55 protein-coding genes and 3 pseudogenes (1 of these 58 running past the window's edge) are annotated in these 57,671 nt (G+C 58.4%); 16 read left to right on the plus strand and 42 right to left on the minus strand.

The features are described 5' to 3' along the window. Positions 1-39: 39 nt before the first annotated feature. Both EPK99_RS22565 and EPK99_RS25400 read right to left on the minus strand, forming a co-directional pair. Positions 40-1,410 carry an MFS transporter gene (locus EPK99_RS22565; protein WP_128445360.1) on the minus strand — a complete coding sequence of 457 codons (1,371 nt, stop codon included), beginning with the start codon at positions 1,408-1,410 and terminating at the stop codon, positions 40-42. After that, positions 1,407-1,544 (minus strand): hypothetical protein, encoded by a 138-nt coding sequence (locus tag EPK99_RS25400; protein WP_164901853.1) that lies wholly within the window; start codon positions 1,542-1,544, stop codon positions 1,407-1,409. Before EPK99_RS25400 ends, EPK99_RS22565 begins: the two co-directional genes overlap by 4 nt. Before the next feature lie 50 nt (positions 1,545-1,594). On the opposite strand from EPK99_RS25400, the gene EPK99_RS22570 reads away from it, so the two are divergent. Further along, positions 1,595-2,197: a TetR/AcrR family transcriptional regulator gene (locus tag EPK99_RS22570; protein ID WP_128445361.1), complete on the plus strand. Its 603-nt coding sequence runs from the start codon at positions 1,595-1,597 to the stop codon at positions 2,195-2,197. Positions 2,198-2,250: 53 nt separating this feature from the next. On the opposite strand, the gene EPK99_RS22575 is transcribed toward EPK99_RS22570, so the two are convergent. The 10 genes from EPK99_RS22575 to EPK99_RS22620 form a co-directional block, all read right to left on the minus strand. Further along, a complete protein-coding gene (locus tag EPK99_RS22575) occupies positions 2,251-3,834 on the minus strand; it encodes a phytoene desaturase family protein (RefSeq protein WP_128445362.1) in 1,584 nt (527 codons plus the stop codon). Positions 3,835-3,925: 91 nt separating this feature from the next. Beyond that, positions 3,926-4,669, minus strand: coding sequence for an SDR family NAD(P)-dependent oxidoreductase (locus EPK99_RS22580; RefSeq protein ID WP_128445363.1), 744 nt, complete (start codon positions 4,667-4,669; stop codon positions 3,926-3,928). Positions 4,670-5,018: 349 nt separating this feature from the next. Further along, positions 5,019-6,281, minus strand: a complete 1,263-nt coding sequence (locus tag EPK99_RS22585) for a glycerate kinase type-2 family protein (protein WP_128445364.1) — start codon at positions 6,279-6,281, stop codon at positions 5,019-5,021. 7 nt (positions 6,282-6,288) lie between these two features. Then, positions 6,289-7,371 carry a Bug family tripartite tricarboxylate transporter substrate binding protein gene (locus EPK99_RS22590; RefSeq protein ID WP_128445365.1) on the minus strand — a complete coding sequence of 361 codons (1,083 nt, stop codon included), beginning with the start codon at positions 7,369-7,371 and terminating at the stop codon, positions 6,289-6,291. Further along, positions 7,368-8,243: an amidohydrolase family protein gene (locus tag EPK99_RS22595; protein WP_128445366.1), complete on the minus strand. Its 876-nt coding sequence runs from the start codon at positions 8,241-8,243 to the stop codon at positions 7,368-7,370. The genes EPK99_RS22590 and EPK99_RS22595 overlap by 4 nt, the downstream gene beginning before the upstream one ends. A 35-nt stretch (positions 8,244-8,278) precedes the next feature. Continuing rightward, positions 8,279-9,562, minus strand: coding sequence for an MBL fold metallo-hydrolase (locus EPK99_RS22600; RefSeq protein WP_128445367.1), 1,284 nt, complete (start codon positions 9,560-9,562; stop codon positions 8,279-8,281). 87 nt (positions 9,563-9,649) lie between these two features. Next, positions 9,650-11,155, minus strand: a complete 1,506-nt coding sequence (locus EPK99_RS22605) for a tripartite tricarboxylate transporter permease (protein ID WP_164901873.1) — start codon at positions 11,153-11,155, stop codon at positions 9,650-9,652. Between the two features lie 13 nt (positions 11,156-11,168). After that, the gene (locus tag EPK99_RS22610; protein ID WP_128445369.1) at positions 11,169-11,636 is read right to left on the minus strand and encodes a tripartite tricarboxylate transporter TctB family protein; all 468 of its coding nucleotides are present in this window, start codon (positions 11,634-11,636) and stop codon (positions 11,169-11,171) included. Between the two features lie 49 nt (positions 11,637-11,685). Next, on the minus strand, positions 11,686-12,762 hold the full coding sequence (locus EPK99_RS22615) for a tartrate dehydrogenase (protein ID WP_128445370.1): 1,077 nt from the start codon (positions 12,760-12,762) through the stop codon (positions 11,686-11,688). Positions 12,763-12,884: 122 nt separating this feature from the next. Continuing rightward, on the minus strand, positions 12,885-13,826 hold the full coding sequence (locus EPK99_RS22620; protein ID WP_425374237.1) for a tripartite tricarboxylate transporter substrate-binding protein: 942 nt from the start codon (positions 13,824-13,826) through the stop codon (positions 12,885-12,887). A 257-nt stretch (positions 13,827-14,083) separates the two neighbouring features. Between EPK99_RS22620 and EPK99_RS22625 the strand changes: the two genes are divergently transcribed. After that, entirely contained in the window at positions 14,084-14,734 is a 651-nt protein-coding gene (locus EPK99_RS22625; protein ID WP_425374238.1) for a GntR family transcriptional regulator, read from the plus strand. A gap of 289 nt (positions 14,735-15,023) precedes the next feature. On the opposite strand, the gene EPK99_RS22630 is transcribed toward EPK99_RS22625, so the two are convergent. The 12 genes from EPK99_RS22630 to EPK99_RS22685 form a co-directional block, all read right to left on the minus strand. Continuing rightward, a complete protein-coding gene (locus EPK99_RS22630; protein WP_128445373.1) occupies positions 15,024-15,323 on the minus strand; it encodes a hypothetical protein in 300 nt (99 codons plus the stop codon). A 184-nt stretch (positions 15,324-15,507) separates the two neighbouring features. Next, the gene (locus EPK99_RS22635; RefSeq protein ID WP_128445374.1) at positions 15,508-16,395 is read right to left on the minus strand and encodes a ribokinase; all 888 of its coding nucleotides are present in this window, start codon (positions 16,393-16,395) and stop codon (positions 15,508-15,510) included. Continuing rightward, positions 16,392-17,267: a MurR/RpiR family transcriptional regulator gene (locus EPK99_RS22640; RefSeq protein ID WP_128445375.1), complete on the minus strand. Its 876-nt coding sequence runs from the start codon at positions 17,265-17,267 to the stop codon at positions 16,392-16,394. The genes EPK99_RS22635 and EPK99_RS22640 overlap by 4 nt, the downstream gene beginning before the upstream one ends. Then, positions 17,264-18,241 (minus strand): ABC transporter permease, encoded by a 978-nt coding sequence (locus EPK99_RS22645; protein WP_128445376.1) that lies wholly within the window; start codon positions 18,239-18,241, stop codon positions 17,264-17,266. Before EPK99_RS22645 ends, EPK99_RS22640 begins: the two co-directional genes overlap by 4 nt. Further along, positions 18,238-19,785, minus strand: a complete 1,548-nt coding sequence (locus tag EPK99_RS22650) for a sugar ABC transporter ATP-binding protein (protein ID WP_128445377.1) — start codon at positions 19,783-19,785, stop codon at positions 18,238-18,240. The genes EPK99_RS22645 and EPK99_RS22650 overlap by 4 nt, the downstream gene beginning before the upstream one ends. A gap of 60 nt (positions 19,786-19,845) precedes the next feature. Beyond that, positions 19,846-20,910, minus strand: a complete 1,065-nt coding sequence (locus EPK99_RS22655) for a sugar ABC transporter substrate-binding protein (RefSeq protein WP_128445378.1) — start codon at positions 20,908-20,910, stop codon at positions 19,846-19,848. Between the two features lie 79 nt (positions 20,911-20,989). Continuing rightward, on the minus strand, positions 20,990-21,961 hold the full coding sequence (locus EPK99_RS22660; protein ID WP_164901874.1) for a sugar phosphate isomerase/epimerase family protein: 972 nt from the start codon (positions 21,959-21,961) through the stop codon (positions 20,990-20,992). A gap of 231 nt (positions 21,962-22,192) precedes the next feature. Next, positions 22,193-23,113, minus strand: coding sequence for a ribokinase (gene rbsK, locus EPK99_RS22665; RefSeq protein ID WP_128445380.1), 921 nt, complete (start codon positions 23,111-23,113; stop codon positions 22,193-22,195). Next, positions 23,110-24,033, minus strand: coding sequence for a carbohydrate ABC transporter permease (locus EPK99_RS22670; RefSeq protein WP_128445381.1), 924 nt, complete (start codon positions 24,031-24,033; stop codon positions 23,110-23,112). The genes rbsK and EPK99_RS22670 overlap by 4 nt, the downstream gene beginning before the upstream one ends. A 10-nt stretch (positions 24,034-24,043) precedes the next feature. Next, the gene (locus EPK99_RS22675; protein WP_128445382.1) at positions 24,044-25,153 is read right to left on the minus strand and encodes a carbohydrate ABC transporter permease; all 1,110 of its coding nucleotides are present in this window, start codon (positions 25,151-25,153) and stop codon (positions 24,044-24,046) included. A 219-nt stretch (positions 25,154-25,372) separates the two neighbouring features. After that, positions 25,373-27,034 carry an ABC transporter substrate-binding protein gene (locus EPK99_RS22680; RefSeq protein ID WP_128445383.1) on the minus strand — a complete coding sequence of 554 codons (1,662 nt, stop codon included), beginning with the start codon at positions 27,032-27,034 and terminating at the stop codon, positions 25,373-25,375. Between the two features lie 77 nt (positions 27,035-27,111). After that, positions 27,112-28,173, minus strand: a complete 1,062-nt coding sequence (locus EPK99_RS22685) for an ABC transporter ATP-binding protein (RefSeq protein WP_128445384.1) — start codon at positions 28,171-28,173, stop codon at positions 27,112-27,114. 357 nt (positions 28,174-28,530) lie between these two features. Here EPK99_RS22685 and EPK99_RS22690 point away from each other — a divergent pair, with 357 nt between their 5' ends. Beyond that, positions 28,531-28,971 carry an RbsD/FucU family protein gene (locus EPK99_RS22690; protein WP_128445385.1) on the plus strand — a complete coding sequence of 147 codons (441 nt, stop codon included), beginning with the start codon at positions 28,531-28,533 and terminating at the stop codon, positions 28,969-28,971. A gap of 65 nt (positions 28,972-29,036) precedes the next feature. On the opposite strand, the gene EPK99_RS25515 is transcribed toward EPK99_RS22690, so the two are convergent. Continuing rightward, positions 29,037-29,339 carry a YchJ family metal-binding protein gene (locus EPK99_RS25515; protein ID WP_205909125.1) on the minus strand — a complete coding sequence of 101 codons (303 nt, stop codon included), beginning with the start codon at positions 29,337-29,339 and terminating at the stop codon, positions 29,037-29,039. A 409-nt stretch (positions 29,340-29,748) separates the two neighbouring features. On the opposite strand from EPK99_RS25515, the gene EPK99_RS25800 reads away from it, so the two are divergent. Together EPK99_RS25800 and EPK99_RS22700 are read left to right on the plus strand one after the other, a co-directional pair. After that, positions 29,749-29,847, plus strand: a complete 99-nt coding sequence (locus tag EPK99_RS25800) for a hypothetical protein (RefSeq protein ID WP_245582553.1) — start codon at positions 29,749-29,751, stop codon at positions 29,845-29,847. A 568-nt stretch (positions 29,848-30,415) separates the two neighbouring features. After that, positions 30,416-30,556 (plus strand): annotated as a pseudogene (locus tag EPK99_RS22700) (SDR family NAD(P)-dependent oxidoreductase); the annotation flags it as partial. 160 nt (positions 30,557-30,716) lie between these two features. On the opposite strand, the gene EPK99_RS22705 reads toward EPK99_RS22700, so the two are convergent. From EPK99_RS22705 to EPK99_RS22745, 9 genes and pseudogenes are all read right to left on the minus strand, one after another. Then, positions 30,717-31,475, minus strand: coding sequence for a type 1 glutamine amidotransferase domain-containing protein (locus EPK99_RS22705; protein WP_128445386.1), 759 nt, complete (start codon positions 31,473-31,475; stop codon positions 30,717-30,719). A gap of 78 nt (positions 31,476-31,553) precedes the next feature. Next, positions 31,554-32,126 (minus strand): annotated as a pseudogene (locus EPK99_RS22710) (DUF924 family protein). 11 nt (positions 32,127-32,137) lie between these two features. Further along, the gene (locus EPK99_RS22715) at positions 32,138-33,352 is read right to left on the minus strand and encodes a low temperature requirement protein A (RefSeq protein ID WP_128445387.1); all 1,215 of its coding nucleotides are present in this window, start codon (positions 33,350-33,352) and stop codon (positions 32,138-32,140) included. Positions 33,353-33,366: 14 nt separating this feature from the next. Further along, the gene (locus EPK99_RS22720) at positions 33,367-33,636 is read right to left on the minus strand and encodes a hypothetical protein (RefSeq protein ID WP_128445388.1); all 270 of its coding nucleotides are present in this window, start codon (positions 33,634-33,636) and stop codon (positions 33,367-33,369) included. 30 nt (positions 33,637-33,666) lie between these two features. After that, positions 33,667-35,958: a mechanosensitive ion channel family protein gene (locus EPK99_RS22725; protein WP_128445389.1), complete on the minus strand. Its 2,292-nt coding sequence runs from the start codon at positions 35,956-35,958 to the stop codon at positions 33,667-33,669. 172 nt (positions 35,959-36,130) lie between these two features. Next, complete coding sequence (locus EPK99_RS22730; RefSeq protein ID WP_128445390.1) at positions 36,131-36,958, minus strand: SDR family oxidoreductase; 828 nt, start codon at positions 36,956-36,958, stop codon at positions 36,131-36,133. Positions 36,959-37,048: 90 nt separating this feature from the next. Continuing rightward, complete coding sequence (locus EPK99_RS22735; protein ID WP_128445391.1) at positions 37,049-38,425, minus strand: aldehyde dehydrogenase family protein; 1,377 nt, start codon at positions 38,423-38,425, stop codon at positions 37,049-37,051. Between the two features lie 48 nt (positions 38,426-38,473). After that, on the minus strand, positions 38,474-39,238 hold the full coding sequence (locus EPK99_RS22740; RefSeq protein WP_128445392.1) for an SDR family oxidoreductase: 765 nt from the start codon (positions 39,236-39,238) through the stop codon (positions 38,474-38,476). A gap of 66 nt (positions 39,239-39,304) precedes the next feature. Beyond that, a complete protein-coding gene (locus EPK99_RS22745; protein ID WP_128445393.1) occupies positions 39,305-40,078 on the minus strand; it encodes an SDR family oxidoreductase in 774 nt (257 codons plus the stop codon). Positions 40,079-40,221: 143 nt separating this feature from the next. On the opposite strand from EPK99_RS22745, the gene EPK99_RS22750 reads away from it, so the two are divergent. After that, positions 40,222-41,121 carry a LysR family transcriptional regulator gene (locus tag EPK99_RS22750; protein ID WP_128445394.1) on the plus strand — a complete coding sequence of 300 codons (900 nt, stop codon included), beginning with the start codon at positions 40,222-40,224 and terminating at the stop codon, positions 41,119-41,121. A 155-nt stretch (positions 41,122-41,276) separates the two neighbouring features. Here the strand turns inward: EPK99_RS22750 and EPK99_RS22755 are convergent, their stop codons facing one another. From EPK99_RS22755 to EPK99_RS22765, 3 genes are read right to left on the minus strand one after another with little or no spacing between them, the layout of a single operon-like run. After that, a complete protein-coding gene (locus tag EPK99_RS22755) occupies positions 41,277-42,443 on the minus strand; it encodes an MFS transporter (RefSeq protein WP_128445395.1) in 1,167 nt (388 codons plus the stop codon). Then, positions 42,440-43,792, minus strand: coding sequence for an HdeD family acid-resistance protein (locus EPK99_RS22760; protein WP_128445396.1), 1,353 nt, complete (start codon positions 43,790-43,792; stop codon positions 42,440-42,442). Before EPK99_RS22760 ends, EPK99_RS22755 begins: the two co-directional genes overlap by 4 nt. Positions 43,793-43,808: 16 nt before the next feature. After that, the gene (locus EPK99_RS22765; RefSeq protein ID WP_164901854.1) at positions 43,809-44,480 is read right to left on the minus strand and encodes a helix-turn-helix domain-containing protein; all 672 of its coding nucleotides are present in this window, start codon (positions 44,478-44,480) and stop codon (positions 43,809-43,811) included. 603 nt (positions 44,481-45,083) lie between these two features. Here EPK99_RS22765 and EPK99_RS22770 point away from each other — a divergent pair. Then, positions 45,084-45,725 (plus strand): trimeric intracellular cation channel family protein, encoded by a 642-nt coding sequence (locus EPK99_RS22770; RefSeq protein WP_128445398.1) that lies wholly within the window; start codon positions 45,084-45,086, stop codon positions 45,723-45,725. 59 nt (positions 45,726-45,784) lie between these two features. Here EPK99_RS22770 and EPK99_RS22775 read toward each other — a convergent pair whose 3' ends face one another. Both EPK99_RS22775 and EPK99_RS22780 read right to left on the minus strand, forming a co-directional pair. Next, the gene (locus tag EPK99_RS22775; RefSeq protein WP_128445399.1) at positions 45,785-45,973 is read right to left on the minus strand and encodes a YegP family protein; all 189 of its coding nucleotides are present in this window, start codon (positions 45,971-45,973) and stop codon (positions 45,785-45,787) included. 66 nt (positions 45,974-46,039) lie between these two features. Continuing rightward, positions 46,040-46,336 carry a hypothetical protein gene (locus EPK99_RS22780; RefSeq protein WP_128445400.1) on the minus strand — a complete coding sequence of 99 codons (297 nt, stop codon included), beginning with the start codon at positions 46,334-46,336 and terminating at the stop codon, positions 46,040-46,042. 271 nt (positions 46,337-46,607) lie between these two features. On the opposite strand from EPK99_RS22780, the gene EPK99_RS22785 reads away from it, so the two are divergent. The 3 genes from EPK99_RS22785 (at position 46,608) to EPK99_RS22795 (ending at position 48,632) form a co-directional block, all read left to right on the plus strand. Then, a complete protein-coding gene (locus EPK99_RS22785; RefSeq protein WP_128445401.1) occupies positions 46,608-47,213 on the plus strand; it encodes a DUF3011 domain-containing protein in 606 nt (201 codons plus the stop codon). 25 nt (positions 47,214-47,238) lie between these two features. Continuing rightward, positions 47,239-48,246, plus strand: coding sequence for a DUF4424 domain-containing protein (locus EPK99_RS22790; RefSeq protein ID WP_128445402.1), 1,008 nt, complete (start codon positions 47,239-47,241; stop codon positions 48,244-48,246). Between the two features lie 98 nt (positions 48,247-48,344). Further along, positions 48,345-48,632: a hypothetical protein gene (locus EPK99_RS22795; RefSeq protein ID WP_128445403.1), complete on the plus strand. Its 288-nt coding sequence runs from the start codon at positions 48,345-48,347 to the stop codon at positions 48,630-48,632. A 71-nt stretch (positions 48,633-48,703) separates the two neighbouring features. On the opposite strand, the pseudogene EPK99_RS25525 reads toward EPK99_RS22795, so the two are convergent. Continuing rightward, positions 48,704-49,167, minus strand: a pseudogene (locus EPK99_RS25525) (methyl-accepting chemotaxis protein); the annotation flags it as partial. 149 nt (positions 49,168-49,316) lie between these two features. Between EPK99_RS25525 and EPK99_RS25405 the strand changes: the two are divergent. After that, the gene (locus EPK99_RS25405) at positions 49,317-49,655 is read left to right on the plus strand and encodes a hypothetical protein (protein ID WP_164901847.1); all 339 of its coding nucleotides are present in this window, start codon (positions 49,317-49,319) and stop codon (positions 49,653-49,655) included. A gap of 757 nt (positions 49,656-50,412) precedes the next feature. On the opposite strand, the gene EPK99_RS25535 is transcribed toward EPK99_RS25405, so the two are convergent. Both EPK99_RS25535 and EPK99_RS22805 read right to left on the minus strand, forming a co-directional pair. Next, a complete protein-coding gene (locus EPK99_RS25535) occupies positions 50,413-50,709 on the minus strand; it encodes an MFS transporter (protein ID WP_205909127.1) in 297 nt (98 codons plus the stop codon). Beyond that, on the minus strand, positions 50,661-51,203 hold the full coding sequence (locus EPK99_RS22805; protein WP_205909128.1) for an MFS transporter: 543 nt from the start codon (positions 51,201-51,203) through the stop codon (positions 50,661-50,663). Before EPK99_RS22805 ends, EPK99_RS25535 begins: the two co-directional genes overlap by 49 nt. Positions 51,204-51,308: 105 nt before the next feature. Between EPK99_RS22805 and EPK99_RS22810 the strand changes: the two genes are divergently transcribed. From EPK99_RS22810 to EPK99_RS22830, 5 genes are all read left to right on the plus strand, one after another. Next, the gene (locus EPK99_RS22810) at positions 51,309-52,571 is read left to right on the plus strand and encodes an ABC transporter substrate-binding protein (protein ID WP_128445404.1); all 1,263 of its coding nucleotides are present in this window, start codon (positions 51,309-51,311) and stop codon (positions 52,569-52,571) included. A gap of 63 nt (positions 52,572-52,634) precedes the next feature. After that, positions 52,635-53,516 (plus strand): carbohydrate ABC transporter permease, encoded by an 882-nt coding sequence (locus EPK99_RS22815; protein WP_128445405.1) that lies wholly within the window; start codon positions 52,635-52,637, stop codon positions 53,514-53,516. A gap of 4 nt (positions 53,517-53,520) precedes the next feature. After that, positions 53,521-54,372 (plus strand): carbohydrate ABC transporter permease, encoded by an 852-nt coding sequence (locus EPK99_RS22820; protein WP_103587923.1) that lies wholly within the window; start codon positions 53,521-53,523, stop codon positions 54,370-54,372. A gap of 56 nt (positions 54,373-54,428) precedes the next feature. Then, positions 54,429-55,571, plus strand: coding sequence for an ABC transporter ATP-binding protein (locus EPK99_RS22825; protein ID WP_164901855.1), 1,143 nt, complete (start codon positions 54,429-54,431; stop codon positions 55,569-55,571). Positions 55,572-55,586: 15 nt separating this feature from the next. Continuing rightward, positions 55,587-57,671, plus strand: partial view of a beta-galactosidase gene (locus EPK99_RS22830; RefSeq protein WP_128445407.1) — the 5' portion only. It continues 54 nt past the right edge of the window; only the first 2,085 of its 2,139 coding nucleotides appear in the window; it begins with the start codon at positions 55,587-55,589; its stop codon lies beyond the right edge, outside the window.

Consider the following 57,671-nt stretch of genomic DNA (forward strand, 5'->3'; position numbering starts at 1 on the left):
TCCATCTGGGCGTGAAGACGCCTGACGCGCCGGGCCGGGTTATGGAGCCGCGCCCGGCGCGGTCGGTGATGGCGCGAACCGCCAAACCAGCCAGGCAGCGGCCGCATAGGCCAGCGTGATCACAGCAAAGGCTGCGAGAAGACGGGCACTCCACAGCGGCAGGACATGCAGTATGGTTCCGACAGTCGCCACGCCCACGAGTGCGCCGATCTGCCTGTTCGCGTTGAGCGCGGCGGCGGCGCTGTTGGCGTAGCTTTTGCCCGAGAGCTGCATAACGGTCGTTGTCATCGCCGGTATCGCCACGCCGGCCGCGAAGTTCATGAGCCCGGCGACCAGCGCCAGCACGAGGTAGGGCGAGGACTCTCTGAAATTCAGCATGACCAGCCCCGCCAAGGCCGCAACGGTCAGTCCGCACACCATCGTCGCACGCGTGCCCCTTCGCGCAGACAGCCGGCCCGACAGCAGATTGCCCACCGTGATCGCCGCCATCATCGGCAGCAGCTGCAGGCCCGCCTCGAATGGATCGGAGGCGCGGGCCTGCTGGAGGTAGAGGCCCATGAGGAAAAACTGACCGAACGCGGCGAAATTGATCAGAAAGCCGGTCAGGTTGACGGCGACGAAGCCGCGGATTTCGAATAGCGCATGAGGCACCAAGGGATGCGCGCCCGTGCGCTCGCGCCAGACCAGAGCTGTCACGCTGGCGATGCCAATGAGCAAAGCCGAGACAACCTCAGCCGAGAACCAGCCGCGGGCCGGCCCCTCGATGAGGAAGAACGTCAATGCGCTCAGCATGAGCACGCCAAGCGCATGACTGGCCAGCGACAGCGCGCGCGGCTGCTTGGGTGGTGCGGCAAGCAACGCCTGCGCGAGCATGATGCCGGCAAGGCCGATCGGCACGTTGATCCAGAACACGCTTCGCCACCCGAACTCATGGATCAGGAAGCCGCCGATCAGCGGGCCGATCGCGGAGGAGGCGCCGACCAGCGCCGACCAGATTCCCAGCATCCTGATGCGAGTGGCGGCATCCTGATAGGCGAACGCCAACAGGCTCAGAGAACTGGGCATGAATAGTGCTGCGCCCGCCCCTTGCAGAAACCGGGCGGCGATCAGGCTGTCACCGTCCCAGGCGATGCCGCACAGGACCGAGGCGCCGATGAAGAGGGCGAGACCGGCCTGGTAGATGGTCTTGGGACCGAACCGGTCGGCCAGAGCACCACCCGCGAGCAGCAGCGCCGCGAAGGTCAATGTGTAGCCGTCAACGACCCACACCAGACCGGTCAGGGGAACCGACAGGCTGATGGAGATGCCTGACAATGCGACATTCACCGCGGTGAGATCGATCATCGCCATGACGAACCCGATCGCCAGCGTCATCAGCACCAGCAGATTGCCTCGGACCGGGGTGTTCATGGCGTCTTACGCGCTCCCACGACCTGGCGCGTCTTCGGCGCCTCGAGTTCGGGGATGTCGGAAGAGGCAATCCAGCCGGAGGCGTAGGTGGCGAGACGTTGCATGGCGAACCTTTCGATGTCATTGAGTGACATGACTATAATGCAGTGATGTCACTCTGTGTCAACGCCGACGGAGAAATCTTATGAGCCGCTGGAAGCCCAATGCCGAGGGTCGCTTTCGTGCCGCTGCGATGGAGCTGTTCATCGAGCGCAGCTACGAGCAGACGACCGTCGCGGACATCGCGGAGCGTGCGGGGCTCACCCCCCGGACATTCTTTCGTCACTTCGCTGACAAGCGTGAGGTGCTCTTCAACGGGTCGGCGCGTCTACAAGAGGCGATGCTTAGTGCGGTCCGGGCCGCGCCGGCACACGCAGTGGCCATCGAGGCGATCGTTGCGGCATTGGATGGGATGGTCGCTTTCTTCGGCGATGACCGCGCGCCAGCACGACTGAGACGCTCGATCGTCGCGTCCACCCCGGAGCTGCGTGAGCGCGAGCTGATAAAGCTCGCCACCCTGTCCGCCACGCTCGCCGAGGCAATGCGCGCTCGTGGGATCAATGAGCCGGATGCCAGCCTTGCGGCCGAGGGTGCCATCGCGGTGTTCCGCGTCGCCTTCGCGCAGTGGCTCGATGAATCAGAGCTGCGGAGCTTGGGCGAGATCGTCAGCGCGTCATTGAATCGACTGGGAACTATCGTTGCGGCCAACGGTCCCAAATGTTCCAGTCTGCGCTCTAGCCGGTCGTGAAGGCGAGTGCTCTCCGCGGTGCACACGAGCACCCGCCTCGATGAATTAAGGCTTCAGGATCCGGCCACCTTTGCAAAGTCGATCCCCATGTCTTGCATCATTTTGGCAGCCGTGGCGCGTCCAGCTCCCGTCAACCCGGAACCGGGATGCATGAACGGCCCGACCAGGTAGAAGCCTTCGATGCCAGGCACTGTGTATTGGGCTAGATCAGGTGTCGGCCGATGACCGTTCATCTGATAGAAGAACGGCGCGGCGCCGTGGATATCGCCGCGCACGAAGCTGGGCGACGACCGTTCGAGATCAAGCGGCGAGTAGTCGATGCTGGCGATGATGTTGTCACGGTCGAGGTTCAACAGCCATTTCTGAGAATCCTTTAGGGCCTTCTTGGGCCAGACGTTCCGCAGGTCATCCCAGTTGTCCTTGCCCTCGTGACGAATATCGTAGGGCGCGAACGTCATCATCGAGAAGATCGCACCGCCGGCAGGCGCGCGGCTCGGATCATGGTCGCTGTGCTGCGTCAGGCTGTAATGCGGGATAGGATCAGGGAGACGCGCGTATCGATATTCGTCAAAGGCCCTTTGAAGCGTTTCCAAGCTGGACGGAAGCAGTTCGATGATCAACCCCCGGCCCTCGTCACCACTGTCGCCGCGAATCTTGATGGGCTCCCGGAGCGCGAAGTGCGAGTACATCGCGGAATAGGTCGCCATCTGCACCCGTTCAGCCCGGTGCAGGACGCCTTCATTAATGTCGCCGAAGTAGCGGCGCAGATGGTGCGGGTGAATCGCCCCGATAACCCCGTCATTCGCCCCATAGCTTTCACCAGTATCCGTCTCGACGCCGGTCACACGATCGCCTGAACGGAGGAGGCGGGTGACGGTCTTGCCCGTGAGCACGACGCCGCCGTGATGCTCGACACATTTGACCAGCGCCTCCGTCAACTTGCCCGAACCGCCCTTGGGCAGGGCGAGGCCGGTGACGTGCGCGGCGCCCAACATCGCCAGGGCGCCGATGCCGGTGCCTTTTTCGTAAGGCGCCTGCAGATTCTCGGACATCAGTTTCACGAAATGCATCCGCACCTTCTCGTGCGCGAACCATTCGCTGACGATATCGAGGCCGCTCTTGAGCATCATCATCAGCAGTTCATTTCCGTCCCGGCTCTGGCTCAAACCTGCCACCACATCGGCCATCGGGGCCGCGGGCGTGAACATGCCTTCGCCAAGCATCGGGAACAGCTTGAATGCCATCTCCGAGAATCGGCGATAGGATTCCGCGTCAGCCTTGGAAAACTGGGCGATCGACTCGACCGACTTGTCGACGCTGCGGTACGACGTGAGCACCGAACCGTCGTCGAAGTACGAGGAGAAGACAGCCTCGGGGAAAATATATTCAAGACCGAACTGCGACAGCAGGCCAAGCTCGTCGTTCTTGATCATCGGGTTCGACAGGATCACCTGATGGATTGTCGAGTGTTCGTCATAGCGATATCCCGGCGCCAGTTCCATGGTGACGCAACCACCTCCGGGGTGGTCGTTGCGTTCCAGGACCAGCACACTTTTCCCGGCCTTCGCCAAATAGGCCGCGGCGATCAGGCCGTGATGACCAGCCCCGACTGCAATGACATCATAATTTTGCGACACGAAACGTTCTCCTGAATTTCGGGGCTATTAAGCCCTTGTTTTGGCTTGATTATGATTTCCTGCGCAGCCTTGCTTCACGCGGGAACGGTTGCTATCCCACCCGATACTGCCCGCCGTCGACGACGAGCGCCTGGCCGGTCATGAAGGCGGCGTCGTCCGTGGTCAGGAACAGAACCGGTCCGACGATGTCCTCGGGTTCGGCGAACCGCTGTATCGCCTGACCCTGCCAGACCGCGCGACGTTGCTCCTCGCCCTGGGCTTCGGTGGCGATGGTGTGGGTCAGTCCCGGAAGCACGGCATTGCAGGTAATGCCGTCATTCGCGACATCGTTGGCCAGGCCGCGCATGAAGCCGATGACGCCCATCTTCGAGGCGATGTAGTGGCTCATCCCCTTGACCGGCAGGCCGACCGAATTGGAGGAAATGGCGACGAACCGCCCCCATTTGCGGCGTCGCATCGCTGGTACGAACTGCTTGGCGGAGAAAAAATGAGCGTCGAGATTGACCGACATCGTCCTCTTCCAGGTTTCGAAGTCGAGATCGTCGATTGCGTGGTTTGGATAGTATGCCGCGTTGTTGACGACGATGTCGACGTCACCGAACGCTGCCTCGGCCGCCCGTGCGACCGCAACCCAGCCATCCGGATCGGAGACATCGGCTGCAACGCCGGTGGCCGCAGCGCCGATAGCGCTGACGGTATCGGACGGCAGTTGCAGATCGACAGCAACCACCTTTGCGCCGCGACGTGCAAATTCAAGCGCGATAGCTGCGCCGATACCACGACCGGAACCTGTTACCACGGCTACGCGACCCTGATGGGTCAAGACATTGCTCATTTTCACCTCCTACATTTAGTTGTAGAAAGGTGTTATCACTCTTGAAGGATAGGTGTAGCCTGCATTTTCCTGTGGAAGATATCGGATTGACCGATACATCTTTCAAGTGGATTTTTGGGGTGTCGCTTATTTAGTTCGAATCCATGTGTTTCCGCGTCTTGGAGATAATACCCATCACCACTTTTGTGTGCGTGCCGAGGTCTTCACGGACGTTTTTTCTGCTATCAGATTGATACCGGCAGCCGTGACGACAGAGCCGGCGACTCTTCAACCGCACCGAACAGCAAACAGCATCACCCAGAAGAGACCTCGGGCTGGGCGCGGGTGCGACGTTCAGTTGCGTGATCCGTTAGTCGATCAGAATAGCCCGAAAATCATTCACATTGGTTCCGGTTGGGCCGGGAGAAAAAAAGTCTCCAATGGCTTCGAATGCCGAAAAGCTATCGTTTCGGGCGAGCAATTGGCGCGCGTCCAAACCTGACGCGCGCAGGCGCCGAATTGTGGTGCCATCGATAAAAGCACCTGCATGCGGGCCCGATCCATCGATGCCATCGGTATCGGCTGACAATGCCGAAATATCGTAGCCATCGATGGCAAGCGCGAAAGCGAGTGCGAACTCACTGTTTCGGCCCCCTTTGCCATCTGCCCCTCGCAAAGTAACCGTCGTCTCGCCGCCCGACAGCAGGATTGCGGGTGTCCTAAAGGGACGGTCGCGGAGTGCGACTTCGCGGGCGACGGCGGCATGGACATTTGCGACATCCCGGCTCTCTCCCTCAATCGAATCCGACAGGATATAGGACGTGTAGCCATGCTCCCTTGCCACCCGTGCCGCAACCTCCAGCGAAACGCCAGCCGAGGCGATCACATTATGTTCATGCCGAGCAAAGACAGGGCTGGTCGGAAACGGCGCATCGGCAAGAGGCGAATTCAGGTACGCAATGACGGCGGGCGACAGATCGAGCTTGTAGTAATCGATCACGGCCAAAGCATCGTGGCGCGTGCTCGCGTCCGGTACGGTTGGCCCGGATGCCACGAAGGCAGGGTTGTCGCCGGGAATATCCGAGACGATCAGGCTGACAACGCGCGCATCCGTCGCAGCGGCCAGGCGTCCACCCTTGATGGTAGAGAAATGTTTCCTGACCACGTTCATGGCGGAGATCGGTGCGCCCGAGGCCAAAAGCTTCTCATTGAGGGCGATCTCGTCTTCCAGCCTGAAGCCATCGGGTGGCGCCGGCAGGAGCGCCGAGCCGCCGCCACAGATCAGCGCGATCACCAGATCGCTCGAACTCAATTGCGACACCTTCTCGAAAAGGCGTTTCGCAGCGTCGAGCCCTGCCCGGTCCGGCACCGGATGGGCCGCCTCGATCACCTCGATCGACCGGGTCACGCAACCGTACCCGTAACGGGTCACCACGATACCGTCGAGCGGTGCTGGCCAGATGCTTTCGAGCGCCGCCGCCATCTGGGCTGCGCCCTTGCCGGCTCCCACGACGACGGTGCGGCCATGCGCGGGTGGTACGGGGAGATGATGGCGAATCCCCGTCAACGGATCCGCCGCTTCGACAGCGGACCGGTATAGCATTTCGAGGAGATTGCGATGCGGTAGTTTCATACGTCTATTAATTTCCAAGGATGCTCGTCCATTTATCGATCTCGGTGCCGACGAGTTGCTGCATATAAACTCCGCCGCGCTGTCCAACCTCAGGCAGGCTTGCTCCGATGGCATTCAGCCTGTCGTGCACCCCTGCGTCCTCCAACGCTGCAGCTATCGCCTGTTCAAGACGCTCGACCACCGCGTCCGGCGCATCTTTCGGCACGAATAGCCCCGTCCAAGTTTCCGTCTTGAATTCAGGGAGACCACCTTCGGCGGCGGTCATTGCATTCGGCAGGATAGGAGACCGTTTATCTGCAGCAACGGCCAGAACGCGCAGATCGCCCGACTTTGCATGCGGAGCGACAGAGGCCAGAAGATCACAGCCTCCATCGATCCGCTCCGAAAGAATATCGGTGATCGTTTGCCCAAATCCCTTGTAGGCGACCAGATTGGGCGTGACGCCGATTTGCTTGAAGAACATCACGCAGGCGACATGGGATGCGGCACCCTGCCCGCCGTGACCCATCGCAGGACCGGTTTTATGCGCTTTCGAGTACGCGATAAACTCCTGCAGGGTTTTCGATGGATGGTTCTTCGACACGTAAAGAACATTGGGGCTTGAACTGACGAGGCCGAGATACCGAAAATCCGAACGCGGATCATATTGCAGCTTGGGGTTCATGGGAACTGCCGCGGCAAGGGTTCCAATGTGACCGAGACCGATGGTATAGCCATCCGGTTCCGCCGCCTTGACCCGTGTCGTGCCAATCGCGCCTCCTGCTCCCCCAATGTTTTCCACCAGAACATTGACGCCCAATTGACGTGAAAGCGCTTCCGCCAGGATCCGGCCCGTTGCATCCGCCGCACCGCCGGCGTTGAAAGGAACGATGATCGTGATTGGCTTTTCGGGGAATGTCTCTGCCTGGCCAGGACTGAACGACGCGCCCCAAATTCCCAGCACCGCCCCCAGTCTCAAAACATTGCGTCGAAACGGCCCTGTAAGCCTGTGTGGTTTTCCATGCATGTCGATGTCCTCCTCCAAGGTGTGTGCGACACTAAAAAATCTCTGCAAGTCCGTCATCGCACAACACTGCCAATCGGCAGTCACCGAGCGAACCCGAGCCCTCGATCCCGCTGGTTCTCAAAGCCATAAAGTCTGGCCGAATTCTCCCACATCAAGGCGTCCAGCAGGAAAGGATCGGGGATGGCTTCGACAAACCGTTCGACGAGCGCGGCGTAGGATATCTCTCGATAAGGTATTTCGACATCAGGGCCTTGATGGGCGCGATGCTCCGGTGGGTGCGGCCAATCACTTCCCCAAATGCAACGATCGGCAGCAACCGACAGAAGTGCGTCCAGCCATTCCCGGTCCGGCGATACGTTGAAAGGGGCATGCTCAAGCCTGTAGGGAGAGGACAGCTTGATCCAGACATGCTCGTGTCGAAGTAGAGCCAGCAGTGCCTGTCCTTCAACGCTGGCTGGCCGGAAGGCGCCGTACAGCCCGTAGTGATCGATAACCGTTCTGACCGGCGCCTGCCTGATCACCGCAGCGTTTTTCAACAAACCCTGCAGGGGCGCGATAACCTCCACATGCAGACCCGACTGCGCGGCAAGATCGCTGACAATCGAGAAATCATCACTTCCACCACCGACATTTTGGGCGGCCGGACTGTAAAGATTGACCCGTAGAGCGACGACCCCGCGCTTTTTATAGGCATCAAGCGTCATGACAGGCGTGTCGTGCGCCACCACAGCGACCCCGCGACCCTTGCCCTGGAGTTGATCGAGCGCCCCCAGAAGAACGGCATTGTCCGTCCCGTAAAAGCTTGGCTGGGTGATGACGAAGTGATCGATCCCAAAAGGTCTGCCATTCGCCATGAGATCTGCAAGCAGGGCGGGGCGGGCGATGAATGTCCGCCCCGGGATTTGCGGATGTTCATCGATACTGGCCACGACATGAACATGGGCGTCACAACGCATGGCGGTTCTCGCTTTTCAGCCGGCAAGGAGGTACATCAATCGAAATGAACCTCTCCACCAGGCTGTTTGCACAAATGGTCGATAAGTCCCGCTTTCTTGGGATTTTCCCAAATCGCATCGGCCGTGTCGAAAACGATGGGCTTCAGATAATCTGTTGGGTCGATCAACCAGCGAACAACAGGACGCTGCTCCCTGGGCATGTTCATCAGGTCAAGCTGCTTCAGATATCCGGCATACACCGACATGGATGACGCTTCCCGGGTTGCGGTACCGGTGGTCAGATGATTGGGAATGTAGATCTTCGGCTTCAGAGCCTCCTGATACTGGATCAGATCGCGGAGCCCATTATTGGTGAAGTTGCCGCTGGACGCCGTGCCCATGTGAAGATCGGTCGGCGGCAATGCCTTCAAAATGGCGACGATGCGTCTTCCATCCTCCGGTGTGCCGTCCCAGCCCTGTCCCTTGCCCTCTTTCAGCGCGCCGGCGCTGTTATGCCAGACGAAAGAGAAATGGCTTCCGCTCCGCAAGATGAAGCTGAAGAATAGGCTCTCGCCGCCACCTGGCTTGCCGGCTGTTTCGAGGTTCATCTGCCCGGTCGCGGGCGAAGGGGCTTTTTCATCCGGCGTCAGCGCAACGCCCTTTGGAAACAGTTCCGCATCGCGCGGGTCTAAAATGATTTTCACCGGTGTGGGCGGGAAGGACGTATCTGGCGGCACCGCGACGGAATGCAAATGGCGAAAAGCGATGACGCAGGCATTGGGCTCCAGCACGTCGAGCTGGAGAATTTCGGTGCCGGGCGTTGAGCCTGCGGACGTAACGGACACGCAATCGATTTTGGCTGACGAGTCGAGCTTCGCAACGGCGTCGTTCATGATCGCGGGATCGTTTTGCATCCGCTGAAGATCCTGCACCATAACGCCGCAGGTTTCCGCTGTCGCATATATACGGGCGCCCGTCTTGCCTGCGATATATGCGGCATTGTCGGCATGGTCTCCATGACCGTGCCCAAGGAGAATCGACTGGGGAGCAAGGTCCACCATGTCCTTGATGACGATAGGGGTCCTGCCTGATTCGACCTCGAGCCGAGTGACGTATGTATCAAGATAAATGATACGGCCTTCGATCGCCGCAGCGAATGTTGAATTGGAAATCCAGGAAAATAAAACCTTGTCTTTGGGCAGGTCCCCTGTCTTGGGATCGATGTGCTCTACCCCGAAAACCTTTTGGCGAGCAGTGATCGTCGCTTGTAAATCGGCATAGGCCGGCTCGACGAAACACAAGGAAGATACGAACAGGCCTGCTAAAAAAATGCGTTTCACGGTCTTACCCTCCAACATGTAAATCCTGAAGCCAGAATTGCACCTCCTCATCGACATTGCCGTGCATCCGTGACGAAGATATCGGCGTCAGTCATCCTCTACGAAAACCTGATCGCGTTTCGAGCGGATCGACGGCAGCAAGGCGACGACGACGCAGGCGACGCCGACGGCCAGCAGCGAGGCGGAAATGGGATTGGTGATGAACACGGTGGCGTCGCCCCGCGAGATGATCATCGCACGCCTCAGATGTTCTTCGAGCAGCGGTCCGAGGACAAAGCCGAGCAGTAAGGGCGCCGGTTCGCAACCAAACCTGATCAGGGCATAGCCGACGATACCGGATATGAGTATTGCGTAGACATCGAAGGGATTGTTGTTGATCGAATAGCATCCGATCGACGCGAAGATCACGATTGCGGGAAACAACGCGCGGTAGGGGATCGAAAGCATCTTCACCCAGAGCCCGATCAACGGCAGGTTCAAAATGACCAGCAGCAGATTGCCGATCCACATAGAGGCAATGATGCCCCAAAACAGCGCTGGCTGGCTGGTAATGACATCGGGACCGGGCGTGATCCCTTGCAGGATGAACGCGCCGACGATCAGGGCCATCACTGGATGAGCCGGAATTCCGAGGGTCAAAAGCGGAATGAAGGAGGTTTGCGCCGCCGCATTGTTGGCGCTTTCAGGACCCGCTACCCCTTCGATCGCCCCGTGGCCAAACTCTTCCGGGTGTTTCGAAAAGTTTTTTTCGGCCGAGTAGCTGGCAAAGGAGGCCAGCACATGTCCCCCGCCGGGCAACACCCCCAGGATTGAACCGATGAGCGTTCCCCGCAGCACCGGGGCGACGATCCGGCGGAAATCGTCTTTGTTAAGCCAGAGGTGGGTTACATGTTTGACGCCGACTTCACGTTCCTGGTCGCTTTGCATGTTGCGGAAGATCTCGGCAAGGCCAAAAACGCCGACGGCAACGGACACGAAATTGATGCCCTGTGAAAGCTCCAGTCGTCCGAACGTAAAGCGCTCCTGCCCGGTATAAATGTCCTGGCCGACCGTGCCGAGCAAGAGCCCGATCACGATCATGCCAAGCGCTTTCAAAACGGAACCATGCGCCAGCGAGATCGAGACGAGCAGACCGAGAACGATCAGTGCGAAATATTCCGGCGCACCGAACTTGAGCGCGACCGAGGCAAGCGGCGGAGCCGCAATAGCCAGAAGCAGCGTGGCGACGCAACCCGCGAAGAACGAACCGAGCGCTGCCGTTGCCAGCGCCTGCCCCGCTCGTCCCTTGCGCGCCATCTGGTAGCCATCGATGGCCGTTACGGCCGAAGAGCTTTCACCAGGCAGGTTGATGAGGATCGCCGTTGTCGAGCCACCATACTGCGCTCCGTAGTAAATGCCCGACAGCATGATGAGCGAGGTGACGGGCGCGAAGGAGAAGGTGACTGGCAGCAACATTGCAATGGTCGCCGTCGGTCCGATCCCGGGAAGCACTCCGACAAGCGTACCAAGCAAAACTCCGATAAAACACCAGAAAATGTTGATCGGCGTCAGCGCTGTTTCAAAACCCAGCGCCAGGTTGGCCATAAGATCCATCATCGCGCAATCCTCACAATCCGAACAGTGGGCCAAATGCCGGCAGGGACACTGCCAGCCCGACTTTGAACACGACGTAACAGAGCGTCGTCATGACCAGGCCCATAACGCAGGCAGATAGAGGCGAGTTTTTTGGAGAGGCAAGCGCTGTAAGGACTGTGCAGAGAAAAACCAGGGGCACGAGACCTATGGTTCGCGCCCCCGCCGCGAATAGCACGAGAGACAGGCAGATCAGAATGATCGCACGCCATGGAGGCGTGGCAGCGGATGCTTCGGGCGGCTTGCGAAAGCCGCCAACCACGACGAAAATACCGAAGACTGCGAGCAAGGCTGCAAGTACGACGGGGAAAAAACCCGGGCCCATCTGCAGGCCGGTGCCGAGCTCGTAGCGGGATCCTTCCGCCGCAAAAAAAATGGCAATAACAATGAAGATCCCGCCGGCGATGACATCGTGGCGGCTGCGTTTCTCGGTCGTGTCCATCAGGTCTCCTCCAAGCCCAGTCCGCCCTCACCCGCGAACCGTGCCGTTATTACAGAATGTTGGCGCCGGCAATCGCCTCGCAAACAGCCCGGGTCACGTCCACCGTCTTGGCGGTGCCGCCGACATCCGGCGTCAGAATACCGGCTTCGGTGACACGCTCCACCGCTTGCATCAGGCGGGCGGCAGCCTCGTGTTCACCCAGATGATCCAGCATCTGTGCGGCCGTCCAGAAGGTGGCCACCGGATTGGCAATGCCCTTGCCGGTGATATCGAACGCGGAGCCGTGGATCGGCTCGAACATTGACGGGTAGCGGCGTTCCGGATCGATATTGGCGGTGGGCGCAACCCCCAGGCTGCCGGCCAGCGCGCCCGCGAGATCGGACAGGATATCGGCGTGTAGATTTGTGGCGACAATGGTGTCGAGACTCTTCGGATTGAGCGTCATACGCACCGTCATCGCATCAACCAGCATTTTGTCCCAGGTCACATCCGGGAATTCCAGCGCCACTTCCGCGGCGATCTCGTCCCACATCACCATACCATGCCGCTGGGCGTTGGACTTGGTGACGACGGTCAGGAATTTCCGAGGGCGCGCCTGCGCCAGCTTGAAGGCATAGCGCATGATGCGGGTGACGCCGACCCGAGTGAAGATGGCGACTTCCGTGCCCACCTCCTCCGGAAGTCCCTTATGAGCGCGTCCGCCATGGCCGGAATACTCGCCTTCGGAGTTTTCCCGCACGATCACCCAGTCGAGATCGCCGGGGCCGCAGTTGCGCAACGGCGGGGTAATGCCCGGCAGGATCTTCGTCGGGCGCACATTCGCATATTGATCGAAGCCCTGGCAGATGGGCAGGCGCAGGCCCCATAGCGTAATATGGTCCGGAACATCCGGCGCTCCGACAGCCCCGAAAAAGATCGCATCGAACGGCTTCAATGTCTCGAGCCCGTCCGCCGGCATCATTACGCCATGTTTCTTATAGTAATCGGATCCCCAGTCGAACGTTGTGGTGTCGATGGTAAAGTCACCGCTGCGCTTGCAAAGAGCCTCAAGGACTTGCAACCCTGCGGCAATCACTTCGGGGCCGATACCGTCGGCGGGAATGGCGGCAATCTTATAAGAGCGCATGAGAAACTCGATGATTGGAGTGTCATTGCTGAACATCGCAGTTAAGCGTGTCAGGTGGATACTCGCCGGAGATTGCCGGCGAGTAGAAGATCGAACTTTTTACCTGCCCTGCTGTGACCGGATCACTTGATGTTTGAAGTCGCGATCAATGTGGTCAAGCGCTCGACCTCCGCCTTGAATTTCTGATCGAGAGCAAGCGGCGTCGCCTGATCTTCGGAAACCGGTGTGGTGCCGAGGCCCGCCATGCGCTCGATGACGGTCTTGTCTTTCAAGGCCACTTTCAAGGCGTCCGAGAGTTTGGCGCGCACATCGTCTGGTGTGCCCTTCGGTGCCCAGAGTGCATGCCAGGCGCTCAGCTCAAAGCCTTTGACGCCGCTCTCGTCCACAGTCGGGACATCCGGCAGAACGGCGATGCGCGCCTTGGTCGTCACCGCGTAGGGCTTTACTTCCTCGGCTTTGATTTGCGTGACCGTATTCGTGGTCTGGTCGCAGGCCAGATCGATGCGGCCGCCGATCAGGTCGGTCATGGCCGGCCCCATGCCCTTGTATGGGACCAGTGTCATCTTCGATTTCGTCGCATCCTGGATCAGCATGCCGCACAAATGCGAAACCGCGCCCGTGCCTGCCGTGCCGAAGGTCACAGCCGGACCGTTCTGCTTCAGGTAGACCAGAAGATCAGCGAAGGTCTTCGGTTCCAAATCCTTGCGTCCGACAACGGTCATGGGAACTTCCGTAATCAGCCCAATGCTCGAGAAGTCTTCGATCGGTTTGTAGGTGAGATTTGGATAGAGGGCAGCGAAGGTGGCGACCCCAATGTGGTAAAGGAGCAGATGGTAACCGTCTGGATCGGCCTGAGCGACCGTTGCAGCGCCCAGCGAGCCTCCTGCACCCCCCATGTTTTCGATCAGCACCTGCTGTCCGAGCGTCTTTGACATTGATTGCGCGATCAGGCGGGCAACCGTGTCACTTGGTCCCCCTGCTGCGGCGGGAACCATGATGGTGAGTGGCCTGTCGGGAAAGCTTGTTTGCGCTTGCACAGCAACGGCTGCAGTGGACAGCAGCATTGCCACCAACGCTATATGGATTGGCTTCATCGTCTCCTCCTCGAGAACAAAACCCAATGCCTCCACACTGAGCGACTTCCATGCTATCTTGCATGCAAGTAAGAATTTATAGATGCGTAGCTGTTTGTCAACGACAAATCGCGTAGATCGAAAGACGCAGAAGCATGAGGCATGCCATGATCCGATCCAATGAACTCCTTGGTCCTGTATCGGTCGATCAGGATACACAGATCAGCGAAGTTTCGGGGGCTGGCCGTGTGACATCGGCTTACCAGGCAATCCGCGAAGCAATCCGCTCCAACCTTTTTCCGCCTGGCTATCAGGCCGCGGAAGTGGAGATTGCGCGCCAGCTCGGGATGAGCCGCACGCCCGTGCATGAGGCGATGGCGCGCCTCCAGGAAGACGGACTCGTGCGCATCCTGCCGAAGAAGGGCATCATCATCCTGGCTCTGTCGGCAGCCGATATCGAGGACATCTACGAGGTGACGATTGCTCTTGAAGGTGCTGCCGCGGCACGTATCTCCAGTTTTCCTATCGAACAGCGAGAGCCAGTGATTGAAATATTGCGCCAGGCAACGCTGGCGATGAAGACTGCGCTGGCAGGTGGAGACCTTAAGGCATGGGCGCAGGCCGACGAGCAGTTTCATGAAACGTTGGTGGCCATGTGCGGTAACCGTCGATTGATGCGGATGGCCGGAACAATTGCCGATCAGCTCCATCGAGCGCGCATGTTCACCCTTAACCTCCGGCCGCTGCCATCGGCATCCTCTGACGAACATTTTGCAATCATCAGCAGCATAGAAAAAGGGGAAGCGGAGGCGGCGAGCCGTGCGGCGCGTCGGCATCGTCAGCACGCATGCGACCAGCTGCTGCCATTGATTGCAAGGCTCAATCTGAGAAATTTATAAGGTGACAGACCAAGCCATCGGCTGGAGACTTCCACGGTTCCGGATTTGAACGTTTGAGAAGGTCGCACTCGATCATATTCAGCTCGTAAGCCTCACGCATATCGACGGCAATCACACGGTTCCTGACATTTATAGAACCTCAGTGCCATCGAGAATGCACAGGCTGAGTGTTCGACTCTTTCGAAGGCCAGTGCGCTCCGGCGACCGCCAGAAGGACGCGACATCCTTGATCTGGCCCGATCCCGCCGAGCGCAACGATCAAGAACATCTGGCAGCGCTGCGTGAGATGCTATTTATCGGTTCCAGGAGACTGGCAGGTCTCCTCCAGAAGCTCCCGTGCCTGCACCACACGCTCCCCCTGAAGCCAACCACCGGGAGCCATTCCGGTCGCGTCGCGCACATGCCGCTGGATGGTTTGAACGCTCACACGCGCTTCGCTCGCGATCCGGTCGATCGACCACGGCTCGGCCAGACAGGCCCGCCGTCCGAAACGATCGATGCTGTATCGCAAACAATCCGCGGCGGAGCGCGCGATGTGATCGTTGGCTGCAATATTGGCGGCGCGACCGCGCGACTGGAGAAGAAACACTCGCCTCGATCGCCAAGCTCACACGCAGTGTCAATTTTCACGACTAGTTGAGTTGGGACGGCTGCGGAGCGTTTCCGCAGCCATTGCGAGATCCAGTCGAACATCCCTGGTATTGGAACTCGGCTCGATTCGTCGCACACCACTATCTCTCGATCCGTGATGTGAAGCAAAGTGGCTCATATCATTAGAAGCGATCAGCCTCCGGGGTGGCCACCAACCGCGCAGCGGCGTTGTTGGCTTTGTTAAGTGCGTTCTCCATCACATCACCAGATGCGATCTCTGCTGCAAGAACCCCAATAAACTCGTCTCCTGCTCCATGGGTGCTTTCCACTTGGACTCTGACACCTTCGATCGCAAGCTCGCCTCCCCCAGCATTTGCAAACGCTACGCCTGCACCACCCGCAGTCACAACAGCTGCAGGGTAGACACTCGCAAGAATGCGCGCCGCTTCCAAAGCGCCTTCGAGTGTCTCAACGACCGAAACCCCGGCGAGCATTTCAGCTTCGATGGCGTTGACGACGAGGATATCGATGAGCGGTTGGAGATCGTTTGACAGAGCTCTGGCCGGAGCCGCGTTGATGAGAACGCGGCCGCCTGCCCGTTTTACGGCTTGTGCGGCGGCGACGTTAGCAGCATCGGGAATCTCGTTTTGGAGGACAAGAAGCGCTGTCTTGGCCAGTATTTTCTGTGCGGCGCTCACATCGGCTTCACCAAGGGTGAGATTGCTGCCGGAGACGATAACGGCACCGTAATCTCCCTCATCATCGAAGATGGCAACGCTCATGCCGGTGGATTGGGATGAGTCGCGGCGAACGAAGCTGTGATCGACGCCTCTGCGCTCCAGATTGGCAAGCAGGAAACGCCCGAAATCATCATCGGCCACGGCACCGATCATCGACGTCGCCACGCCGGTGCGTGCTGCTGAGACCGCTTGATTGCCGCCCTTGCCGCCGCTTTTGGGATGCCATGAGGTACCGGTGACCGTCTCGCCCTTGCGTGGCCGCGATGGCCCCATGACGGCGATATCATAATGCAGACTGCCGAAAACGGTGACGAGAGGCGAGGATGTCATGAAGGCTTATCTTTCCGTTTGGATTTGACCGCAGACATGGTCCGGTCAAGATTTCGTTCCGCCGATTGATAGTCGCGCTGCGCGACTGCCATGAAGACGGCGTCGAGAATATTCAATTGTGCGATGCGGGCTGCGGCATTTTCCCCCATGAGGGGCGAACCCTGTGCCGTGGAACAGAGAACTACATCGGCGGCTTGTGCCAAGGCAGATGAGTTGTAGTTGGTCACAGCAATCGTCTGTGCGCCATTACGTTTGGCCAGTTGAAGCCCCTCGATGATGGCCGTCGTGTTGCCAGAATGGGAAAAGCCGATAGCGATATCGCCTTCGGACAACAGGGCTGCCGACATCAGCATCATATGTACATCGTCAAAGACGCTGGCGCGCACGCCGATGCGAAGGAACTTATGCGATACATCCCGAGCGATTTGAGCGGAGCCACCCACACCGTAGAAATCCCGATGTTTTGCGCCGTGGATCAGGTCCGCTGCCTTATCGAACGCGACCATATCGAGAATGGAGAGGGTTTCCTCCAAAGCATTGATAGATGTCCGGAAAACTTTTTGGACAATCTCCGTCGATGTGTCGTCCACCGACAGTTCCTGATGCATGTCCGCTGTGGGCTGGCGGTTATATTGGTTGACGGCGGTGCGGAAATCTCTGTAACCGGCAAAGCCGAGCTTCTTGGTGATCTTCACCACCATCGCTTCGGAAACACCCGCATCATCCGCAATCTGTTTCAGCGATGTCTCATCGCTGAAATCACGCATGGCGAACACGGTATCGACAACCTTCGCTTCGAGTGGCGTCAGCAGGGGCATCATCATGCGGATGCGTGGTCCGACGGCCTTTGTGTCGAAGCTTTCGGAATTCATTCTCTTCCCCTTGTCGCGCGATCAATCATCATTGCGACGAGGATTATAAGACCGGTGGCGAGCAGTTGATAGAAGGCCTGAACATTCATCAACGTCAAACCATTGCGCATTGCGCCCAGAATGATGGCACCCAGAATGGTACCGAGAATGCTACCCTTGCCGCCCATCAAGGACGCACCGCCGATGGCTGCTGCTGCGATGGCATCAAGCTCCCAGAGATTACCCAGGATCGGTTCGGCAGCACCAAGGCGACCAATGAGGATGAGCGAGGCGAGAGCAGCGAGACCACCGGAAATGACATAGGCCGTGATCTTGGTGCGGGCGATCGGAACGCCTGCGACATAAGCGGCTTCTTCATTGCCACCGACAGCCATCAGATATTCGCCAATCGGCGTCTTCTTGAGCAGGATCCATGCAGCAATAGCAACGACAGCGACGATCAAAACAGGCGTTGGGATGCCGAAAAGATTACCGTTGAATAGTGAGCGGAAGCCGGGAGGAATACCAAGAACGGGATTGCCTCCCGTGTAGATCAGAGCGATGGCGCGATAGGTGCTGAGCGTGCCGAGTGTCACGATAAAGGGTTGAAGACCAACATAGGCGACCAGACCGCCATTGATGAGGCCGCAGAGAACGCCAACGCCAAGACCCGCGAGGATGGCGAGCGGAATGGGCGTGCCAGCGACAAGCAGGCTGGCTGTGACAACCGCAGAGATGGCAGCCGTCGGGCCGACCGACAGATCGATACCGCCGGAGATGATGACCAGCGTCATGCCGAGCGCCAAGCAGGCATTGATGCTGGACTGCTGCAGGATGTTGACGAGGTTTCGCTCGGAAATGAAGCCCGGAACCAGTGCGGCAAACACTGCCATGATGACGATAAGGCCGATCAGGGTTCCCGCGTCGCGCAGCGAAAACGAGAAGCGGCGGAAGGTCGGGGCGGAGGTGGCGGGTGCATTGGAAGTGCTGGTCATGGATTGTCCTGTAAGTTCACGCGGGGTCGCGCAATGCGCGCGTCGTCCGCATCGGCATTCGCCCCTGGAATGGCATGCGCGACAATCGCGCTTTCGCTCAGTTGGTCACGTTCAATAGTCGCGGCAATCCGCCCTTCACGTATGACCAGCACACGGTCCGAAAGGCGAATGACTTCCGGCAGTTCGGAAGAAACAACAATGATGGAATGGCCCTCACGGGCAAGGTCTTCGATCAGGTGATAGATTTCCGACTTTGCCCCGACATCAATGCCGCGAGTGGGCTCATCGAACAGCAGAATTTGCGACTTGGCTGCCAGCCAGCGTGCGATGATCGCCTTTTGCTGGTTGCCGCCGCTGAACAGGCGGATCGGGCGATCCAGCTGGAAGGGCCGCAGATTGACGCGTGTCAACAAATCCTGCGCGGTGGCGCGTAGTTTGAAGTTGTTGATCATGCCACCGGACGAGAAGCTGCCGAGCGACGCCAACGCCATGTTGATGGCAACGGGGCGCAGGGGGATGATGCCCTCACGCTTGCGCTCTTCCGGCACTAGCCCAATACCGGCGGCAATCGCATCGCGTGGATTGGAGAAGCTCTGCTCTTTGCCATCAATGCTGATAGATCCAGCACTCAGCCGATCGACACCCGCCAACAGTCGCAACAGTTCTGTGCGACCAGAGCCGACAAGCCCGGCAATACCAAGAACTTCGCCCTTGTGCAATGTGAAGGACACATCGCGAATTCTGGTGGTCGAGGACAGTTTTTTTGCTTCAAGCTTGACGGTATCGGTGACGAAGGAATTATGCTCTTCCTGCATCAATTCGCGACCGACCATCTTGGCGATCACATCGGTTTCCGAAACCCTGGCAAGGTCGACAATGTCCACCAACTTACCGTCGCGCATGATGCTGGAGCGTTGGCAGATGCGGAAAACCTCATCCATCTTGTGCGACACATAGATGATAGAAACCCCACTTTGGGACAGGCTGGCGATGACTTCGGCGAGACGATCGAATTCGCTCGGCGTCAGGCTCGATGTCGGCTCGTCCATGGCGATGACCTTCGCCTTGTCGAGAAGCGCGCGACCGATTTCTACGATTTGGCGCTGCGCGACTTTCAGGGACGAGATGGGAGCAGACGGGTCGATGGTCTTGTCAATCATGGACAGCGCTTCGGCAGCGCGGGCTTCCTGCTCGCGACGGGAGACAAACATGCCGCCCATATGCGTCAGCGAGTGTCCCAAGAACATGTTCTGGGCGACGCTCAAGTGCGGCACCTGCTGAAGTTCCTGATGGATCATCGCGATACCGGCGGCACGCGCATCCATCGGCTTTCTGAAAGCGACGGCCTCCCCGTCCACGAAGACGGTGCCCGATGTGGGGCGATAAACCCCGGACAAGATCCGCAGAAGCGTAGATTTGCCGGCACCATTTTCGCCGAGAAGTCCATGGATTTCGCCGGGAGCCACGTCAAACGAAACGTCCGTCAGCGCATTAACGCCGGGAAAGCTCTTGGAAATCGACTCGAATCTCAGTCGTGGCGTCATCGTTCCACCTCTTGGCTGAGGGAGATGCCGAGGATAAGTCGGCATCTCCCTGAGCATTGATTACTTTGAAGTCTTGGCATCTTCCATCAGCACGGCGCGTACATCGACGCCCTCGCCCTGATAGCGGCTGAGATTATCGGCTGTGATCAGCGCCTGCGGGGTTGCAACCACGCGCGGCAACCTCTGACCTGCGACCAGGCGAAGTGCCGTTTCAAGCGCCACTTCACCGGTCAGAACCGGGAAGCTGTCGACCGTGCCGGTCAGTTCACCAGCCTTGATCGACGCGTAGGCATCGGAAATGCCATCCGTGCCGAACACTGCGACCTTGCCTGCAAGACCAGCTGCCTTGACCGCTTCGACGATACCCAGCGCCATGCCGTCATTGTTGGCGTAAAAGCCAATCAGATCAGGATGCTGGTTGAGGATGTTGGTGGCCGCATCATAAGAGGTCTGCCGATCCCAGTTGCCGGGAACGCTGGCAACGACCTGGAACTTGTCGTTCTGGGTGATGGTGGATTTGAAACCATCCGTGCGCTGAACCGCTGCGTAAACGCCGGCCTGTCCTTCGACAATGGCAACCTTGCCGCCCTGGGGACGGTTTTCGATAAACCACTTGGCAACGCGCACACCATTATCGCGTTGAACGTTACCGACATAATGCTTGGCCTGCGGAATGACGGCATCATTGACGTTGACGACAGGAACATTGGCGGCCTTGGCCTGCTCGATAACCGGCTGAAGATTGGCATCCGTCTGTGGCGAGACGAGCAGAACATTATAGCCCTGCGTGATCATGCCTTCGGCAATCGTCAGCTGACCGAGCTGATCGCCTTCGCTCTGAGCCGCCTGGTAAGCCACGGGAACGCCGACCTTCTTGCCGAAAGCCTCATATCCCAGGCCAAGGGAGCGCCAGTATTCATTGGTCAGTGTCTTGGAAACCGCGCCTGCCTTCGTACTCTCAGGCAATTTCGGGAACGGCCCAAGCTTTGCTTCAAGCTGCGACCAGTCCATGCGGTCCTTTTCAGTGTCGGAATTAAGCGGCGCAAGTTCCTGCGCAAACGCCGCGCTGAACAGGAAGCTGGCGGCAAGCCCGGCAGCAAGTGTCGTCTTCAACAAGGTCTTCATCGGTTTCCTCCCGGATGGTATGTGTCAGCACGCCTTCAGCGCGCGTTGTGACGAGGTTTTTGGACTTTTCTCGCGCAGATCAGCCGAGCATCAGCTCCTGAATGACGGCCTGCGCGGAAACGGCATCCTGACGTTCAACGGCACCGGACAAGCGATTGTCCTGCTCGATACGATCCACCACCTTCAGCATCCGCTTGACGGTCTGAATGTTGACTTCGCATTCGTGAACCGGGTCGAGACCCGTCATGTCAGGGAATGTGTCGAAATAGATCGCGCCATCATACCCATCCTTACGGATCTGGCGCAGAAGTTCGATCGTCTGCTGCGTGTGAACAGCGCCAACCATCAGGCCGTCATCGCGCTTGGCGTAACCGTCATTGAGGTGGACGCCGAGAACGCGGCTGTAACGGGCAATCAGGGCAGCGGCGAAAGCGGGCTGCTCGTCGGCGTAGAGCACATGGGCGAAATCCAGCGTCACGCCAAGGTTGGGCATATCCACATCCTTGATTGCCAGAAGCGTGGTCGCGCAATCGGGCATCAGGCTGTATGAACGCGGCTCGTTCGGCTTGTATTCGATGCTGACGAGGCACTCCGGATCATGCGCGCAAACTTCACGAATTCCGTCAATCTCGTGTTGCCACAGCGTGTGGTAATCGGCCTGGAAAGCGTAGTCGAAACCATCCTGGCCCAACCACAGCGTCATCAGGTTGCTGCCAGCGGCGCGCGCGGCGTCAATGCCCTTCTTCGTGAGATCAATCGCCTCGCGTCGCACAGCCGCATCAGGGTTGGTGAACGCACCGATCTTGAAAGCCGGATTTGTATAATAGCGCATGGCAAAACCATTGATCGCAAGGCCGAGATCGCCAATCTGGCGCGCAAGAAGTGCCGGATCATCAGCCACATGGTCTGGATAATTGAGGTCGAGATCCGTCAAACCTTCAACCTTTGCTGCACGCTTTGCCATTTGCAGCATGGTCGGCTTGCCGGAAAGATCAGGCCACTCGGCAGCAGGCTTCGAGGCGAAGGAATTCAGTCGGGTGGCGAATTTCAATTGGGTCACTGGTCTTACTCACTTCGATCGCTGTTGAGACAACTTCACAAATTAAAACTATTTTGTAAAGCTATATGTGTTGTGCACCGCATCAATTCGTTCTGGCGATGCCGTTTTTCGACGTTTATTCCGCGTCCAGAAGTCGCGCAAAAATCAGCCGCCGGAATTCCGGCAGCAATCATGGTTCAGGCGTGACAAAGGCTACGAATTGTGCAGCCAAATCCGGTGGCGTCAGCGAGCCATCACCGCCTCGATTTCAACAAGCATCGGCATTGCAGGGGTCGTGCCACGCCGCGTCACGGCAATACCGGCCGTCGCACAACCGAATCGTACGGCCTGAAGCGGCCCTGCACCACGTGAAAGCGCTGCCGCAAAACCGCCTACGAAAGCATCGCCGGCACCAGTAGTATCGATGACCGGACCGCAGGAGACGGCAGGCACATGCACGGATTGCCCCGGCGCATGAAACAACACACCCCGCCCTCCAAGCGTGATGATGGCCACGCCGACACCGCGAGACAAGAGAACATCGCCAGCACGTTCGGCATCATCAAGCGTATCGATTGCAAAACCGACAAGCGTTGCGGCCTCCGTCTCGTTGGGAATGATGAAGTCACACAGGCCGTAGATGTCCGCCGGGAAGGATTCTGCCGGTGCGGGATTGAAAATCGTCGTCACCCTGGCATTGCGCGCGATTTCCAGCGCGTGGCGTGCAGCCTCGGCCGGCTGTTCCAGCTGGGTCACGAAGACGGCGGACTGGCCAATCGTGTCGCGTGCCGCTTCGACGTCGCTTATGTCAATAGTACCTGCCGCCCCTGCGTAAACGATGATCGCATTCTCGCCGGTGCTGTCATTGACGTAGATGAAGGCGGCACCCGTCGGCTGGTCGTCCATGATTGTCAACTTGGCGTTCACGCCGGCTTGTTCATAAGTCTTCAGCGCCAGATCGCCAAAAGTATCGCGACCGATCTTCGAAATGAAAGAAACCTCGGCGCCAGCCCGCGCCGCAGCGATGGTCTGATTGGAACCCTTCCCGCCCGGTCCAACCGAGAAGCCGCTCCCGGTGATGGTCTCCCCGAGAGCAGGCATGCGGGGAGCAAGATAGGCGGTATCGGCAACAAAAATACCAAGGATGGAAACGCCCGACGTCATTTTACTGCGCCTTCGGTGAGGCCCTTCACAATGTAACGCTCCAAGAATATGCCGACGAGAACGAGAGGCATGATGGCTGCTGTCGCAATAGCCGCCATCGACCACCAGTTGATGCCCTGTGAGCCCGTTTGGCTCGCGACCATGACCGGCAGCGTCTTGGCATTCGAACTCGTCAGAAGGGCTGCGAAGAAGTACTCGTTCCAGCAGAGAATGACCGAGAGGATAAAGGCCGCGACCATGCCGGGCAGCGCGATGGGCAGAACGATGCGCAGGAACGCACCCCAGATCGAGCATCCATCGACCAGTGCTGCTTGCTCCAACTCTACAGGGATCGTGTCAAACTGATCGCGCATGATCCAAATGACGATAGGCAACACCATCAGCGTATAGACGAGGATAAGGCCGACCAGTGTGTCGAGCAGCATGACATGCTTGTAGAGAACCAGAAACGGCATCGCCAACACGACGGGCGGCAGGATGAGCTGCGATAGGAAGAAAAAGGAAATGTCCTTGTTCTTCATCCAGAGAAATTTATAGGAAAACCGGCTGAGACCATAGGCGGCCAGCGAACCAATCAAGACGGCAAGGAACGAGGCGCCCGACGAAGCAACGATGCTGTTGAGAAAGCGGCGGATGAACTCATCACGGACCGTCGATTGTGCAAAGATTGTATCGGGAGAGAGACCCAGTGAGCGCCAGCCTTTCCAATCCGGCGTGAAGTCAACGAAGGGAATAAGGTGTCCCTGTGTGACATTGACCGCCGTCTTGAAGGATGTGGTGATGGTCCAGTAAATCGGAAACAGTGAGACGAAGGCCCAGAACACCAGAGCCGCATAAATCAGCAGGCTGCTGGTCAGAAACTGCGGACGGCGGGACCAGAGACTTGACCGTGTCGTGGGTGTTTCAACATGTGTTGCCATCGGTTTAGCCTCAATTGTCGCGTTGCATCCACCGGCTCGCCCCTTTGAGGATGAGCGCGACGAAAATGATGATGATGACGAGATAGAATTCCGCAAGCATGGTGCCGTAGCCGACATTGGAGCGGTCGCGATATTCGCGGAAGATGAAACTGGAGACGGTATCGGTTGCCCCGCCCGGCCCCCCGGCCGTGACGTTGATGACGATATCGGCCAGCTTCAGCTGAAAGATGACGCGCAGAATGATGACGGTGATGCTGACCGGCAGCATGAGTGGAAAGGTGATTTCCTTGAAACTCTGCCATCCCGAGGCACCATCAACCTTCGCTGCCTCCTTGATTTCGGAAGGCAAGGCCTGAAGGCCTGCGAGCAGCAGGATCATCATGAAGGGAATGGAGACCCAGGCATCCATAGCAATGATCGAAGACCGTGCCAGCCATGGTGTGGAAAAGAACGCAGGATTATCCCAGCCCAGATGACGCGCAAGCGTCGCTGCCGGCCCGAAACGATATTCCATCAGCGATTTGCCGATCATCCAGCTGACGGCAACGGGGCTGAGCATCAGAGGCAGCAGGAAAGCAACACGGAAGAACTTGCGCGCCTTGATCTCGGCGTTCAGCAGCAAAGCCAGCCCGAAGGCGATGGCATATTGCACCAGCACCGACAGAACATAATAGACCATGTTCAGCAGCGCATTCCAGAAATAGCGATCCGCAAACAGCGTGCGGAGGTTATCGAGACCGTTGAAACGACGGCCTGCCACCGCACTCAGGTTCCAGTCGGTAAACGCGATATAGAGACCGAAGACGGTAGGAAAGACGACCATGGCAACGGTAAAGAGAACGGCAGGCAACACGAAGGCTGCACGCTGACCCGCTTCCCCTCGGATCATCACCTGCGCTGCGCAAAGCGCACCCGCCCAGATGATGTAGCCAGAAAGCAGAGGCCGCCAGCTGACGAAACCAAAGGATGTGACACCCGCCACATCAGTTATCTGCGCAAGAAGGACGCCAAAAAGCAGCACTGTGGCGGCCACCAGCAGCAGCTTCCCGCGCCGTGCGGAGCCTGGCGGAACGATCATCCGTTCCACGGGACCGAGGGATTGCGGGATCGTATGCAACATGGGCGGACCCTTGATCTGATGCGGATATCGGATGGCTTATATTACTTCGCAACCCGGTCGATTTCAGGAATGCAGCGCAAGCATAAGGCGCGCGACTAGTGCGGACGGCCCCGTCTCTCACCTTTGACTGGGTGAGTGGCCGCTCACCATTCAATAAGCCGGTGCCTGGTCTTTCCGGCCGATCAGGCGGCACCCTAGCGCCGCCTGATCTTTTCAAAGTCAAGCCCCGAGCGAAGCCTTGTAGAGTGCGATCTGCTTGTCGCGGCCAAGTTGGTCCGTGATCTTCTCCCAAGCAGCTGCGATGGCATCTGCCCCAGCCTGAGCCGTTGCCTGACCGGCAAAAATCTTTGCCAGTTCGTCTTCGGCTACGCTGTAGTACTGGAAGATGCCGGGGATGCGTGGCTCGATCGCGGCATTTGGGTGGTTATAGGAGTTCAACTGCGACGCAAGGTAGCTCGAGATGAACGCCTCGTCGTAACCGGCCGACACCCATTCCTTGATGTCGAACTGGCTCTTGCGGTAGCACTGGAACCCGGAGGGGTAAGCGGCAGTCCACAATGCCAGATCCTTGCCGCCGAGGTGAGCGGCTGCGCTCCAGGCCGCCTTCTTCCTTTTTTCGTCGCTATCCACTCGCGCCATCACATAGACGCCCCAGCCAAGATAGGCCATGTTCGGTGCATGGTTCGGGCCGCTAGCGAGCTTGTCCCACTGTCCGGTCTTCGAGTTGTAAACGTCATCCGAGCCCGGAAGAATATCAAAACCGATTGTGTCACCGACGACCGAGCTGTCACTCGTGCGCGCGCTGGCACCCACATCACCCCACCACGACACCATGGAGCCGGTTCCCGCTAGGAACTGCTGGAAGGCTGTCGTGCCGGGATCGGCGTTTAGCTGATCGCCCGCTTCCGACGGCAAGGCATCGATAACGTCCTGAATTGCGCGGACCCAGGCAGGGTTGTTGATGCGCGGTTTCATCGTGTCGACGTCGAAGAGCCACGCTTTGTCATCCGGATGCTTGGCATAGGCCGTCGCACGACTGCCGAGGAAGTAGAACCCGAAACCACCCCAGGCCTTCGGCGCATCGAGGTAGCCGACCGCTTCCATGCCGCCGATCGACTTGCCCTTCAGAAACTTGGTGACCTCCTGAACCTTCTGCCAGGTCTTCGGCACGCCCCACTCGCCTTCGTGGCCCTCGTCCTTCCAGGCTTTGGCGAGGTCCGCGTCGGCGAAGTAATCAGTGCGATAGTTGAAGTTGTGGCAATCGCCGTCGACGGAGATGCGGTAGGTCTTGCCGTCCCAGGTGCCGACTGGCGCCTTGAGGTAGTCGACATAGTCGTCCATGTCGATCTGGGCCTTGACCCAGTCCGGCACTTCCGAAGCAAGCCCCTTGCCGCAGACATCTCCCTCAAACGGCGCGCCCATTTCCAGAATGTCGAAATCGACCGTGCCGGTGGCAATGGCCTGTTGTAGACGTGGATTGTAGTCCGCCTGCGCAAGATCGATCCAGGTGATCTTCGCGCCGGTATATTCTTCCCACGGCTTCAGAAAGCCACGAAACAGGACATTGTGAAGGTTCTGGTTATTGAGGCCCATGAAGGACAGTTCGACACCGGCAAACTCACCCTGCTTGACATTCTTCTTCGTCGCCTCCAGGCACATCTCGCCAACCTTCTGCCAGTCGGCATCGGTAGGAGAGCCCTTGCCGACGCCAGGCACCTGCAATATCTGGCTGCGCAAGGATGCATCCTGCGCGTAAACTGCTCCAAACGGACCAAGAACGCTGCCTGCGGCGGCGACGGCTCCGAGGCTTGCGCCGGTCTTCAAGATGGCGCGCCGGCTCAAGCCAATCGCCATCATTCTCTCGAAATCATTCACTTTCATTTGGGTCTCCTCCCGTTGATAAACCGCCACGTTTCGTGGCTGCCAGCGCTTCCTCCGCGAAGAACCGGCGAAAACTCTCAGTCGAGCCTCAACCCGGTTCCTCCATCGAACAGATGGACGAGGCTCGCGTTCGGCGTCATGGCGATTGCCTGGCCCGAAGGTTCCTCGACCCTGTCGCGAAACACGCCGATAATCTTCTGCTGCCCGAGCTTTGCGAAAACCTGCGTTTCGGACCCGGTCGACTCGACCACCGTAACATGGGCGCTCACAGTCCCGCCGAGCGTGAAATGCTCCGGCCGAATACCGTAAAATGCAGGCTTACCGTCTGAACCGGCAGGCGCACGTGATAGCGGCAAGCGAATGCCGTCATCCGTCTCGAAATATGGTTCTACGTCGCTGCGAATATGACCTTTGATGAGGTTCATGGACGGAGAGCCGATGAAGCTTGCAACGAAGGTGTTGGCGGGCTTGTCATAAAGCGTCAGCGGCGAGCCGATCTGCTCCACGCGCCCGTCCCGCAAGACGACGATGCGGTCCGCCATGGTCATGGCCTCGACCTGGTCATGGGTCACATAGATCATCGTCGTCGCCAATCGACGCTGCAACTCCTTGATCTCGGCCCGCATCTGCACGCGCAGCTTTGCATCGAGGTTGGAGAGCGGCTCGTCGAACAGGAAGACTTTTGGATCGCGAACAATCGCACGGCCCATCGCCACACGCTGGCGCTGGCCACCGGAAAGCTGACGGGGGTAGCGGGCCAGATAAGGCGTCAGATCAAGAATTTCTGCGGCTTTATGGACGCGGACGTCGATATCCGACCGGTTCTCGCCGCGCATTTTCAGCGCAAAGCCCATATTCTCGGCCACCGTCTTGTGCGGATAGAGCGCGTAGCTCTGAAACACCATGGCGATATCGCGATCTTTTGGCGGCAGGTCATTGACTACTTTTCCGTCAATCCTGATGTCGCCGAACGTTATCGGCTCAAGGCCCGCAACCATGCGCAGCAGGGTCGATTTTCCGCAGCCGGACGGCCCCACAAGAACGACGAATTCGCCGTCGGGTATTTCAACGGAAACGCCATGGATCACCGTCAGGCTTCCATAGGCTTTTCCGACATTGACGATATTCATCGATGCCAAAACTTTTCTCCTCCACGATGACGCGCACTCCTCGCGTCACTTGCGCCTCCCTGTGAATAGGCGGATGCAGCCAGCCGCCGCATCCGCCATCATCGTGCTATCCTTGGGAGGACACATCCGTTCCATTAACTTCACACATACTCTTATTTTTGTAAACTAGGGTTTCAGCGACTTCTCGAAAAATTTTTCATTTAACCCGAACGGCACTGAATTATTGAAATTTTGCAGCACCAATCACCCATTTTCCACGATACATAAGGCCCGCCTTCACTTTCTACGGCATATAGCAATTGCCGACATTACGAAAATAATATAGTCCGTGAAGAATAAGAATGCGGCTTCTGGGAGGTGAAAGCAGTGCTCAAAGGGATCGACCCCATCATTAACGCCGAACTGATCCACGCGCTGATGCTGATGGGGCATGGCGATCAGTTGGTTTTATGTGACATCAACCATCCTGCTCAAACCATCGCGCGTCAAACGACATATGGTCGTCTGATCGATGTTTCCGGGTGCGGCCTGGAACGCGCTGCAGAAGCAATCTTAAAGCTGTTTCCCCTGGACACGTTCATCAGCGCGCCGGTAAAACGCATGCAGGTCGTTGGCGACCCCGAGGGCCAGGTTCCGATTTTCGCGGTCATGCAGGCGGTCATCGATCGTTCCGAGGGCCATCCCGTGTGCATAGAGGCTTTGGAACGGTTTGCGTTTTACGACGCTGCGAAAAACTCGTTTGCCATTGTCAGAACCTCTGATCCAGGACCTTATGGATGCTTCATTTTTAGTAAGGGAGTTGTATGAGGCCATCGCCAAGACTGCTTGGAAGCGAGGTGACGTTTTAACTCATGCCTGCCGTCCTTTTGCATTTAATCGTAAGATCCCAGCACCAACAATTTCAACAAGATAGCCCGGCACGTCATTTGACGAAATAACCTGAGATTAGGTCCCATCACCAGCCGGAACGGACGCATTCTTACATTTAAATGCCAAACGACATCATCGGTTTCTTGTCCATCGGTCGTTCCGCGCACCTGAAGACCAAGCCATTCCGTATCGGTCAAAGACCGCTCTATGTCGATACGTTTGAACGATTGCGAGGCATGTTCGGTGATGGTCTTCTCGATGTAATCGAGGTCTCCAAGCGCAAAAGCCGTGTAGCGCGAACGCATAAATCTTTCGACGATCTGGCAGACCAGGACTGGCTGTTCCTGTACGAGCTCAACGCCATGAGCGGCGTGCGCCTTACAAAGCACTACCTTCCCGGAATGCCCAGCCGAGGATGGGGCGTATCGTGTTCATCAGCAGCGAATCCGCGCTGTATCCGCCGTAGGAGATGATCTACTGCGGCATGACCAAGGCCGCGCAACTCGCTGTCTCGCGCGGCGCCGCTGAACTCTCTGGCGGGATTGGCGTCACCGTCAACGCCGCTCTTCCTGGCCGAACAAGATCAGAAGGTTTCGGGGACGTGCTCGAGAACATCGCACAGCAGTCGAGCCAGAGCATCGAGGATGTCGAGCGAGATTTTCTCGCCAACAACCGTCCACGTCCTTCCTCGGCAGGTTCTCGACCACAGAGGAAATCGCCAACATGGTCGTCTACATCTGCTCGCAGCAGGCGGTGGCCACGAGCGGCACGGCACTGCGTGTCGATGGAGGCGTGGTGCGGTCGATCATGTGAGGCGCAGATACGGATGGTCGACGAACCGTCGTCGATCATCCGACTACCGCCACCATCTGCGCCATCTGAATCTCGGTGCCGGAAGGCGCGCTTTTTCGCTAACCCGTGGATGGAGCGCAAAAGGTTCGCCTTAAACCAAATCGAACGGCCGGCCCAATAATTGGCGGACCCGTTTCGAGAAAGCGTCCGTGCCGGGACTGGCGGTTCGTTCATCCCCAAGACTCTGGACTTTAAAAGGTTATATCTGTCCAGACACACCGGACGTTCCCTTACCGAGCGGGCGTGAGTGTTCAACAAGGTAATCGATAAAGCACCTGACGCGCGCCGACGTATGCGTGCCGCCGACGAACACCGTGATGGTGCGCGTCCTCCAGCACTTTCGGCATGCCCCGGCGTGTAAGGTATTCGCGTTCTACGGTGATGGCCTCCCAATCCAAACAAGTAGACATCAACAGACAGGCGGCCCGCGTCCTATAAGGTGGCAAATACGTCTTTTGCGTAACCGCGCGACTGCAATAAGATCATGGCCAATCGTTTCAACGAAGGACACGATCATAAGCAATGAACTTTGGAAGCACTCATTACGGGCGCATCGACCGGCATCAGATCAATCTACGCCGACCGCCTTGCCCGCCGGGGCTATGACCTCGTCCTGGTCGCTCGTCAGAAGGACAAGCTGGATGCGCTTGTCGAGCGCCTCGCCCGCGAAGATAAGGTTGAGCATTCCGGCGATGATGAATTAGCATTGCATGTTCTACTCCTGTGTAAGATTGGGTGGATGAATGCGACCTGCTAGCAAGTTCAGGTCGGGATGGGAGGTATCGATCGGCGCTGCTCACGAAAACTTGGATCGGTATTGCCTGCCGTGATCAAAACTCGTCAAGCGCTTCGATCAGGAGTTCCGCCACGATGCCGCTGCTGTACTGCTGCTGCCCGGTGATGAGGCGTCCGTCGCGGATGGCGAACGGCTCGTTGGCATCGCGGCAGAGGAAGCTCGTGCCATCGATACCCGCGGCCTCGCTCTGGATAGTGTAGTCGTTCAGCGTCATGCCGAAGGCGCTGTTGACCTCTTCTTCCTCCTCGTCGGTGAAGCCCGTCCATTTCTTGCCGTCGGCCAACAGCTTGCCGTCGGACAGGCGGGTCCAGAGCAACAGCGAGGAGCCGTGGCAGATCAGCGTGACGATCTTGCCTTTCTCATAGAAGGACGCGATCAGCGCGTGCAGCGCAGTGTCGTCCCTGAAGGTCAGTAGCGGACCGCCGCCACCCGCGACCCAGACCGCGTCATAATCGTCCAGAGAGATAGTGCTGATGGGCAAGGTGTTTTTCAACATCGCGCCGAACTTCGCATGATTGACGAAACCGAGGCTGATGAGATCGTCGGCATAAGCGCCAGCGGGGGTGCGCGGATCGCTATGGGTGTCGAACATCACCTCGCCACCCTTCGGGGAGGCGAGATCGACCTGGTGCCCCGCTTCGGTAAACATCAGGAAGGCGCGGGTCATTTCCTCGGCGAAGAAGCCGACCGGAAAGCCCTTGAGCTCAGCCGTGTTGGAGACAATCAACAGGATGCGTCGCGGCTTGCGCTTCATGCCGATCCGGGTTTCGATTTTCAGGTCGGATGCTGGCATTCGCAGATTACTCCTTGTTGTTGTCGTAGCCTGGAGCGTCGGCACAGGCTCCTTGCGATGATGTAAAATGCGAGGGTCCTATCCCTGAAAGCCGCCTCCCTTTAGGTAGGCGTTCTCCTCCGGGGTCGTGGTCCGGCCGAGCATGTCGTTGCGATGCGGAAAGCGGCCGAAGCGGTGGATAATGTCACGATGGCCTTCGGCATGCTCCAGCCAGGGCTAACCCAATCCAGTGTTGAGGCGGACCGACATCTCCTGATCGGCCATCTCCTCCGAATGCGCGAAGGGCAGGCAGAAGAACAGCCGCAGATCCGGCTCGACACGCGCCATATGCCTTGCGTCGAGCGCCTGCCGGGCAAAGTGGCTGGCGAGCGGATCGGTGGCGAACATATGTGCGGTTCCGCGAAAAGCATTGCGCGGAAATTGATCGGTCAGGATCAGCAGCGCCAGTGCTTCATGCGGCGTCTCCGTCCAGTCATCGTGTCGGCGTTGCGCGACGGCCATGTGCAGAGCAAGGAAGCGGTCGCGGAAATTCCCATCGAACGCCGCATCCTTTTCGAACCAATGCCCGGAGGACATTCGCCAGAATGCCACGACATCGTCGGCCGTGCCTTGCCGATCTGCACCAGGCCGCCAGCCACCGAACGCTCGCATCGCCCCGGTCCTCAATGTGTCGCCTGCGGCCTGGCTGTCTTGCGGCGCTTGCGCACCAGCCGCCCTTCCCAGAAACCCGTCGCCAGCATGACGATTGTCGTGAGCCAGCCCATGGTCAGCAGATCGACAAATGGCGCGACGGGAATGAGCGCCAGAAGGGCTGCGACGCCCGCCATGTGCGAAACCGGTAGCACGCCGTACACGACCTTCTTATAGACGGCGCTGCCGAGCAGATAGATCGCGGGGCCGCCCGACAGCATCAGCGCATAGGCAACCTTGAGCCCGTCATGAGGATGGGCAAGCACCAGATCGTTGCCGACGGCGGTCGCGATGATCCCCGCGACCAGGATGGCGTGGACGTAGTGGAAATATGCACCGATGCGACCGGGATCGTCGGAATGGGTGATGGCGTCGGTCGCATCCTTGCTCGACGTGCCGAAGTACAGCCACCACATGGCAAGCGTGCCGAGGAACGTGGCCAGCAGCGCCGAGAGGATGGGTACGTCCCAGCTTTCTGCGCGCGCCATGGTGGCGCCGGTCGCCAGCAGCGTCTCGCCGAGTGCCACGATGCAGAACAGCTGGCAACGCTCCGCGAGATGTGCGCCTTCGATGGTCCAGTCGCTCGTCTTGGAGCGGCCAAGGCCCGGTATGGGGAAACCGAACATCGGCGAGACATATTCGCAGAGGACGGCGATGGCCCAGAGCGCCATGCGTGCCTCATGCTCGACGAAGGCGCCGGCGATCCAGAAGACGGCGGCGATCGACACCCAGCCCAGCATGCGCCGGTAGTTGGCCGCAAGCGGATGATCCGGGCCAAGTTCCCAGACGATGTAGGCCGTGCGCCCGACCTGAATGGCGACATAGGCAAGTGCGAAGATCAGCCCGCGCTCGCCGAACGCGCCTGGGATCGCCGAGGCCATGAGGAGGCCAGCCAGCATGACAGCGAAGATCAGCCGTCGAATGCGTGGCGTCTCCGGATCGAACCAGTTGGTGACCCAGCAGGTATATTGCCAGCCGAGCCAGACCGCGAACCAGAGGATCAGCGTCTCGATGACGCCGGTGAGGTTCAGATTGGTCAGCAGTTCATGGCTGAATTGGGTGACCGCGAACACATAGACGAGGTCGAAGAACAGTTCCTCAAAAGTGACGCGCGCATGATGACCGTCGCGGCGCCTCAGAAGCGGATGACTGTGCGGAGCATTGCTGTTGCCGGACGTGTTGGTCATGCGTGTATCCATCCTCATGAGCGTGAAATCTGCCAGATCACCACGACCGCCAGGATCGCGGGTACAGCGAAGACGACAAGGAGGATCGGCAATTCGTCCCGCACTGAATAACCAGCATAGCTGACACCTACCCAGAGATTGGCGATCGATAAAACAAGCCAGACCGGAATGAAGAGTTTCGCTGCCATTGCAGGACCAGTGGCATCACTACCCCAGAGTTTTCCGAACAGCAGGAACACGCCGAGCTGAATGACGCCTCCTACAATAACCATCAGCATGTGCATTTCGTTTTCCTTATCCGTTGGTAGCCATCATCACGCAGGTGCATTCGCCGCCGTTGCCTCCGGTGGACGCAATGGCATCGCTACCGCTGCAGCATCTGTTGCCGTCCCTGTTCCGGAACGGACGGTGACAGCATTGGAAGCAAGCGAGAGCCCTGCGGCCTTGAAGGCGGAAAGCAGCCGCTTCAGACCCTCACGTTTCAATATACTCGGATTGCCGGGGCGGGCCGTGAACTTGAAACGAACGACCATCGATGATTCCGTGACAGTCTGAATCCCCTGCATTTTGAGGGGTACCAGGAACTCGCCCCCAAACTCCGGATCTTCCAGCATGGACAGCCCGACCTTCTTGGCGGTCTTGCGGATCAGCTCGGCATCCGCGTCCCGCTCGAAGCGCAGTTCGAATTTGATCGTGCCCCAGTCACGGCTGTGATTCGTCACCGAGCTAATCTGACCAAAGGGGATCGTATGGACAGGACCGTTGTGGTGGCGCAATCGAATGGACCGAAGCGAGATGTGCTCCACGGTGCCCATCAGCCCGCCGGTGTCGATGTATTCGCCAATCCGAAACGCATCGTCGGCAATGAAGAAAATGCCAGAGACCACATCCTTGACCAACGTTTGGGAGCCGAACGACAGCGCCAGGCCGAGAACACCGAAACCGGCAAGCAGCGGAGCGACATTGATACCGGTGGATGACAGCACCAGCAGAGCAGCTATTGCGAGAACCGCGCCAAGAGTCAGATTGCGGATAACGGGCATGACCGTGGACATGCGGCTGGCCGGCTGCTTATGCGCTTCATCATCTTCCTGTCCCGGAAGGGCAACGGCAGCCGTCGGTGCGATCGTATCGAAATACCGCCACAGGCCGCTGCATAGCGTCCAGCTTGCAACGACTGCGAGGCCGAGGCGTTCAAGCCAGACGAACCAGCCGGTCACAACAGCCGTTTCGCCAGACATAAGCGGTTGCCAGAGAGCGACGATCAGATGCAACCCGATGAGCCAGACAGCACCGGAAACAGCGGTGCGAAGTCCCCACAGGAGGGTGGAATGTAGTCCGGCATCACGGTTACGAGCAAAATGTCCGAGAAGCGACCATGAACCCAGTGCGATGATCGGAACCGCAATCAGAACGATCTGGGTTGTTCCCGCCGCAAAGCTCCACGCGGCGCTGTTGGGTGTTCCGGCGACCAGAAAGCCCGCGAGCCAGATCGCCAGCGCCGAAATCGCATAGAAATCCGGCAGGATATATCCGGCCATCCGCCGGACAGTACCTGCATTGGTTCCGATAAACGCATCTCTGATATCGCGCCGCCCGGCTATGAACCACCAGAGTTTCAGCAAGGTCAGAACGGTCGTCCCGATCAGAAACCAGCCTTCGATAGCACCCTTGTCCAGGGCGCGCGCATCTGCGAACCTGACGGTTTCACCAACGAGCGAGCCGATGGCGCCGTAGGCAATCAACATGCCAAGATGCCACTGCGGCCGCGCAATTCTGATGAGCGGCTCGCCATCCGGAAGTGGTGCAAGAAAAATTCTTCCAAACGCGGCGTACAGCGCCATCACGGTGGCGATCGTCACCAGACCCGTCGCGATCTGAAAGGACAATGTCCCCCCTTCCAGCAAAAGGCGGAGACCAACATTGGAAACTAAGACCAGTATCCCCACGGACACCAGATCCAATGCTAAACTGCTGATGGCGACCTTCATTCGTCCGGGAAGCGCCAGCCGGTCATCGCGCGGATGGAATTTTCCCGGAAAGATGCGCCGGAACAAAAAGGAAATGAGTACGCCTGCCGCTATGGCGAGGACAGCAACGCCCAGAACGGTAAAACCACCTTGTCCTTCGCCGGTGAGCGCTCTTTCGGTATCGGCGAAAACACCAGCGATCGCTGACAACCCGTTGAGAGCCAGCTTCGCTCCCCGGACAAAAGCTCTCGAAACCCCGCCCAGCGGCCCGGACTCCGGTTCCATATCGGCCGTCGAAGTGAGCGCCGGAGCCTCTGAAACTTGGGCTTCCTTTGCATCTTGCCATTTGACAGCGACCGGTCGCCCGGTCTGCGAGGCAGCGCCAAGCAAACGACCGATCTCCGCATCGCTCTGGCCCGGCCGGAGAATAACCGTGATTGGCTGTTCCTGCGCAGGTGCGCCTGACGCCGCAAGCAGCAGTATGATGGTACCGAGAAGGGCTGCAAGGACAGGCTTCCAGTCTGCTTTTCGCACTACCAATGCCATCAACCGTTGTTTTTTACCCGAGGCGTTATTGCCGATTACGGGAGGGAGGGTTCGCTTACTGATCACAGATACCTGCCCACGTTGCGGCACTGTCTTTGCCCGAGCACACCTTGAGGTCGAGGTGCTTGCTTTGGAGGATTGTGGAGCTGTCGGTCATGGGTGTTCCCGTGTGTCAGGAGTAGGCGAATTGCCCGTGGGGTGGGAGAAACAATGGGCGTCATGGAGAAGACGGCCATCGGCATGTACAATCCGCTTATCTTTCTCAGCTGGCTGTCGCAGCAAGGCCGCCATTGGCGTAGACAGTTTGGGCGGTGATCCACTTTGCCTCGTCGGAAACGAGAAATCTGACCAGCGGCACGATGTCGGTCGGCTCGCCGATGTCGCCGTTAATCGACATGCTCTTCAGCCATTCGAGGTTCTGGTCGGTCTCGGCCGGATAGAAGAAGCTGGTCTTGAGCGGCCCGGGAGCGACGCAATTGACCGTGATGCCGCGTCCACCAATCTCTTTCGCGAGACTCTTCGTGAAATGCTCGACCGGGCTCTTGGAGCCGGCATAGCCGCCATAGGTCGGTGCCGTCACCGCGACGATGGTGGTGATCAGGTTGAGGATGCGGCCGTGATCGGCCATCCGCGTCGATGCTTCCTTCATCAGGAAGAACGGCACCTTGGCATTGATCGCGAACAGGCGATCGAACTCGTCCTCGGTGAACTCGGCCATCGGCTTGCGCACGATCATGCCTGCCGTATTGATCAGGATGTTCCACGCGCCGAACCGTTCCAGCGCGGCGTCGACCAGCCGCGTCGCCTCGGCCGGTCGCGTCAAGTCGCCCTGGCGCGCGAAAGCAGTGCCGCCATGCGCCTCGATGGCGGCCACGGTCGCCTCGGCCTCTGCCCGCTTCGACGCACTGTTGTAGTGGACCACCACCTTGGCTCCATCGGCACCGAGCTGTTCGGCGAACATACGCCCGAGATTGGCCGAGGCGCCGGTTACGATCGCGACCTTGCCGTCCTGGCGTTGCCCGGCACCATCGAGCGGTTTGAAGTGTAGGTCAGAACCGGCGGTTTGCCCATTCGTGGCAGGACTGTCCATTGTACTTCTCCTTTTGAAGACACGATCGGTTGTCGGTATCTTTCGTTGGCGTGCGGCGCACGCGCGCCGCCGTGTCAGTCGCCGGGTGCTCTACGAGAACACACTGAGATTCTTCGCGATGTCCTTGCCTGCATAGGGCGGGAAGACATCGAGCTCGATATCGGGATTGCCGATTAGCATGGCCTTGGTGTTGCTGAGCGCGTCGAACCCGGCCTTGCCGTAATATTTGCCCATACCGCTGTTGCCGACGCCGCCGAACGGCAGGCTGTCGATCCAGCAATGCAGGTTGGTCTGATTGATGCAGCCGCCGCCGAAGGAGAGCGAGCCGAGCACGAAATCGATTGTTGACTGGTCCTTGCTGAAGATGTAGGCGGCAAGCGGCTTAGGCTTGCGCTTCATGACGCCCACGATGTCCTTGAGATCGCGATAGGGCATGACCGGCAACACCGGGCCGAACACCTCCTGCTGTAGCGCCGGGTCGTCCCAGGTCGACGGATAGAGAATTGTCGGCTCGACATAGCGCGCCTTGACGTCGAAGCGCCCGCCATGGACGACCTTCTCGGGCTGGATGTAGGAGGCGACGCGCTCGGCATCGTGTTCACTGATCATGCGGGCAAAATCCGGGCTCTGGCTCGGATCCTCACCATACATCTTGACGATCGACGCCTTGAGTTTGGCGATGAAGGCGTCAGCAACGCTCTCATGGACATAGACATAGCCCGGCGCGATGCACCATTGCCCGGAGATGGCGTTATGGCCCCAGGCGATGCGGTCGGCAGCGATGTCGAGAGTTGCGGTGGCGTCGACGATGGTCGGGTTCTGTCCGCCGAGTTCAAGGATGACCGGCGTCAAGCTCTCGGCCGCGGCGCGCATCACCACCTTGCCGACGGCGGACGAGCCGGTGAAGAAGATGAAGTCGAAGGGCAGCTCGAGAAGCGAGGAGATTTCGGCGCGTCCGCCGGTGACGACCGTCACGTTCTCCGGCGCGAAATATTGTGAGACCAATCTGGCAAACAACGCCGCCGTCGCCGGTGTCGTATTGGCGGGCTTGAGGATCACCGGATTGCCGGCAGCGAGCGCGGCGATGGCGGGATCAAGCAGCAGCAGGATCGGCGCGTTGAATGGGCCGATCACCAGCGTCACGCCATAGGGCTCCTTGTAGATGACGCCCCGGTTGCCGGTCGCCTCCAACCCGGCAGGGATAGGCGTCGGCTGCGGAGCCATCAATTCGCGCAGGTTCTCGCGATAATATTTGATCACCCCACTTGGTACAGTGATCTCGAACAGCTGTTCGAAGGGAGGCTTGCCGAAATCCTCATAGAGCGCGGCGCACCAGGCGTCCTTGTTGTCGGTGAGCATCCGCTCCATCCGGTCGAGCTGATCGATGCGCCATGCATAGGTCTTGGTCGCGTCGGTCAAGAAATTCGCCCGCTGGGCATCCAGGATGGGTTGGAACGGATTAGGCATCTCGCTCTCTCTCTTGGTCTGGTGGCTGTTGCGCGGCCATTCACGCTATTAATGGCCACTCACTTTGGCGACAAAGTCGTTGAGCTGGACAAGCGTCTGATCGAAGCGGCCTTCCGCCTCAGCGAAGCGCAGGAAACCGACCTGCTTGACAAGGATCTCCTTCGGCGTCGGCTGATCTCGGAAGAGATCAATCACTTCGTCCGCGAAGGCTTCGAGCGGCAGGTAGCCCTCGCGGTTCTCCTGTCCCGGCGTAAGGCCGGTCTGCACCGCCGGTGGCGCCAGTTCGATCACCTCGACCCTACCCATCAGCGCCTCGCGCATCGCGATCGTGTACGAATGTATCGCGGCCTTCGTGGCGTTATAGGTCGGCGTCGTCGTCAGCGGCACGAAGGCCAGACCCGACGTGACATTGACGATCGCCGCATCCGGCTGGGCGACGAGATGGTCGATCAGCGCGTCGATCATGCGGATCGGACCGAGCAGGTTTGTGGTGATTGTTTCTTCCGCATCGGACAAGTCCCGTGCGCGGTCGAGTTTCTCGAAACGCATGATGCCGGCATTGTTAATCAGCACATTAAGCGCGGGAAAGTCCGACAGCACGCGCTTGGCGAAGTCGGTGATGCCGCCCTGGCTGTCCACGTCGACGGCCAGCGCGTGCATATTGGCGCGACCGGCGATCGACCGTTCCAACGCGTCCTGACGACGCCCAGCGATGACGACGGTGTTGCCGAGATCGTGAAAGCGGTGCGCCAGCGCCTCGCCGATGCCGGAACCGCCCCCGGTAATGAGAATGGTGTTGCCTGTGCTCTTCAACGGAAGGCTCCTTTTATTGATACTGCGTGGACGTGGCTCCCGCCGGCCACATGGGCCGTCTGGGGGTTATTTCGTCGTATAGCCGCCATTGACCAGGATGGTCTGGCCGGTCATCCACCAGCCGTCCGAGACGAGGAAGCGGATGAACGGGACGATGTCGTCGATGTCGGTCAGGCCGGTCTTGGAGAAATTCGACAGCGCCGCAGCCGTCTTGTGGTAGGCGACCGCGTCGGCGCCCTCGGCCGGGTAGAAGAACGGCGTGTCCATCGGACCGGGGCCAATCGCCGTTACCGAGATACCGCGCTCGCCGAACTCTTTTGAGGCCGCCCGCGTAAAATGCTCCACCGGGGCCTTGGTGCCGGCATAGGCCGCATAGAATGGGGTAAAGGCACCAAGCAGCGATGTCACGACGTTGCAGAGCTTGCCGTTGTCGTTGAGATGCTTGCCGGCCTCCTTGATGAAGAAGAACGCGGTCTTCGAGTTCACCGCAGTCATCTCATCATATTCAGCTTCCGAAATCTCGACCATCGGCTTCTTCAGCACTTTGCCGACCGTGTTGATGGCAATGTCGATGCCGCCCATGGCGGCCTTGGCGTCTGCGAACAGCTTTTCGTTCGCGCCGGCTGTGGTGAGGTCAGCCTGGAAGGCAAAGGCTTCCGCGCCAGCCGCCTTAATCGCGGCTACCGTATCTTCAGCCGCCAGCTTGGTGGCGCTGGTGTTGTAGTGGACAGCCACCGCCTTCGCGCCCTGCGCAGCAAGATCGCGCGCGATCAATCCACCGAGGTTCTTTGCGCCACCGGCGATGAGAACGGTTTTTCCCTTGATGCTGTGATCGGTCATTTGTGTTGCCTCCTTGGGCTTGCCTTGCGGTCACCTGCGCGACCGCTTCCTGAAATGGACAATATCGTCTATGGATTCGTCATAAAGACTGCCATTCTGACATCACCTGTCAGAGATGACGAACAATCAAAAGAGTTAGCGCCTTGGACCGTATCGATCTGTTCCGCACCTTCACCCGCGTCGTCGAATGCGCCAGCTTCACCCGCGCTGCCGATACGCTCGGGCTGCCACGGTCGTCCGTCTCGGCAGCTGTAATCGAGCTTGAAGCACGGGTTGGAGCCCGCCTGTTGCACCGCACCACCCGAAAAGTCTCTCCGACTCAGGACGGCGCCGCCTTCTATGAACGCTGCCTGCGGTTGATCGCCGATGTCGATGAGACGGAGGGGCTGTTCCGGCAGACGTCTGTCGGTCCAACGGGCAAACTGCGGATCGACGTGCCGGGCCGGATTGGTCGGTTGATCATCGCGCCTGCGTTGCCGGAGTTCCTGGCTCGTCATCCCCAACTCGACATCGAACTTCGCGTCACCGACCGAGCTGTCAACCTCGTGGAGGACAGCATCGACTGCGTGCTGCGTGTCGGACCGCTTGGCGACTCCGGCCTGATCGCCCGCAAGATCGGCGATCTCCCGCTGATCAATGTCGCCAGCCCCGGTTATCTCGCTCAACATGGCACGCCTGCTGCCCCGGAGGATCTCACCGTGCATCTGGCCGTCAATTACGCCTCGCCCTCGACAGGTCGTGTCGAGGAATGGGAGTGGTTCGAGGATAGTGGGGTACAGAAGCTGCCGATGCGCGGCCGCGTTACCGTCAACAGCGCAGAAGCTTACATTGCCTGCTGCATTGCCGGCCTCGGCCTCATCCAGATTCCGGCTTACGACATCAAGCACCACCTCGAAGCCGATGAACTTGTCGAGGTGATGCCAGGCCATCGGGCGGAGCCCATGCCGATGACGTTGCTCTATCCGCATCGCCAGCACCTCTCTCGCAGGCTCCAGGTGTTTGCAGATTGGCTCGAGCAGCTCCTGAAGCAGGAGGTGCTCTGACGGCAAACGGTCAACGCATCCTTCAATCGTTAATCGCTGTAATCTTGATGAGGTTCTTGTTCCCAAGGCGAGCACAAAACCGATGAATGCCCCTTGCCGCTGTGTTCAGATTCATGCTTTTCTCCTCTTTCGAAATGTTGTTCGGCCGGTCCTCCTTAGGAGGTGGACCCTCCACAGGACAGACTGACACTCCGGCTCTCCGGCGGCTTCACCCATGCGAAGAGCGCGAAACCAGCGCACGCAACTGCCGCAAACAGCGCCAACCCGTGTACGGTCATTTCCATCATAAGGCCGCTTAAAAGCGGCCCCGCGAATGCCCCGACGCCCCAGGCTACGGACAGGAGCGCGTAGATGCTGATAAGCTCGCCGCCTTCGTAGCGGTCGCCAAGTATCGCGATTGTCGTGGTATAGATCCCCACGAAGGCACCGCCCCATACGAACAGCAATGGATATGCGAGCCACTCATGAGCCAAAGCGAACGGCCAGATGATGGCACCTACCGCAGAAAACGCTGCGAGGCACACCAGCAGCTTGTGCCGGTCCATCCGGTCACCCAGCCACCCGATCGGCAATTGAGAAACAATGGAGCCAATAAGCAGGATGGTCAGCAGGATCGTGGCCGATTGCTCCGGCCAGCCAAGCCGAACTGCGTAGATCGGCAGAAGGCTTAGGCCCGCCGCTTCAACGGCCGCATTCAGCGCTGCCGAGGCAACCGCAACCGGCACCAGCCTGAGATAACGAAACAGGTTTTTCTCAGCCTTTCCGGACGGCATGGCCTCTTTCGGACGACCGAATATCAGAAGAAGCAGGGCAAGAAAGGCACAGGCTCCCCCTATGAGGAAGGCCAGGGATTCGTCGCGTCCCACCAGGGTGAGGATTGCCGGTCCGAGAGCGGTCCCGCATGAGAGCGCGGTGACATAGATCGCCAGCATGCGGCCTCTGGACGCCTCATCGGCAAGCTGATTCAGCCAGCTTTCCGAAACCACGAACAAGGTTTCGGAGGCTGAGCCGAGGGCGGCGCGGAGCGGAAACCAGAGCCACAAGACCGGAGCGAAAGGAAAGCACATCAGCAGAGTTCCAGCGGCCGCCAGCGCCCATTTTGCAAGTCTTCCGAACCCAAGCTGCCGGAAAAGACGCGGCAGGAAAGGGGCCGCAGCGAGGACCCCGAGGGCATACATGGCGCCGTTAAGGCCAATGAGGCCTTCGGAATAGCCAGCCTCCTCCAGTTCAAGCGCGATCAGAGGTCCGCTCAGACCATAGGTGAGGCCGAAAATGGTCGCCGTCGCGACGATGACGGCGAATGTCCGCTGCTGTTCCGTCATCTCGCTTTCACCTTGCGTTCCGCCCGTTCTTCCCGGTGCTCGAACACCTTGCGCGCCTGCCGCGCATTGCGGATTTTCCTGCGCCAGCGCTGCTCGCCATTCTCGACGATCTCGTGCAACAGGCGCGCATAGTCGAGAACAAGGCCCGGGGTCCATGTCATCGCCTCCGCTCGACCACGCACCACCCTCAACAGCCAGAATTGCGGATTGGACAGCAGTACGAACAGATCGCGCAGGAGCCTTCCTTTGGACGATGCGCCCTCTGTCGCCGCATCCAGCACCTGGATGACGGTTGTCGAACAATTGCGCGCCGTCAGGTTATAGGTATTGTCTCGTGAGTAGAGCGTCCAGAAGCGGCGCACTGCCTCGGGCCGGAACCGGTGGAACGTCACCTTCTGGTCCGGCATGCACCAGGCCGCTGCTTCATTCTCCAGAGACTCGTTGAACCGGCCTTCCACGTCGTTTTCGTGCCCTGCGGACAGGAGCGCACGAAAGTCGTCCGGATTATGGTCGATATCGTTTGCCGGATAGTGGCTGACATAGATGTCCGGCAGCATTTCGAGGGCGGCATGCCCCGTGGAAATGACGCCGTTTTTGTCGACTGCGGCAATATAGCGATCAATCAGTATCCGCCTGTCCGGATCGGCAATAGATCCTGTCGCGGTCCAGATCAGGACGTTCAGTTCCTCACCTTTCGAGTTCCATCTGTCCTCCACCGGGCCGATCACCTGAGGTATTATGCCGCCCTGCCAGTTGCGCGCCGCATAAAGGGGCAGTGCCATGACCGACCCCCCTTCCGGAAGATCCCGAAGCGGCAGGGCCAACCTGACCAGCGCATAACCGGAGGTCAGCAGCAAAAGTGCGAAGCAGAACGGTACGGTCAGAAGATGCGGCACAGGCCATGACGCCAGGATGGCCGTCGCAAGCAGTATTTCGATTGCGCCAGCCACAATGCCTATGCGCCAGCGAGAACTGTGAACCGTTAAAGCCGAACCAATCCGAAAAAGACCGTCTATCAGGAAGGCCATGCCGAACACGATCGCGGCTCCGATATTGCCGTCCCACGGAACATTCAGCACCAGGAACGCTGCGAGCAGAAAGGCAACACCCCTAGTGGCATCGATCCAATGACGGCGGATACCGGATGACAGGGCCGCGAGAAACTCGACCAGACCTTCGATGGCAAGGAAGATGGCGAGTGTATCCAGCAGGATCCAGAGCCTGCCGTCGCTCAGGTCGAACAGGATCGCCACGCCGAACAGCATCCATATGACACCCGCCGCAGTGAGAATACGCCACACCGGCTTGAGGGCGGCTGGACCGAGAAGCAAGAAAAGGAGCTGGATCATTGCTTATCGTTTCCGCTCATTCGGCCGCTCGGTTGTGACGAAGGGCGCTCGGGGTCAAAGCCCTGTGCTGCTTTAGCGCCGCCGTCATGTGGCTGTGATTGGCAAAGCCGGTCAGGTTGGCGATACGCGCCAGTGGCATGTCGGTCGTCAACAACATCCGCTCCGCCGTCTCGATCCGGGTCGCCAAAACGAATTTATGAGGTGGCGATCCAGTCGTCTGGCGGAATGCACGAAGAAAATGGCTGGGCGAAAGACCTGCGATCCGGGCCAGTCGCTCGATCGAGAGCGGCTCTGCGATATGGGAACGAATGTAATTTTCGACATCGCGCCAGGTTTTGGGCGGCAACCCTCCACGGATTGGTCGGGACGGCTGGTCCTGCAATGTCGAGTAGTTTCGCAAGAGGTATGTAGAGAAAACAGTGATCAGCGAATCGACATAGAGATGGTTCGACGGCTCGCCGCTTCGAAACTCCTCACGGATGAGGTTGGCGAGCATCAGGGCCTTCTGATCCACGCATCCGGTCGTCGTCGGCCTGAATTCGAAATCGTCCCGCCCGAATTCAAGGCCCGCCAGCGTTGAGAGCCTGTCAGGCGCAAGCGCAAACAGCAGGTTCTCTTTCGTGGTTTTCCAGCGGGCAAACATCTCCGCCTTGACCGGGATAATCTCGACTGTTCCGATGGGAGCCATGAAGACGCACTTGCGGTCCGAATTAAGCGAACGGACCCGGTCTGGCTGCGGTGTCAGCAAAATGAGGGCCATATGCGACGGTGCGGAGAAGCCGATCTCATTGGGTCCTGTGCGTGTATGCGTGACCGCGCCTGCCTGCGTCTCGATTTTTGGACCCCAGGCGTCAGGAACATCCCTCAGGAGATTACTGGAAGAAACATTCACAGTTGATATCCTTTCGTTTCCATCTCGGCTGGAGACTTATTGAGAAAAACCGAGCAGCGCACCGAACTGGATATCGAAGGTCGTAAACCTCAGCTGCTCATATGCCCCACATTTTTGCCTTATATCAAACGCCGGTAACAACTACCGAGCGTTTATCAGAAAATGACCAAATTCCGCTTGCTGATTGTTCGAAATTCGGTCGTATGCGCGTATTCCGCTCAAACGGAGTCGGCGAAGAGGCAAATGTTAATCCCGATCGCACGATGTCCTGGCTGTTTGTTACTCGAACGACAATTTCGATTACATCAGTCATAGTCTCGCAAATCATCAATTGTCATTTTCCGGAACCGTTGATGCCTTGAGGATCAAACCGGACGATTTGGATCCAAAGAACTTGCCATGACCCTTTCCGCAGATCTGCCATTCCTGATGCATTCGCTTTACCTGATCGCTATAGTCGCCGAAGCCATGACGGCCGCCCTTGCTGCTGGCCGACGCAGCATGGACTGGGTTGGCGTTTGCCTGCTTGGCTGTGTAACAGCCCTCGGCGGCGGCTCTGCCCGCGATGTCCTTCTTGGACATCACCCATTGTCATGGGTTGAGCATCCGTCCTACCTATTGATCACCGGAGGGGCAGCACTTGCGACGATCGTCATGGCCCGCTTCGTTCACCATCTGCGCAAGCTGTTCCTGTTGCTCGACGCGATCGGACTTGTCGTATTCACGGTGATCGGCTGCAATGTCGCACTCGCGCTGGATCTTCCAATTATGATCGTCATCGCCTCCGGAATGGTGACTGGCTGTGTCGGCGGCGTACTTCGGGACGTGTTGTGTGCTGACATTCCATTGCTGTTCCGCAGCGAGCTTTATGCCACTGTTTCAGTCGTGGCCGGCGGCATTTATGTCGTGGGGCTGGCGATTGGCCTCGATCATGACGTCGTCATGCTTGCAGCGATGGGTATCGGATTGATGCTGCGTCTACTTGCGCTGCGCTTTGACTGGAGCATGCCGAAATTCGTCTACGATCGTGACCTGCACTGAAAGTTGCGCGTGGGCGGGCAGGAACAATCGGTCCTGCCCGACCACGCCCGCCACAGTATTCAGGCCGTAGCTGTCGTCTGATCCTCGATTGTGGCCGCAGGAATATTCTTCTTCAGTGACTCGATCGACTTCAAGGCCGACGCTTTCGCCGAATAACCTTCTGAACTGAACATGAGCTCACCGTTCGATGCGCGAAACCGGAAGCGGTATTCACCGGCCTTGTCTTGATAGACCTCGAATTTATACATCTGACATTTCCTTTTCTGGGCGACATCCAGCCGAACCGTCCGGCTGCGAAATTCATAGTGGAAGATTTAGCGGCTGCTAATCAGCTTGTTCTTGATCAAGCCGACGACGATCTGGACGATTGCTCCACCCACGCCACCACCGACCAGCTGGCCGAGCACGGCGCCGATATCGAGACCCGCTGAAGCGTCGCCTGTTGCTCCGCCCAAGATTGAGCCCAACAGCGAACCGCCGCCGACACCACCAATTGCGCCGGCGATAAGGTTGCCGATATTGCCAAGGTCAGAGCCCTTGACAACCTTGCCGCCCACCGTCCCGCCGACAGCGCCGCCGATGACCTGCGCCAGAATTGTTCCAATATCCATAATTGCATTCCCCTCAAAGATTGACGTCAATTTCCACTTAGGAATAGCGATGAAATGCCAGTGAGCACAAGTCGCTGAAACTATTTCTCAATACAGTTTGACGCTATGACCGTCATCAGAGCCTTCGTTATTGGAAATCTCATATCGAGAACTGCTCATTATGTCGAAATATGACCAAAATCGATGAAGGCCGGGCACTAATAGGTCGCAATGCTTTGAGGGAGAGAGGGCAATCAAATAAAGGTTAGCTGAACACGCTGGAGGACTTCTTATGCCTCGTTACACGTTTATTGCTTTATTTGTCCTCGGCGCCCCGTTGACAATTTCGGACGCTCGCGCGCAGTCGACGGTCGAATGCCAGTCCAGGCAATACCAGTATGGGGAATGCTGGGCAGGGCCGCTCAGGAAACCGCAGCTCATTCACCAGACTTCGGGGAGCCCCTGCATCCTGAACCGGAGCTGGGGATATAACCCGCGCAGTAAATATATTTGGGTCGCACAAGGTTGCGCCGGCGTTTTTGCCGATGTGGGCGGCTACCACCACGGGCGTGGTGACGGATTCGATCCCAATGCCCGCATGTATGACGATCGCGGTCATGACGCCGGCGCGGTTGTTGGCGGAGCCATCCTCGGTGCTCTCATCAAGGGGATGACGGAGGATCATCATAATCACCGGCACACGACGAGCAACTCCCGTCCTGACAACGGCTACAATGGCTGCCATGGCGTTGGATGCATAGTCGACAATCCGGACGCAGCGATTGATACCAGACCGCAATTTGACAAACGGGGAGAGCCGAATTTCGACGTGCACGGCAACTACCAGGGCTGCCATGGCGCGGGTTGCCTCGTAGACGACCCGGGAAGTGCGAACTGAGTTGGCAGGCGAAAGGGAACCGGTCATGCGTATGAAACACTCCCACGCCTGGGCGCTGCGTTCGTTCGTACTTATCGTTGTCTCCATATCAACGCCCCTCCAGGCCAACGACACCAGCGCCGTTCTTGGCGTCGGCGGGCTGTCGCTGACAACCTCGGACGATATCGTGATGCAGAGCGAGGACCTCCATCTGTCGCCCAGCGAAATCAGGGTACATTACGTCTTTCGCAGCGAAAGCGACCGCGACATCACGACAACTGTCGCCTTTCCTCTCCCGGACATTGATCAGAGCGCCTATGCGATGGTGTTCCTGCCGGTCGAGGATCAGGAAAACTTCGTCGGTTTCCAGGTGACAATAGATGGAAAGTCCATCCATCCAAAGATGGAGCAGAAAGCAGTCACCGATGAAGGTGTCGATGTTACGACCGTGGTCACGAAGGCAGGCCTGCCAGTCAATTCGAAGCTTTCAGGATGGGAGGAAAAGGTTCGCGCCTTGCCGGACAATGTCTGGCGGGACCTTGTCGATCAGGGGCTGATAGAAGCCCAAGACCCGGATGATCGATCGGCTGACTTCAGCGTTACCTGGAATCTGCGCGCGACCTTTCATTGGGAACAAACCTTTCCTGCGGGCAAAACCGTCACCGTAGATCATCGTTACAAGCCCATGGCTGGCGGTGTTTCGATTTTCGCGGGCGAAACACAGTTCAAGGACTATGCGAGCTACTGCCTGGACGATCAGGGTAAAGCCGGCGTTCATCGGCTCCTGAAGCAGGCACAGGCGGCCGCGAAGGCGGATCCGGAACGGGCGGAAGGGATCTCGCCCATTGAAGTGAGCTATGTGCTGACCACGGGCGCGAACTGGAAGGGACCGATCGAGGATTTCCGTCTGACGATCGACAAGGAAATGCCGCACGCCGTCCTGTCTTTGTGCATGAGCGGCCTCAAGAAAACCGGCACGACGACGTTCGAGATAAGGCGAGAGAACTTCACGCCGACGGAAGACATTCGCTTTGTCGTCTTCCACGGACAGTAAGTCATCCCCCAGCGGGATGATTGCATGCCGGCAAACAATATCAACGGCGAGCTTAGGTTTGTTTCTGAATACTACTGGAATTTGAAGGAGAGCCAAGAATGAACACCAGGATACTCACCGCAGCTTTTGCTGTTTCTCTGATGCTGGCCAGTTGCGCGAGCAGCAACAAACAGTGGGTCAAGGACGGAACGCCGCGCTCGGAAGCCGATCAAGCGCTGGCCGATTGTAAATACCAGGCAGAGGCGGCGACGATCGGGATCGGTGGGAACACGCGCTCGAAGACTTGGGGTGGCGCCGTTTCGGATGGCATTGCCGACGGCGTAGTCCGGGGCATGGATGAAGCCGAGCTCACCAAGTCCTGCATGATGGCAAAGGGCTTCGCCTGACAGAGGTCAGAACGAAAATAACTCCGTGCAGCTCAAAGATGACGAGTGGTTTCGGACAAGCCCGGCACACTCTACGCTGCCGGCGCAAACGGTCTACCGATTGTCATGACAGGCTTTGCCAAGCCATCGATATCTAGCGTCGATGGCTGCTGTTCGAGCTGAAAGTGAGAGAGAAGGCTGTTCAGATTCGTTGACTCTTGCGCCAGGCCTGCTCCGGCCGCGTTCATCTGTTTCACCATTGCGGCATTCTGCTGTGTCGACTGGTCCATGTGGTTGACGGCGGAATTGACCTGTTTGACACCAATGGATTGCTCATGCGCCGCAGTAGCGATCGCTTCCATATGTGTATTGGCGGACACGACAAGGTGCTCGATTTCGTTCAACCCTTCTCCTGTAGCCCTTACAAGCTCGACGCCTTGGCCCACCGCGGCGTCCGAAGCCACGACCAGTTGATCTCCTTTGCAGAACGCGCCCGACGTTGGGCGAGTTCGCGCACCTCCTGAGCGACGACCGCAAAGCCCTTGCCGGCTTCTCCGTTATCACCGTGCGCCCCTGATCGCGCGGCATTTTGTACCAGACATCCACCTGCGGGTCGGTCATATCGAGCTTCTCGACGGCGATTTCCTTCTTGTCGTCGCGATAAATGTAGGTGGCAAAACGGCCGCCGACCGCATCGGAAAAAGGATGCCCGACGAAATCCGCATCCCGACCATCGAGCGCGCTCGGATCGAATACCAGCGTCATCCCGAGCAGCTTTGGGTTGTCTTTCACGATACCGGTCACGACCCGGCCCAGTTCGTCGCGATCCTTGTGGACGGCGCTGGCGAGAACCCGGGCGGTCGAGGCGAGGTTTTCGGCAAGAACAGACGCGTTTCCGATGTCCACCCGGATTGCATTACCGTATTCTCTCAGAAGGCCCGTCGCCATCGTTTCGGCTTCCGTCAGGTTGGACTGCCACATCAGTGTCTCTCCCGCCAGGGTAACGGCCGACAGTCCGAGAGTGAAGCCTATCGCTGTCAGTAGCAACAACCTGTTTCGGAATGAATGAATTTTAATCACAATGACCTCTTATCGAATTGGGGCAGAGCTGCGGGCAATAGGGAAAGTGAAAGGATAGGGGATCCGGTCTGGAAGAAAGACTTGCAGTTCAATAAGACATCGAGCCGCTCGCCCCATATCGCCTTATCCATCCGCAGGTGCCTTTGGCGATCATTCAAAATGTGATTCTGTAGTGCCCGCTGGACATCATGCCGGGGCGATAGCCGATAAATGCCTATGGAGAGCGCGGCATTTGCTGCAATGCAAAACGAATAAATGAAATAAATTTAATAAACGCTTAGAGCGTACGAAACCGCCTCCTTGAGTTGCATAGCCACCCCTGTGATCTTTTCATAAGGCACATCATATCGTCTTCGGTCTGACATCACCTGTCAGAAATGACGAACAATTCTGAACGCTGGATCGCGAAGTTCAGACTTTTTCGATCGTGTTCTGCGACAGAAATTTCCTTGAAAATTCAGGGACTGCGTTTTGTCGCGAAAGTAGGACATCTTCCCCCTGGCCGATCGGACGAGCCTCCTTACAGCAATCCCCATGCCCGAAACCTCCCCTTTCCGCGTCGTCGGTTTCGACCTCGCCCCTGCCAGGGCCGTCCATCGTTTTGTTGCGCAATCTTCGAACCCGTTTGGGCTGCCGTCGGCGCCAGCGGACATCCGCAGGTTCATTTAGCCAGTTATAACGGCATTCTGCGGGCCGATGCTTATGGCGGCTAATGCGGTTATCACCGTTCTTGCTTCAGACAGAAGAACGAGAGCGCCGCGCCGAGAAACAACAGCACCACCGCGACGATGAGCGAGAGATGCACGCCTTGCATGAACGCGGTGGGCGTCGTGTCGCGCACGAAATAGCCGCACATCGCGACACCGAGCATGCCGCCCACCTGCCGCGCGGTGTTGAGAACACCCGACGTGATGCCGGGCCGGAATGGATCGACCGAAGATAGTGTCACGTTCGTAATCGTCGGCACGATCAGCGCGATGCCGCCGCCGCCATCAGCATCGGCACGACCAGTTGCCAATAGGACCCGCTGACACTGACCGGCAGCAACAGCAGATATCCCGCCGCTGCCAGAAGGAGGCCGAACACCATGAGCCGCCGCGCGCCAAGGCGTGTGATCAATCGGCCCGAGATTGTGTTCATGACCATCAGACCGACGGTCATCGGCAGGAAGGCCATGCCGGTTTCCTGCGGTGACAGATGTCGCTCTAACTGGAAGAATAGGCTTAACACGAAGATGAGGCCATAATAGGCGAAGTTGACGATGACGCCGATGATGGAGGCGATCGGGAAAGCGGAATTCGAGAAGAATGCCAGCGGCAGCATCGGTGCGCGGCTGCGCGCCTCGATCAGGATGAAGCCGATTGCGGAAACGACGGTCGGGAGAAGAACGACGAGAACCTGTGGATGTCTCCAACCGAGATGTGCTGCGTCCGTCAGCGCTGTTGCCAGCGATGCGAGCGCAATGATGGCGGCTGCCTGTCCAGCAGATCGAGCGGGCAACAAAACGAACATACTTTTGATTATTTATTTAATAAATAAACTATTGACAGTTGTAGTGCGTTACGTTTGTAGTAACGGCGCGTCAGGTGCTGGGACCCTGGCTGGAGGAGATTGGATATGAATTTTAAATCGCGGTTTCTGCCGACGTCTCGTCGTCGTTTTATTCAGGGGACAGGCGTTGCGCTTGCCTCTGCCGTGCTCTACACGCCTGCCATTGCGCAGAGCCAACAGCTCACCATCATTTCAAACCGCGGAAATGCGGATCAGCGCAAGGCGCTTGAGGCCATTGCAAAGGCGTTCGGCGATGCTTCCGGCGTTAGTGTCACTGTCAACAACATGGATCACGAAGCGCACAAAACGGCGATCCGTAACTATCTTGTGGCGAGCCCGCCGGATGTCTGCTTCTGGTTCTCCGGCAGCCGCATGCGCAGCTTCGTTGAAAAAGGTCTGTTCGAAGATATCTCCGACCTGGTCCAGCGCGAAAAATATGCCGATGTTCTCGGCGCGACGCTTGGCTCCGTCACCGTCGATGGCAAGCAATATGGCCTGCCGACCGGTGGCATTCTCTGGGGTCTCTTCTATCGTCAGGATACGTTCGACCAGTTTGGACTGAGCGTTCCCGAGACATTCGACGACTTCTTCACGCTGGCCGAACAGTCCAAGAAGGCTGGCATCATTCCGATGAGCATGGGCACGAAGGACCAGTGGCCTTGCGGCGGATGGTTCGACCACATGAACCTGCGCATCAACGGTCTTGAGCACCACATGGACCTGATGGCAGGCAAGGTGAAATACACCGATCCATCGCTTACCGAAGTGTTCGACAAGTGGGAACAACTGATCAAGGCCGATTTCTTCACGCCGAACGGTACCTCCTTTGCCTGGGATCCCGCAGCGGCCTCGCTGGTTCAGAAGAAAGCCGCTATGATGGATCTCGGCAACTTCATCAAATATGCCTTCCCGCCTGAAGACCTTCAGCATGTGCGCTTCGCGCCCTTCCCGACCATCAAGGCAGGTGTCGAACATTTCGAAGACTTCTCGGTGGATTCGATCCATCTGCCCTCCGGTTCCAAGAACAAGGAAATAGCGCGCGAATTCCTCGCCTTCTTCTACAAACCGGAAAATCTCAGCGCCTATCTCTCCCCGGAGGGCAACGTACCTGCTCGTAGCGATTGCGCGATCGGTGACGATCCGATTCTGAAAATGGCCGTTGATCAGATGAAGAAGGTCAAGGGCACGTCGCAATATTACGACCGTGACAGCGATCCGGACCTTGCCCTGGCAGGCCTCAAGGGCTTCCAGGAATTCATGGTCAAGCCGGAGCGTCGTGACCAGATCCTCACGCAGATCGAGCGGACGCGTCAGCGCATCCACGGTTAAGCTCTGCCTGAACACCAAACGGGAGGCGTCATCGCCTCCCCTCCTCATCTACAGGATGGTCTCATGTCTATCTGGTGGCGCCGCCATCGCAACTGGCTGGCGCCTGCGCTTCTTCTTGCGCCGGGTCTTATCCTTTTTCTGGTCGTCATCATCGCATCATCGATTGAGACGTTCTGGATTTCCTTTCACGAATGGGACGGCATGGGTGCGAAGACCTGGGTCGGCTTGGCCAACTATGCCGAGTTGATCGATGATCCGCAGTTTTACGTCTCGTTGAAAAACAACGCAATCTGGCTGGTCATGTTCCTGCTGGCACCGCCCATGGGTCTGGCGATTGCGCTTCTGGTCAACCAGAAGATCGCAGGCATGCGGTTCGTCAAGTCGCTGTTCTTCATGCCGCTGGTGCTGGCAGCGGTGACCGTGGGTGTCATTTTCGGCTGGTTCTACGATCCGACATTCGGCCTGCTGGCCATCATTTACCAAGCATTCGGAGCCACGGCACCAGCGCTTCTATCAGACGAAAACCTCGTAACCTTCGCCGTCGTCATCGCGGCACTGTGGCCGCAGGTGGCGTTCTGCATGGTGCTGTTCCTTGCTGGCCTCAACAATCTCGATGAAGAAATGATCGGGGCTGGACGTGTCGATGGTGCCCGTGGCTGGCCGATGTTGCGGCATATCGTTTTGCCACAACTGACGCAGGTCGCGTTCATCGCCGTCGCCATTACGGTCGTCGGCGCGTTGCGCTCCTTCGATGCCATTTCCGTCATGACCGCAGGCGGGCCGTTTGGTTCCTCCACGGTGCTGGCCTACCAGATGTACGAGCAATCGATCTTCTCCTTCCGCTTCGGTTATGGCGCGGCGATTGCGACGGTCCTTTTCCTCATCATGTCGGTCTTCATCGCATGGTATCTGCGCGGCCTCGTCAAGGCCGAGAAGGGAGCGTGATCTGATGTATCCACGTCCTATTCCCGAAAACAAACCCGCTGCCCGTATTGCATACATGACCATGGTCTGCGTGATCCTCGCGCTCTGGCTCCTGCCACTGTTCGCAGTCATCATGACATCCTTCCGGTCATTCGATGACGTCATGGCAGGCAACTACTGGGGCTGGCCAACCAAGTTCAGCCTGACCGACAACTATGTCGCCGTCTTCCAGCAGACCAAGATGCTGCGCTACTTCGCCAACAGCATGATCATCACCATCCCCTCGGTCATCATGGTGCTGATCTTCTCCACGCTGACCGGCTATGTGCTGTCGCGCTACCGCTTCCGTGGCTCGATGGTCCTGTTCACACTCTTCGTCGGCGGCAACTTTTTGCCGCAGCAAGTGATGATGATACCGATCCGCGATCTGATGGTGTGGGCGGGACTCTATGACACCTACTGGGCGCTGATCGTGTTCCACATCGCCTTCCAGACCGGCTTTGCAACGCTTTTCATGCGCAACTTCATCGCGGCCCTTCCCGATGAGCTGTTTCAGGCAGCCCGTGCCGAAGGTGCGTCGCCGTGGCAAACGCTGATCCACATCGTGGTGCCTCTGGTGCGACCAGCGCTGGCGGCACTCGCCATTCTCACCTTCACCTTCATCTGGAACGACTACTTCTGGGCGCTGGTGCTGACGCAGAGCGATGCCGTCAAGCCCGTTACCGCAGGCCTTTCCAATCTCAAGGGCGAATGGGTCTCTGCCTGGAACATTGTGTCGGCCGCAACGATCTTCGTCGCCGTACCGCCTGTCGTAATGTTCTTTCTGATGCAAAAGCACTTCGTTTCCGGCCTGACCATGGGAGCTGTCAAAGGATGACCGTTTCCGCACGCCGCACCAACCCACTCTCACCGAGCAGCAAGGATACGACTGACATGAGCAGCGTCGAAATCCTCAACGTCCAGAAGCATTACACCAGCTTCCACGCCTTGAAGAACATCAACCTGACCATCGAAAAAGGCGAGTTCATCGTCATGGTCGGCCCCTCCGGATGCGGCAAATCCACGCTGCTGAAGACCATTGCCGGTCTGGAAACAATCTCGTCCGGCAAACTGATGATCAATGGCCGGGATGTGACGAAGGAAGAGCCGGGTGATCGCGGCATCGCGATGGTGTTCCAGTCTTACGCGCTTTACCCGCACATGACCGTTGCCAAAAACATGGGTTTCGGACTGCGCATGGCGAAAAGGCGGAAGGCCGAAATCGATACCGCAGTGAAACGCGCAGCCGGCATCCTACGCATCACCGAACAGCTCGAGAAGCTGCCGAAACAATTGTCTGGCGGCCAGCGTCAGCGTGTAGCCATCGGTCGCGCAATTACCCGCGCGCCGGAAGTGTTCCTGTTCGACGAACCGCTGTCGAACCTCGATGCGGCCCTTCGCACCCAGATGCGCGTGGAACTGTCCACACTGCATGCCGAACTCGGCTCAACCATGATCTATGTGACCCACGATCAGGTGGAAGCCATGACCATGGCCAGCCGCATCGTCGTCCTGAACAAGGGCGAAATCGAGCAGGTCGGGTCTCCGCTGGAACTCTACGCTAACCCGAAGAACCATTTCGTAGCGGGCTTCCTCGGCGCGCCACGCATGAACTTCTTTGAAGGCACGGTCATCAGCAACGAGCAGGAAATTGCAGTCGTTTCCTTTGCCGGGCTTGAAGAACTGCGCATTCCGCTGATCGGTGACGCGTCGTTTAAGACGGACGATACGGTAATACTCGGCGTGAGGCCCGAAAGGCTGCGAACACAGGACGCCGACGCTTCCCTTATCACTTTCGACGCAGAAGTGCGCCTTGTCGAGCATCTGGGCCGCGAAACCATAGTCCATGCCGATGCTTCGCCCCTGATGGCTGTCGGGTCCGATACGGGAACGCACAATGTCACGATCCAGCTCGGAAAGGTCATGCCCTTCTCTGTCGGCTCATCCATCCGCGTCGGCTTTTCTCTCGATGACTGCTACCTCTTCGGCCCCGACGGCAAAACGCTCACACCTCCCAAGCCTGTGACCCAAAAGTAGACTGGAGTTTCCACGATGAAACGGACCAACCCCGCGCCGCTATCGGCCTGGCGCACCCTTAACCTTGACGATTTTTTGCTCGGTGTGCCGCATTATCCCGAACATGTGGACGAGAGCTACTGGCAGCGCGATGCCGACCGGATGAAGGAAGCAGGCTTCAACGCCGTGCGCATGGGCGAATTCGCATGGCACATCTGGGAACCCTATGAGGGCAAGTTCGACTTCGAACTGTTCGACAGGGCCATCGAAGGCCTCGGCAAAACCGGCATCAACACCATTCTGTGCACACCCACTGCGACGCCTCCCCGCTGGATGAGCATGAACTATCCAGAAATCCTGCGCGTGGATCGCAAGGGACGTCGGGCCAGCCACGGTTCGCGCCAGCATGGCGACACAACCAGCCCGGTGCTGCGCCAGCACAGCCGCCGCATTACCAACGCGATGGCCGAGCATTACAAGGATAATCCTTACGTCATCGGCTGGCAGACGGACAATGAGCTGAACACCACGGAATCGGAATCCTTCTCGGGTTCAGCAACGCTCGCCTTCCGCAACTTCCTGCGCCACAAGTATGACAGCATCGACGCGCTGAATTTCGCATGGGGCGGACATTTCTGGGCGACCTCCTACGACAATTTCGATCAGGTCGTGCTGCCGTTCCCGATGGCCCCGTCCTATCTCAGCCCAGGCCATGTGCAGGATTACCACCGCTTTCTGGCATCGGCGACGGCCGCATTCCAGCGCGATCAGGTCGAGATTTTGCGTACAACGAACCCTGATTGGTTCATCTTCCACAATCTCGGCAATCTGACCGATATCGATTTCCGTGGCACCTTCGGCCAGGACCTCGATTTCATCGGCTTCGATATCTACCCGATGCTGTACGACGAGTTCCGCCGCAATGGTGGGCATGGAGCCACGCAAGCGCTGAAGCTCGATCTCTGCCGCAGCTACACGGGCAACTTCATCGTGCCGGAACAGGCATCCGGCATGGGTAGCCAACCGGCGTTTACAACCATGACGCCAGAACCCGGCGAGATGCGGCGCATGGCGCTGTCTTCGGTGTCACGTGGTGCCGATGGTCTGATGTTCTTCCGCTGGCGTCCGGCCCATTTCGGCGCAGAAATCTACTGGATGGGTCTGATCGACCATGACGATGTCGGTCGTCGCCGTTTTGAGGAGGCAAAGCAGTTCGGTCGAGACATCGCCAAAATCAAGGACAAACTACTCGGGACATCCGTGCATATGGATTTGGGCATTGCCGGTGCCGACTTCGACAATGAAGAGGCGCACAAAACCTACCCCATCGGCCTGCCCTCCCCGCAGGACGACGCCACGCTTCTGCACCGCCATTGCTATGAGCGCGGCATTTCCTGCGGCTTCATTCACCCCCAAGACGATCTTTCCCGTTTGAAGGCGCTTTACATTCCCCACTGGGTGATGTGGGACCAGGCATGGACCGCGAATGTCGAGGCCTTCGTCCAGGCTGGCGGCACGCTGATCGTCGGCGCTATGACCGGCACACGCGACATCAACAACCACATCATCCGCGAGCTCGCACCGGGCGGCGCGCTCGCCAAACTCTGCGGCGTGCGCGTGGAAGAATTCGGTCGCATCACGGCGAGGGATGGCGATGGTTTATTTCAGAAGAAGGGCGTGGAAGACGGTCATTACGTGCCGCCGCACATTCTCCCCTCCTCTTCCGCCTTCCGCAAATACACGATCGACATCGGTGGACGTACCATTGAGGCAGAGCATCTTTACGAGCTACTGGAACTCGACAGCGATGTCGAAACCATCGCCACTTGGTCGAATCGCTTTGCAAAGGGCCGTGCGGCAGCCACGTTGCGCAAGGTCGGCAAGGGTCAGGTCATCTACCTCGCAACCTACCTCACCGATGATCTAGTGGATGCGCTGGATGACGACGTGCTGGCAAAAGCCGGTATCGAGCCGTTGATCGCGGATTTGCCAGAAGGCGTCGAAGTAGTGATGCGTACGGCTGAAGATCGCAAGCTGGTGTTCGTGCTGAATACGCTTGAGACCGAACGGAAACTCACCAATCTCGCGTCAGGCAAGGATTTGCTGACCGGCACCAACATC

This window comes from Neorhizobium lilium (genome assembly GCF_004053875.1).
In the GTDB taxonomy this organism is placed as follows: domain Bacteria; phylum Pseudomonadota; class Alphaproteobacteria; order Rhizobiales; family Rhizobiaceae; genus Neorhizobium; species Neorhizobium lilii.

Bases quoted from the DNA above. Each gene is read 5' to 3' on its own strand.
- EPK99_RS22760 (WP_128445396.1), bottom strand. From the start codon at position 43,792: ATGATCCAGCTCCTTTTCTTGCTTCTCGGTCCAGCCGCCCTCAAGCCG.
- EPK99_RS22810 (WP_128445404.1), top strand. From the start codon at position 51,309: ATGAATTTTAAATCGCGGTTTCTGCCGACGTCTCGTCGTCGTTTTATT.
- EPK99_RS22770 (WP_128445398.1), top strand. From the start codon at position 45,084: ATGACCCTTTCCGCAGATCTGCCATTCCTGATGCATTCGCTTTACCTG.
- EPK99_RS22730 (WP_128445390.1), bottom strand. From the start codon at position 36,958: ATGGACAGTCCTGCCACGAATGGGCAAACCGCCGGTTCTGACCTACAC.
- EPK99_RS22650 (WP_128445377.1), bottom strand. From the start codon at position 19,785: ATGACGCCACGACTGAGATTCGAGTCGATTTCCAAGAGCTTTCCCGGC.
- EPK99_RS22780 (WP_128445400.1), bottom strand. From the start codon at position 46,336: ATGGATATTGGAACAATTCTGGCGCAGGTCATCGGCGGCGCTGTCGGC.
- EPK99_RS22715 (WP_128445387.1), bottom strand. From the start codon at position 33,352: ATGACCAACACGTCCGGCAACAGCAATGCTCCGCACAGTCATCCGCTT.
- EPK99_RS22620 (WP_425374237.1), bottom strand. From the start codon at position 13,826: ATGCTGCTGTCCACTGCAGCCGTTGCTGTGCAAGCGCAAACAAGCTTT.
- EPK99_RS22565 (WP_128445360.1), bottom strand. From the start codon at position 1,410: ATGAACACCCCGGTCCGAGGCAATCTGCTGGTGCTGATGACGCTGGCG.
- EPK99_RS22570 (WP_128445361.1), top strand. From the start codon at position 1,595: ATGAGCCGCTGGAAGCCCAATGCCGAGGGTCGCTTTCGTGCCGCTGCG.
- EPK99_RS25400 (WP_164901853.1), bottom strand. From the start codon at position 1,544: ATGTCACTCAATGACATCGAAAGGTTCGCCATGCAACGTCTCGCCACC.
- EPK99_RS22775 (WP_128445399.1), bottom strand. From the start codon at position 45,973: ATGTATAAATTCGAGGTCTATCAAGACAAGGCCGGTGAATACCGCTTC.
- EPK99_RS22605 (WP_164901873.1), bottom strand. From the start codon at position 11,155: ATGGATCTTATGGCCAACCTGGCGCTGGGTTTTGAAACAGCGCTGACG.
- EPK99_RS22820 (WP_103587923.1), top strand. From the start codon at position 53,521: ATGTATCCACGTCCTATTCCCGAAAACAAACCCGCTGCCCGTATTGCA.
- EPK99_RS22675 (WP_128445382.1), bottom strand. From the start codon at position 25,153: ATGTTGCATACGATCCCGCAATCCCTCGGTCCCGTGGAACGGATGATC.
- EPK99_RS25405 (WP_164901847.1), top strand. From the start codon at position 49,317: ATGCCCGACGAAATCCGCATCCCGACCATCGAGCGCGCTCGGATCGAA.
- EPK99_RS22615 (WP_128445370.1), bottom strand. From the start codon at position 12,762: ATGCGCTCTTATAAGATTGCCGCCATTCCCGCCGACGGTATCGGCCCC.
- EPK99_RS22705 (WP_128445386.1), bottom strand. From the start codon at position 31,475: ATGCCAGCATCCGACCTGAAAATCGAAACCCGGATCGGCATGAAGCGC.
- EPK99_RS22655 (WP_128445378.1), bottom strand. From the start codon at position 20,910: ATGAAGACCTTGTTGAAGACGACACTTGCTGCCGGGCTTGCCGCCAGC.
- EPK99_RS22815 (WP_128445405.1), top strand. From the start codon at position 52,635: ATGTCTATCTGGTGGCGCCGCCATCGCAACTGGCTGGCGCCTGCGCTT.
- rbsK (WP_128445380.1), bottom strand. From the start codon at position 23,113: ATGACGTCGGGCGTTTCCATCCTTGGTATTTTTGTTGCCGATACCGCC.
- EPK99_RS22585 (WP_128445364.1), bottom strand. From the start codon at position 6,281: ATGAAACTACCGCATCGCAATCTCCTCGAAATGCTATACCGGTCCGCT.
- EPK99_RS22595 (WP_128445366.1), bottom strand. From the start codon at position 8,243: ATGCGTTGTGACGCCCATGTTCATGTCGTGGCCAGTATCGATGAACAT.
- EPK99_RS22580 (WP_128445363.1), bottom strand. From the start codon at position 4,669: ATGAGCAATGTCTTGACCCATCAGGGTCGCGTAGCCGTGGTAACAGGT.
- EPK99_RS22635 (WP_128445374.1), bottom strand. From the start codon at position 16,395: ATGACATCCTCGCCTCTCGTCACCGTTTTCGGCAGTCTGCATTATGAT.
- EPK99_RS22670 (WP_128445381.1), bottom strand. From the start codon at position 24,033: ATGGCAACACATGTTGAAACACCCACGACACGGTCAAGTCTCTGGTCC.
- EPK99_RS22640 (WP_128445375.1), bottom strand. From the start codon at position 17,267: ATGAATTCCGAAAGCTTCGACACAAAGGCCGTCGGACCACGCATCCGC.
- EPK99_RS22795 (WP_128445403.1), top strand. From the start codon at position 48,345: ATGAACACCAGGATACTCACCGCAGCTTTTGCTGTTTCTCTGATGCTG.
- EPK99_RS22735 (WP_128445391.1), bottom strand. From the start codon at position 38,425: ATGCCTAATCCGTTCCAACCCATCCTGGATGCCCAGCGGGCGAATTTC.
- EPK99_RS22610 (WP_128445369.1), bottom strand. From the start codon at position 11,636: ATGGACACGACCGAGAAACGCAGCCGCCACGATGTCATCGCCGGCGGG.
- EPK99_RS22720 (WP_128445388.1), bottom strand. From the start codon at position 33,636: ATGCACATGCTGATGGTTATTGTAGGAGGCGTCATTCAGCTCGGCGTG.
- EPK99_RS22765 (WP_164901854.1), bottom strand. From the start codon at position 44,480: ATGGCTCCCATCGGAACAGTCGAGATTATCCCGGTCAAGGCGGAGATG.
- EPK99_RS22755 (WP_128445395.1), bottom strand. From the start codon at position 42,443: ATGACGGAACAGCAGCGGACATTCGCCGTCATCGTCGCGACGGCGACC.
- EPK99_RS22825 (WP_164901855.1), top strand. From the start codon at position 54,429: ATGAGCAGCGTCGAAATCCTCAACGTCCAGAAGCATTACACCAGCTTC.
- EPK99_RS22805 (WP_205909128.1), bottom strand. From the start codon at position 51,203: ATGTTCGTTTTGTTGCCCGCTCGATCTGCTGGACAGGCAGCCGCCATC.
- EPK99_RS22680 (WP_128445383.1), bottom strand. From the start codon at position 27,034: ATGAAAGTGAATGATTTCGAGAGAATGATGGCGATTGGCTTGAGCCGG.
- EPK99_RS22785 (WP_128445401.1), top strand. From the start codon at position 46,608: ATGCCTCGTTACACGTTTATTGCTTTATTTGTCCTCGGCGCCCCGTTG.
- EPK99_RS25515 (WP_205909125.1), bottom strand. From the start codon at position 29,339: ATGCGTTCGCGCTACACGGCTTTTGCGCTTGGAGACCTCGATTACATC.
- EPK99_RS22745 (WP_128445393.1), bottom strand. From the start codon at position 40,078: ATGACCGATCACAGCATCAAGGGAAAAACCGTTCTCATCGCCGGTGGC.
- EPK99_RS22645 (WP_128445376.1), bottom strand. From the start codon at position 18,241: ATGACCAGCACTTCCAATGCACCCGCCACCTCCGCCCCGACCTTCCGC.
- EPK99_RS22790 (WP_128445402.1), top strand. From the start codon at position 47,239: ATGCGTATGAAACACTCCCACGCCTGGGCGCTGCGTTCGTTCGTACTT.